Annotated in this window: 61 protein-coding genes (1 of these 61 running past the window's edge); 33 read left to right on the plus strand and 28 right to left on the minus strand. The window is 66.1% G+C overall.

Annotation, left to right across the window (positions count from 1 at the left end):
- Both C5F46_RS16880 and C5F46_RS09145 read left to right on the plus strand, forming a co-directional pair.
- Positions 1-202 (plus strand): hypothetical protein (locus C5F46_RS16880; protein ID WP_210202997.1); only part of this gene is annotated, 202 nt, incomplete at its 5' end.
- A gap of 319 nt (positions 203-521) precedes the next feature.
- Positions 522-1088 (plus strand): tyrosine-type recombinase/integrase, encoded by a 567-nt coding sequence (locus C5F46_RS09145; RefSeq protein WP_107325055.1) that lies wholly within the window; start codon positions 522-524, stop codon positions 1086-1088.
- 3 nt (positions 1089-1091) lie between these two features.
- On the opposite strand, the gene C5F46_RS09150 is transcribed toward C5F46_RS09145, so the two are convergent.
- From C5F46_RS09150 to C5F46_RS09165, 4 genes are all read right to left on the minus strand, one after another.
- Positions 1092-2555, minus strand: coding sequence for a tyrosine-type recombinase/integrase (locus C5F46_RS09150; protein ID WP_235820133.1), 1464 nt, complete (start codon positions 2553-2555; stop codon positions 1092-1094).
- Positions 2556-2738: 183 nt separating this feature from the next.
- Entirely contained in the window at positions 2739-3224 is a 486-nt protein-coding gene (rpsI, locus tag C5F46_RS09155) for a 30S ribosomal protein S9 (protein WP_107325114.1), read from the minus strand.
- A gap of 2 nt (positions 3225-3226) precedes the next feature.
- Complete coding sequence (gene rplM / locus C5F46_RS09160; protein ID WP_107325057.1) at positions 3227-3691, minus strand: 50S ribosomal protein L13; 465 nt, start codon at positions 3689-3691, stop codon at positions 3227-3229.
- A gap of 163 nt (positions 3692-3854) precedes the next feature.
- Positions 3855-4277, minus strand: coding sequence for a PaaI family thioesterase (locus C5F46_RS09165; RefSeq protein ID WP_107325058.1), 423 nt, complete (start codon positions 4275-4277; stop codon positions 3855-3857).
- 53 nt (positions 4278-4330) lie between these two features.
- On the opposite strand from C5F46_RS09165, the gene C5F46_RS09170 reads away from it, so the two are divergent.
- A complete protein-coding gene (locus C5F46_RS09170) occupies positions 4331-5116 on the plus strand; it encodes an enoyl-CoA hydratase (protein ID WP_107325115.1) in 786 nt (261 codons plus the stop codon).
- A 2-nt stretch (positions 5117-5118) separates the two neighbouring features.
- On the opposite strand, the gene C5F46_RS09175 is transcribed toward C5F46_RS09170, so the two are convergent.
- Positions 5119-5868 carry an RlmE family RNA methyltransferase gene (locus C5F46_RS09175; RefSeq protein WP_107325059.1) on the minus strand — a complete coding sequence of 250 codons (750 nt, stop codon included), beginning with the start codon at positions 5866-5868 and terminating at the stop codon, positions 5119-5121.
- Positions 5868-6983 carry a Ppx/GppA phosphatase family protein gene (locus C5F46_RS09180; RefSeq protein ID WP_107325060.1) on the minus strand — a complete coding sequence of 372 codons (1116 nt, stop codon included), beginning with the start codon at positions 6981-6983 and terminating at the stop codon, positions 5868-5870. The genes C5F46_RS09175 and C5F46_RS09180 overlap by 1 nt, the downstream gene beginning before the upstream one ends.
- A 239-nt stretch (positions 6984-7222) precedes the next feature.
- Here C5F46_RS09180 and C5F46_RS09185 point away from each other — a divergent pair, with 239 nt between their 5' ends.
- From C5F46_RS09185 to C5F46_RS09220, 8 genes are all read left to right on the plus strand, one after another.
- Entirely contained in the window at positions 7223-7537 is a 315-nt protein-coding gene (locus C5F46_RS09185) for a virulence factor (protein ID WP_107325061.1), read from the plus strand.
- 1 nt (position 7538) lies between these two features.
- Positions 7539-8426, plus strand: a complete 888-nt coding sequence (locus tag C5F46_RS09190) for a methylenetetrahydrofolate reductase (protein ID WP_107325062.1) — start codon at positions 7539-7541, stop codon at positions 8424-8426.
- A gap of 3 nt (positions 8427-8429) precedes the next feature.
- Positions 8430-9410: a methyltetrahydrofolate cobalamin methyltransferase gene (locus C5F46_RS09195; protein WP_107325063.1), complete on the plus strand. Its 981-nt coding sequence runs from the start codon at positions 8430-8432 to the stop codon at positions 9408-9410.
- 193 nt (positions 9411-9603) lie between these two features.
- Positions 9604-10986, plus strand: coding sequence for a DUF2927 domain-containing protein (locus C5F46_RS09200; RefSeq protein ID WP_235820134.1), 1383 nt, complete (start codon positions 9604-9606; stop codon positions 10984-10986).
- A gap of 69 nt (positions 10987-11055) precedes the next feature.
- Positions 11056-12237, plus strand: coding sequence for a vWA domain-containing protein (locus tag C5F46_RS09205; RefSeq protein WP_107325065.1), 1182 nt, complete (start codon positions 11056-11058; stop codon positions 12235-12237).
- Between the two features lie 30 nt (positions 12238-12267).
- Positions 12268-12963 carry a M48 family metallopeptidase gene (locus tag C5F46_RS09210; protein WP_107325066.1) on the plus strand — a complete coding sequence of 232 codons (696 nt, stop codon included), beginning with the start codon at positions 12268-12270 and terminating at the stop codon, positions 12961-12963.
- Positions 12964-13182: 219 nt separating this feature from the next.
- Positions 13183-14403: a hypothetical protein gene (locus tag C5F46_RS09215; protein WP_107325067.1), complete on the plus strand. Its 1221-nt coding sequence runs from the start codon at positions 13183-13185 to the stop codon at positions 14401-14403.
- Entirely contained in the window at positions 14400-15779 is a 1380-nt protein-coding gene (locus tag C5F46_RS09220) for a cytochrome P450 (RefSeq protein ID WP_107325068.1), read from the plus strand. The genes C5F46_RS09215 and C5F46_RS09220 overlap by 4 nt, the downstream gene beginning before the upstream one ends.
- Here C5F46_RS09220 and C5F46_RS09225 read toward each other — a convergent pair.
- From C5F46_RS09225 to C5F46_RS09235, 3 genes are read right to left on the minus strand one after another with little or no spacing between them, the layout of a single operon-like run.
- On the minus strand, positions 15767-17245 hold the full coding sequence (locus tag C5F46_RS09225; RefSeq protein WP_107325069.1) for a carboxypeptidase M32: 1479 nt from the start codon (positions 17243-17245) through the stop codon (positions 15767-15769). The two genes, C5F46_RS09220 and C5F46_RS09225, sit on opposite strands and share 13 nt — an antisense overlap.
- A complete protein-coding gene (locus C5F46_RS09230) occupies positions 17242-18522 on the minus strand; it encodes a COX15/CtaA family protein (RefSeq protein WP_133618347.1) in 1281 nt (426 codons plus the stop codon). The genes C5F46_RS09225 and C5F46_RS09230 overlap by 4 nt, the downstream gene beginning before the upstream one ends.
- A 56-nt stretch (positions 18523-18578) precedes the next feature.
- Positions 18579-19313 carry an RNA methyltransferase gene (locus tag C5F46_RS09235; protein WP_107325071.1) on the minus strand — a complete coding sequence of 245 codons (735 nt, stop codon included), beginning with the start codon at positions 19311-19313 and terminating at the stop codon, positions 18579-18581.
- An 81-nt stretch (positions 19314-19394) separates the two neighbouring features.
- On the opposite strand from C5F46_RS09235, the gene C5F46_RS09240 reads away from it, so the two are divergent.
- Positions 19395-20015: a thiamine phosphate synthase gene (locus C5F46_RS09240; RefSeq protein WP_107325072.1), complete on the plus strand. Its 621-nt coding sequence runs from the start codon at positions 19395-19397 to the stop codon at positions 20013-20015.
- A gap of 135 nt (positions 20016-20150) precedes the next feature.
- Here C5F46_RS09240 and tgt read toward each other — a convergent pair whose 3' ends face one another.
- Positions 20151-21281 (minus strand): tRNA guanosine(34) transglycosylase Tgt, encoded by a 1131-nt coding sequence (tgt, locus tag C5F46_RS09245; protein ID WP_107325073.1) that lies wholly within the window; start codon positions 21279-21281, stop codon positions 20151-20153.
- Positions 21282-21431: 150 nt separating this feature from the next.
- Here tgt and C5F46_RS09250 point away from each other — a divergent pair, with 150 nt between their 5' ends.
- The 3 genes from C5F46_RS09250 (at position 21432) to tpiA (ending at position 22992) form a co-directional block, all read left to right on the plus strand.
- On the plus strand, positions 21432-21797 hold the full coding sequence (locus tag C5F46_RS09250; protein ID WP_107325074.1) for an SUF system Fe-S cluster assembly protein: 366 nt from the start codon (positions 21432-21434) through the stop codon (positions 21795-21797).
- Positions 21797-22156: a HesB/IscA family protein gene (locus C5F46_RS09255; RefSeq protein WP_181317743.1), complete on the plus strand. Its 360-nt coding sequence runs from the start codon at positions 21797-21799 to the stop codon at positions 22154-22156. Before C5F46_RS09250 ends, C5F46_RS09255 begins: the two co-directional genes overlap by 1 nt.
- Before the next feature lie 89 nt (positions 22157-22245).
- The gene (tpiA, locus tag C5F46_RS09260; protein WP_107325076.1) at positions 22246-22992 is read left to right on the plus strand and encodes a triose-phosphate isomerase; all 747 of its coding nucleotides are present in this window, start codon (positions 22246-22248) and stop codon (positions 22990-22992) included.
- A 75-nt stretch (positions 22993-23067) separates the two neighbouring features.
- Here the strand turns inward: tpiA and C5F46_RS09265 are convergent, their stop codons facing one another.
- Positions 23068-23529, minus strand: coding sequence for an Lrp/AsnC family transcriptional regulator (locus tag C5F46_RS09265; protein ID WP_107325077.1), 462 nt, complete (start codon positions 23527-23529; stop codon positions 23068-23070).
- 267 nt (positions 23530-23796) lie between these two features.
- Between C5F46_RS09265 and C5F46_RS09270 the strand changes: the two genes are divergently transcribed.
- Complete coding sequence (locus C5F46_RS09270; RefSeq protein ID WP_107325078.1) at positions 23797-24606, plus strand: ferredoxin--NADP reductase; 810 nt, start codon at positions 23797-23799, stop codon at positions 24604-24606.
- Between the two features lie 72 nt (positions 24607-24678).
- Here C5F46_RS09270 and C5F46_RS09275 read toward each other — a convergent pair whose 3' ends face one another.
- Positions 24679-25068 (minus strand): hypothetical protein, encoded by a 390-nt coding sequence (locus C5F46_RS09275; protein ID WP_107325079.1) that lies wholly within the window; start codon positions 25066-25068, stop codon positions 24679-24681.
- 221 nt (positions 25069-25289) lie between these two features.
- Here C5F46_RS09275 and infC point away from each other — a divergent pair, with 221 nt between their 5' ends.
- Positions 25290-25778, plus strand: coding sequence for a translation initiation factor IF-3 (infC, locus tag C5F46_RS09280; RefSeq protein ID WP_459562098.1), 489 nt, complete (start codon positions 25290-25292; stop codon positions 25776-25778).
- A 92-nt stretch (positions 25779-25870) separates the two neighbouring features.
- On the opposite strand, the gene C5F46_RS09285 is transcribed toward infC, so the two are convergent.
- Together C5F46_RS09285 and C5F46_RS09290 are read right to left on the minus strand one after the other, a co-directional pair.
- Positions 25871-26464, minus strand: a complete 594-nt coding sequence (locus C5F46_RS09285; RefSeq protein WP_107325081.1) for a YeeE/YedE thiosulfate transporter family protein — start codon at positions 26462-26464, stop codon at positions 25871-25873.
- Between the two features lie 3 nt (positions 26465-26467).
- Positions 26468-27007, minus strand: coding sequence for a YeeE/YedE thiosulfate transporter family protein (locus C5F46_RS09290; RefSeq protein WP_107325082.1), 540 nt, complete (start codon positions 27005-27007; stop codon positions 26468-26470).
- Between the two features lie 349 nt (positions 27008-27356).
- Between C5F46_RS09290 and C5F46_RS09295 the strand changes: the two genes are divergently transcribed.
- A complete protein-coding gene (locus C5F46_RS09295) occupies positions 27357-28412 on the plus strand; it encodes a glycosyltransferase family 2 protein (RefSeq protein ID WP_107325083.1) in 1056 nt (351 codons plus the stop codon).
- 143 nt (positions 28413-28555) lie between these two features.
- Positions 28556-29506 carry a phosphoadenosine phosphosulfate reductase gene (locus C5F46_RS09300; RefSeq protein ID WP_133618345.1) on the plus strand — a complete coding sequence of 317 codons (951 nt, stop codon included), beginning with the start codon at positions 28556-28558 and terminating at the stop codon, positions 29504-29506.
- Here the strand turns inward: C5F46_RS09300 and ureG are convergent.
- The 10 genes from ureG to C5F46_RS09350 all read right to left on the minus strand — a co-directional run bounded on the left by ureG (position 29503) and on the right by C5F46_RS09350 (position 35870).
- The gene (gene ureG / locus C5F46_RS09305) at positions 29503-30114 is read right to left on the minus strand and encodes an urease accessory protein UreG (protein WP_107325085.1); all 612 of its coding nucleotides are present in this window, start codon (positions 30112-30114) and stop codon (positions 29503-29505) included. The genes C5F46_RS09300 and ureG overlap by 4 nt on opposite strands.
- Positions 30115-30154: 40 nt before the next feature.
- On the minus strand, positions 30155-30787 hold the full coding sequence (locus C5F46_RS09310; RefSeq protein ID WP_107325086.1) for an urease accessory protein UreF: 633 nt from the start codon (positions 30785-30787) through the stop codon (positions 30155-30157).
- A gap of 13 nt (positions 30788-30800) precedes the next feature.
- Positions 30801-31361 carry an urease accessory protein UreE gene (gene ureE, locus C5F46_RS09315; protein WP_107325087.1) on the minus strand — a complete coding sequence of 187 codons (561 nt, stop codon included), beginning with the start codon at positions 31359-31361 and terminating at the stop codon, positions 30801-30803.
- A gap of 76 nt (positions 31362-31437) precedes the next feature.
- Complete coding sequence (locus tag C5F46_RS09320) at positions 31438-31662, minus strand: hypothetical protein (RefSeq protein WP_107325088.1); 225 nt, start codon at positions 31660-31662, stop codon at positions 31438-31440.
- 113 nt (positions 31663-31775) lie between these two features.
- Positions 31776-32078: a hypothetical protein gene (locus tag C5F46_RS09325; RefSeq protein WP_107325089.1), complete on the minus strand. Its 303-nt coding sequence runs from the start codon at positions 32076-32078 to the stop codon at positions 31776-31778.
- An 83-nt stretch (positions 32079-32161) separates the two neighbouring features.
- Positions 32162-33871, minus strand: coding sequence for an urease subunit alpha (gene ureC, locus C5F46_RS09330; protein ID WP_107325090.1), 1710 nt, complete (start codon positions 33869-33871; stop codon positions 32162-32164).
- Positions 33871-34176, minus strand: coding sequence for an urease subunit beta (locus C5F46_RS09335; RefSeq protein ID WP_107325091.1), 306 nt, complete (start codon positions 34174-34176; stop codon positions 33871-33873). The genes ureC and C5F46_RS09335 overlap by 1 nt, the downstream gene beginning before the upstream one ends.
- A 4-nt stretch (positions 34177-34180) precedes the next feature.
- Positions 34181-34732, minus strand: coding sequence for a HupE/UreJ family protein (locus C5F46_RS09340; RefSeq protein WP_107325092.1), 552 nt, complete (start codon positions 34730-34732; stop codon positions 34181-34183).
- Between the two features lie 9 nt (positions 34733-34741).
- On the minus strand, positions 34742-35044 hold the full coding sequence (locus C5F46_RS09345; protein ID WP_107325093.1) for an urease subunit gamma: 303 nt from the start codon (positions 35042-35044) through the stop codon (positions 34742-34744).
- 7 nt (positions 35045-35051) lie between these two features.
- Positions 35052-35870, minus strand: coding sequence for an urease accessory protein UreD (locus C5F46_RS09350; RefSeq protein WP_107325116.1), 819 nt, complete (start codon positions 35868-35870; stop codon positions 35052-35054).
- 252 nt (positions 35871-36122) lie between these two features.
- On the opposite strand from C5F46_RS09350, the gene C5F46_RS09355 reads away from it, so the two are divergent.
- From C5F46_RS09355 to C5F46_RS09370, 4 genes are all read left to right on the plus strand, one after another.
- Positions 36123-36785 carry an outer membrane protein gene (locus C5F46_RS09355; protein ID WP_107325094.1) on the plus strand — a complete coding sequence of 221 codons (663 nt, stop codon included), beginning with the start codon at positions 36123-36125 and terminating at the stop codon, positions 36783-36785.
- A gap of 60 nt (positions 36786-36845) precedes the next feature.
- On the plus strand, positions 36846-37889 hold the full coding sequence (pyrC, locus tag C5F46_RS09360; RefSeq protein WP_107325095.1) for a dihydroorotase: 1044 nt from the start codon (positions 36846-36848) through the stop codon (positions 37887-37889).
- Between the two features lie 109 nt (positions 37890-37998).
- Entirely contained in the window at positions 37999-38676 is a 678-nt protein-coding gene (locus C5F46_RS09365) for an orotate phosphoribosyltransferase (RefSeq protein WP_107325096.1), read from the plus strand.
- A gap of 227 nt (positions 38677-38903) precedes the next feature.
- Positions 38904-40391 (plus strand): replicative DNA helicase, encoded by a 1488-nt coding sequence (locus tag C5F46_RS09370; RefSeq protein WP_107325097.1) that lies wholly within the window; start codon positions 38904-38906, stop codon positions 40389-40391.
- Between the two features lie 134 nt (positions 40392-40525).
- On the opposite strand, the gene purN is transcribed toward C5F46_RS09370, so the two are convergent.
- Complete coding sequence (purN, locus tag C5F46_RS09375; protein ID WP_107325098.1) at positions 40526-41113, minus strand: phosphoribosylglycinamide formyltransferase; 588 nt, start codon at positions 41111-41113, stop codon at positions 40526-40528.
- On the minus strand, positions 41110-42156 hold the full coding sequence (gene purM, locus C5F46_RS09380; protein ID WP_107325099.1) for a phosphoribosylformylglycinamidine cyclo-ligase: 1047 nt from the start codon (positions 42154-42156) through the stop codon (positions 41110-41112). The genes purN and purM overlap by 4 nt, the downstream gene beginning before the upstream one ends.
- A gap of 217 nt (positions 42157-42373) precedes the next feature.
- Here purM and C5F46_RS09385 point away from each other — a divergent pair, with 217 nt between their 5' ends.
- Entirely contained in the window at positions 42374-43357 is a 984-nt protein-coding gene (locus C5F46_RS09385; protein WP_107325100.1) for a hypothetical protein, read from the plus strand.
- Positions 43358-43389: 32 nt separating this feature from the next.
- Here C5F46_RS09385 and edd read toward each other — a convergent pair whose 3' ends face one another.
- The gene (edd, locus tag C5F46_RS09390; RefSeq protein ID WP_107325101.1) at positions 43390-45195 is read right to left on the minus strand and encodes a phosphogluconate dehydratase; all 1806 of its coding nucleotides are present in this window, start codon (positions 45193-45195) and stop codon (positions 43390-43392) included.
- A gap of 175 nt (positions 45196-45370) precedes the next feature.
- Here edd and C5F46_RS09400 point away from each other — a divergent pair, with 175 nt between their 5' ends.
- The 4 genes from C5F46_RS09400 (at position 45371) to C5F46_RS09415 (ending at position 48321) form a co-directional block, all read left to right on the plus strand.
- Entirely contained in the window at positions 45371-45991 is a 621-nt protein-coding gene (locus C5F46_RS09400; protein ID WP_133618344.1) for a DUF6778 family protein, read from the plus strand.
- Between the two features lie 94 nt (positions 45992-46085).
- Positions 46086-47297, plus strand: coding sequence for an RSP_2647 family RNA methyltransferase (locus C5F46_RS09405; protein ID WP_107325104.1), 1212 nt, complete (start codon positions 46086-46088; stop codon positions 47295-47297).
- Entirely contained in the window at positions 47294-47836 is a 543-nt protein-coding gene (locus tag C5F46_RS09410; protein ID WP_107325105.1) for an RSP_2648 family PIN domain-containing protein, read from the plus strand. The genes C5F46_RS09405 and C5F46_RS09410 overlap by 4 nt, the downstream gene beginning before the upstream one ends.
- A complete protein-coding gene (locus C5F46_RS09415; RefSeq protein ID WP_107325106.1) occupies positions 47833-48321 on the plus strand; it encodes a DUF2478 domain-containing protein in 489 nt (162 codons plus the stop codon). The genes C5F46_RS09410 and C5F46_RS09415 overlap by 4 nt, the downstream gene beginning before the upstream one ends.
- Positions 48322-48333: 12 nt before the next feature.
- Here the strand turns inward: C5F46_RS09415 and C5F46_RS09420 are convergent, their stop codons facing one another.
- A complete protein-coding gene (locus C5F46_RS09420; RefSeq protein WP_107325107.1) occupies positions 48334-49206 on the minus strand; it encodes a radical SAM protein in 873 nt (290 codons plus the stop codon).
- 174 nt (positions 49207-49380) lie between these two features.
- Here C5F46_RS09420 and zwf point away from each other — a divergent pair, with 174 nt between their 5' ends.
- From zwf to C5F46_RS09445, 5 genes are all read left to right on the plus strand, one after another.
- Positions 49381-50844: a glucose-6-phosphate dehydrogenase gene (gene zwf / locus C5F46_RS09425; protein WP_107325108.1), complete on the plus strand. Its 1464-nt coding sequence runs from the start codon at positions 49381-49383 to the stop codon at positions 50842-50844.
- Positions 50841-51512 (plus strand): 6-phosphogluconolactonase, encoded by a 672-nt coding sequence (gene pgl / locus C5F46_RS09430; protein ID WP_107325109.1) that lies wholly within the window; start codon positions 50841-50843, stop codon positions 51510-51512. Before zwf ends, pgl begins: the two co-directional genes overlap by 4 nt.
- A gap of 1 nt (position 51513) precedes the next feature.
- Positions 51514-53133 carry a glucose-6-phosphate isomerase gene (pgi, locus tag C5F46_RS09435; RefSeq protein ID WP_107325110.1) on the plus strand — a complete coding sequence of 540 codons (1620 nt, stop codon included), beginning with the start codon at positions 51514-51516 and terminating at the stop codon, positions 53131-53133.
- Positions 53130-53600: a YbaK/EbsC family protein gene (locus tag C5F46_RS09440; RefSeq protein ID WP_107325111.1), complete on the plus strand. Its 471-nt coding sequence runs from the start codon at positions 53130-53132 to the stop codon at positions 53598-53600. The genes pgi and C5F46_RS09440 overlap by 4 nt, the downstream gene beginning before the upstream one ends.
- 109 nt (positions 53601-53709) lie before the next feature.
- A protein-coding gene (locus tag C5F46_RS09445; protein ID WP_235820135.1) for a DUF2852 domain-containing protein crosses the window boundary here: on the plus strand, positions 53710-54125 show its 5' portion. The gene runs 52 nt beyond the window's last position; the window shows 416 of its 468 coding nt (coding positions 1-416); it begins with the start codon at positions 53710-53712; the stop codon falls past the right edge of the window.

Below are 54125 nucleotides of genomic sequence, written 5' to 3' on the forward strand. Positions count from 1 at the left end.
CTTAAGGCAGTACAAAACGATTTGGCAAACAGCAGAGGCAAATTGGACAAATCATATACAAGGCGCTGCTGACATATTGATACAAGACAACATTGAATTGACACACGAACGCAAAGGTTACTGTTGGAAGGAGTTTGACGACATACGCGGCGAAACACTGCACTTACCTTGCTGCCATCTGCAAAAACCAAAATACACATAACGCAGCCTAAACGAGGTTATACCTATACTTGGCTTGCTGGCTTTAGCCCTACTGCTGTTGCTTTGCGAGAAGCAGCAAAGTTTTTTTGCATTCAAACACGGTGTTTCAAACACACTCAAACAAAAGAGTAGATTCAAACACACTGCTTGGACACATCACACTGAACACAAACAAGAATATCATACTATACGCATTCTATGACATTTTGCTTTAACCAATTGAAAACGAAAAATTAAATTTACTCAAATCAATCGTTGTCCAAACAAAATGTCAGAAAATACAATAAAAAAACAGAAAACAAAAGATTTGGGAGCAAATAATGCGACAAGCACAGACGCTCAAAGACACAGAAATCAAGCGTGTGTTGGCTTACTGCGCTACACGCCAGCACAGCGCACGTGATACAACCATTGTCGTGTGCAGCATAAACGCTGGCTTGCGAGCAAAGGAACTTGCAGCACTGCGTGTTGGTGACGTGTATGACGAACTTGGCGCTGTACGCAGCAGTTTCATACTAGCTGCAGAACAGACGAAAGGCAGACGGACACGCACTGTGTATTTGAACAAGACGCTACAACGACAACTTGCACAGTACCGTGCTGCGCTACGCAACACAGCGCCAACAGCAGCACTGTTCTGTAGCCAAAAAGGCAACTTTTTCAGCGCCAACACTATGTGCCAGCTGCTGCTCAACATATACAAGAAGTGCAGCTTGAAAGACGCAAGCAGCCACAGCGGCAGACGCACGTTTATCACACGTTTGGCAAGCAAAGGCGTTGGTGTGCGTGTACTTGCAGAACTTGCTGGACACAGCAGCATAGCAACGACGCAACGCTACATTGACGTAAATGCTGAACAGTTGGCAAACGCTGTAGAGTTGGTTTGACGCTTACTGCTGCGCTTTCATAATCTCCAACAGCGCAGTTTCGCTCAACTCGCCACGCTTAAAGCGCTTCAGCGCCTCTACCACAAAACTGTCTTCTGCGTCGTCTGCAGCTTGCACCACAACCTTCGTTTTTCGTTTCGTCTTTGTAATTTCGTGTCTACGTTGTTTAGAAACAAGATGGCTGTAGTGATTTTCAATCTGCGCAACCTTGCAGCCCATATTCATAGCCAAGTCATACACACTTACGTCGCCCTTCTCCAAACGCAGCGTCGCATATGTGTGTCGCAAACTGTACAAACTGCGCTTGTCTCCATCTCTATCATATAGCAAACCGTCTTTTCGTTCGTTGTATGGCACACGCTGCAAAAACTTCTGAAAGCCTCTATTTAAATCAACAAACTTTCGTACTGTGCGTGTTTCAGCATCTACTTGCCCAAACCAAACCAAGTCATTTGTTTTGCTGTAAGGTGATTTTTCACGCCACCTTTTCAAAGCATCATTTGCGCCAGCTTGCGTCTGCACAAAACGTGCTTGCCCTTTTTTTGTTTCCTTACTCACCCTTACTTCAGAAATTTTCGGATTATTTTCTCCCATATCAACGTCAAGCTTTACGTCACTCCAAATCATTTCACGTGCTTCACCAACACGTAACCCACTATTAACCAAAAACAGAACAAAGTAGTACATCTGCTGTCGTTGCAGCTTATGCCAAGAATTAAGCCGATTATCATTAAATATACCCACACAATCTCTATAACTGCGTAAGTTTCTCACAAGCACTCTATATTCTTCAGCGTCAAAACCAGCACGTCTTGTAGGTTTATTGTTTTTCGTAGGCGCTCGCATTTTGAATACTTGCTGCATACGCCCACGCTCAAACGCATCATAAAATATTTGATTAAGCGCACTTTGCTCCATCAACAACGTTTTGGCTGCTGGCGCTTTCTTAGCGTTGTTGGTGCTGCTTGTTTTGGCGCCACGTCGTTTTGGATTGTATTTCTGCAAGCGCATACCGTCGTCACTTGCCCAATACGTTATACGCCAATCCCAATATCCAGCAGCAACTGTTGGTGTAATCTCATTTAGCAGCACACTCGTGCCATCTTTGTTTTGAAAGTAAGGTTTGAAATAACGTGCAGCGTATTTTTCGTGCCAATACTGTCTGCTCACTGCCCAAGTGCCATTCTTCTTGTTGCGCTCAAACCAATCGTTCCAATGCTTTTCAAACGTGTAATCGTCTAAACTGTGTCCAAGTTTAGCAGCGTGTTGCAGTCGCAGCAGTTCGTTCTTTGCGTACTCGTAAGCATCTTCATAAACTGTGAGTTTCGTGCTGCGTGTAATGTAGCCTTTGCGCCCTCCAATCTTCAAACGCATATACCAAGCTTGCTTACGATGTGATTTGGCGTTGGGCACGGCAACAGCAAGGTTGCGCTTAAACAGCACAAGCGCACCACCAAAGTGCTCCACTCTGTCTTCGTAAAACGCCACAGCAGCACCTTATGTAGCAACCTTAAACGCTGCGGATATGCTAATTTCGCTAAACTTGAACGTCAAGCAGCATTGGCTGATGCTGCAGTTCTGCTACATACAAAAAGGGCTCGCAATTTCTTGCAAGCCCTTGATTTAATTGACTTATATAGTCACTCGAACTTAGCGCTTGGAGAACTGGAAGGATTTGCGGGCTTTCGCCTTGCCGTATTTCTTCCGTTCCACGACGCGCGAGTCTCGGGTCAGGAAGCCCGCAGCTTTCAGCGCACCGCGCAGGCTGGGTTCATACAGTTGCAGCGCTTTCGAGATGCCGTGCTTGACCGCGCCGGCCTGACCCGACAGGCCGCCACCGGCAACCGTCGCCATCACGTCGAACTGGCCATCGACGCCGGCAACGGTGAAGGGCTGACGCAGGATCATTTGCAGCACCGGACGGGCAAAGTAGACCGACATGTCCTTGCCGTTCACCACAACCTTGCCCGAACCCGGCTTGATCCAGACGCGGGCGACCGCATCCTTGCGCTTGCCGGTGGCGTAGGAGCGGCCCAGCGCATCGCGAACCGGCTCGCGCGGGGCGACGACTTCGGCGGCGGGGGTGCCGGACACGACCGATTTCAGATCGTCGAGGGTTTTCAGATCATCGGCCATCGTCATGCGCTCCGGGTGTTCTTCGGGTTCATCGACGCAACGTCGAGGACTTCGGGCTGCTGCGCCTCGTGCGGATGCTCGGCCCCGGCGTAAACGCGCAGGTTCGACATCTGCTCACGACCCAGACGGTTGCGCGAGATCATGCGCTCGACCGCCTTGATCACCACACGCTCGGGGTGGGCACCGTCCAGCACCTGCGCCGCGGTGCGGAACTTGATCCCGCCGGGGTGGCCGGTGTGCCAGTAATAGCGCTTGTCGGCGCGTTTGGACCCGGTCATCTGCACCTTGTCGGCATTGATGATGATGACGTTGTCACCCATGTCCATATGCGGGGTGAAGGTCGGCTTGTGCTTGCCACGCAGGCGCATGGCGACGATCGTGGCGAGACGGCCCAGAACGATGCCTTCGGCATCGATCAGGATCCATTTCTTTTCGATCTCCGCCGGTTTCGCGGTATAGGTTTTCATTGGCTTTTGGCCCTTTGTCAGGCTTGTGCAATTCAGATGGGGGCTTGTCGTGGATTTCAGCCCTCCGGTCAAGAGCCACAAACCGATATTAACCAATGCAAATCAATGCCTTGCAAAATAGGTATCTAAATACCCCACGCCAAACCCCTGAATTGGCGCCGAGTCACCGCCGCGGCGGGATCGAATAGGTCAGCGTGGCCCGCGCCACCGGGTCGGCCCCGCCTTCGGCAAAGATCAGCACATCACCCACCGCCAGGCTGCGCCCGACCTTCAGCATCCGCGCCCGGCCGATCAGATCGGCGCCCGCAGCGGGCTTGCGCAGAAAATCCATGCTGGAATTGGTGGTGACGGCCAGTGCCACCGGCCCGATCTGCGCCAGCAGCGCCAGATAAACCGCCACGTCGGCCAGCGCAAACATCGCAGGCCCCGACACCGTGCCGCCGGGGCGCAGGTGGCGATGCGCCACCTTGAGCCGCACCTCGATGCCGTCGGGCGTCAGCGCCTCGATCCCGAAATCCTCGGCCACCTGCGGAAATTCCGCCACCAGAAACGCGCCCAGCGCGGCTGTGTCCATCTGCGGTTCCATCTTTCCTCCCGCCTCTTGCGCCCCTAGACTTTCGTCAAACGGGAGGAATGACAATGACCGAACTGCTGATCCGCCGCGATGCGGGGGGGGTGGCGCATCTGACGATGAACGCGCCAGACAAGCTGAACGCGCTGTCGGATGCGATGCTGGCTGCGCTGAAGGCGGAATTCGAACGGCTGGCCGAGGACCGGGCCACAAAGGTCGTGGTGCTGGCTGGCGCGGGCAAGGTGTTTTGCGCGGGGCATGATCTGAAGGAAATGCAGGCGGGGCGCGCCGCGCCCGATCAGGGCCGGGCCTATTTCGCCGATCTCTTTGCCCGCTGTGCCGCGGTGATGCAGATGATCCCGGCCCTGCCCCAGCCGGTGATTGCCGAGGTGCACGGCATCGCCACGGCGGCGGGTTGCCAGATGGTGGCAAGCTGCGACATGGCGGTGGCGGCCGAGGGCACGCGGTTCGGGGTGAACGGGGTGAACATCGGGCTGTTCTGTTCCACCCCCATGGTGGCGCTGACGCGCAACGTGCCGCGCAAGGTGGCCTTCGAGATGCTGACCACGGGCGAGTTCATCGACGCCAACCGCGCGCGAGAGATGGGGCTGGTCAACCGGGTCGTGCCGCATGAGGCACTGGCAGCCGAAACCCGGCGGCTGGCCGACACGGTGGCGGCCAAGCTGACCGCGGCGGTCAAGATCGGCAAGCGGGCGTTTTATGACCAGATCGGGCTGGATCTGGCAGCGGCCTACGACCACGCGGCGGGCGTGATGGTGCAAAACATGCTCTGGCGCGACACCGCCGAAGGGGTTGCAGCCTTCATCGACAAGCGCAAGCCCGACTGGGCGTGACCCTAGCCATCATCGTCGTCCGCGGGCAGGTCGCGCCTGCCGCGGAAGCCGGTGGCCACCACGAATTTCTCGGAACTGTCAGCGCGGCTGGCGGGCGGCTTGACGTTGGCGACCTTGGCAAAGTTGCGCTTCAGCGTCGCCTGCAATTCCGTCTCGGCGCCCCCGGCCAGCACCTTGGCCACAAAAGTGCCGCCCTCTTCGAGCACGTCAAAGGCAAATTCTGCCGCCGCCTCGCACAGCGCGATGATGCGCAGATGGTCGGTGCCCTGATGCCCCGATGAGGCGGCGGCCATGTCCGACATCACCACATCGGCCTTGCCGCCCAGCCAGCCCTTCACCAACTCGTCAGCGCCGTCCGACAGGAAATCAAGCTGGTGGATCTCGGCCCCGGCGATCGCCGACACATCTTGCAGGTCAACGCCCAGAACGGTGCCCACCTTCTTGCCGCCCTTTTCGCCCAGCGCATTCACCCGCGCCACCGCGACCTGACACCAGCCGCCGGGCGCGCAGCCCAGATCGACCACCCGTGCGCCGGGAACAAGGAAGTGGAACTTGTCGTCCAGCTCCATGATCTTGTAGGCCGCGCGGCCGCGATAGCCCTCTTTGCGCGCACGCACCACATAGGGGTCGTTCAACTGCCGCTCCAGCCACAGCGTCGAGGACAGCTTGCGCCCCTTGGCGGTTTTCACCCGCACCCGCAGGTCACGGGTTCCGCGGCCCGAGGTATTCTTGCCCGTCGGCGCCTTCGGCATCAGATCATTCCCCCTTCGCTCAGCACGCCATCGGCGGCCATCTGCGCATAAAGCAGCCCCTCGCGCAGGCCACGGTCGGCCACGCTCAGCCGGTCGGTGGGCCAGACCCGCATCAGCGTCTGCAAGATCGCCGCACCCGACATGATCAGCGTGTGCCGGTCGCGCCCGATCCGCGGGTCGGCCCGCCGTCCGTCGGGGCCCAGCGCCAGATAGTTGCGGATCACCGCGTCGATCTGCGCGGTGGACATGGTCAAGCCATCCACCCGTGTGCGGTCATAGCGTTTCAGCCCCAGATGACAGGCCGCCACCGTGGTGACGGTGCCCGAGGTGCCGATGATCTGCACCCCCTCGGGCGGCGTTCCGGCCGCATAGGGGGCAAATCCTGCCAGCTTTTCCTCGAAATACCAGCTCATCAGCGCGAACCGCGCGGCGTCATCCTCGACATCGGCGAACTGGTCTTTCAGCGTGGCCACCCCCAGCGGAACCGATATCCAGTCCACCACACGCGCCGCGGGCTGGCCGCCCTGATCGGCGTTGAAGCCCGCCGACAGCCGCATGATCGCGCGTGCCCGGTCGGGCGGGGGCACCTCGGTCAGGTCGATCCAGACCAGTTCCGTTGACCCGCCGCCGATATCGACCACCAGCACCTGTTCACTTTTCGGCGTCACCAGCGGCGCGCAAGAAATGACGGCCAGCCGCGCCTCTTCCTCGGGGTCGATGATTTCCAGCGGCAGGCCGGTTTCGCGCCGGACAAGGCGGGTGAAATCGCGGCCGTTGCGGGCGCGGCGGCAGGCCTCGGTGGCGACCAGACGCATGCGCTTGACGCCGTGCAATTCGATCTTGCGGCGGCAAATCTGCAATGCCTGCACCGCGCGCCCGATCGAGGCACGCGACAGCCGGCCCGAGGCTTCCAGCCCCAGACCCAGCTGAACAGCCTTGGAAAAGCTGTCCACGACCACAAACTGACTGCCCGACGGTCGGGCAATCAGCATCCGGCAACTGTTGGTGCCAAGATCGAGCGCAGCATAAAGCTCGCCCGACTCGGCCGGGAGGGTGACAGGCGGCTCAACCGCTTTGGGGAACGCGCCCGCACCCTGGGGACGCCTGGGCGCCATATTCACGCCCTCCGATCTCAAGTTGTCTTTAAGGTAGACTGCGCAGGCGTCACGTTCAAGTCATCTGCGGCGTGAACCCCGCTCATCTTCATCATGCGGATTTTTCCGATGGCCGGGCGTGGCTTTCGGGCCGCGCCGCGCGATATCAAGGGAAGCGTCGCAAACGGCCACCGGATGGGTCGAAAACGTCACCGGATGTCGCCATAGGCCGCGTATTTCTGGGTTTGAGAGGGAATCACATGGCAGAAATCACCATCGTCTACTGGCGCGACATCCCGGCCCAGATCATCGCGGGCAAGGGGCGGCGCGGGGTGAAACTGCCCCTGCCCGAACGGTTCGAACAGGCCATCGACCGCTGCGCCATGAAGATCGGCGCCCGCGACAGCGATGCCTATCTGGCCGAATGGCGCAAATCTGCCCCGGTTCAGGTGCCGGGCGACGATGCCATGGCGGCGGCGGCAGAACTGGCGCGGATTCTCTCCACCCATGACGCGGCCCGTCTGGCCGCGCTGATCGGCAATGATGGCTGGGACGCCCCGCCTGACGGAGAGTGACATGGCGCTATTGAACTTCTGCCGCGAGGCGAGCCTGCCCACGAACCCCCTGCCCGGCTTTCTGGCGGGCGCGTCAATCGAGGTGATGCCGCGCACCGCGGCCGGGATCGAGGATTTCCGCGCCCTGCTGCCCGCTGGCACGCGGGTCTATATCGCCCATATCGACGGCACCCCGATCAACGACATGGTCGCCACCGCCCAGCGCCTGCGCGCCGAAGGGTTCGAGCCGATGCCGCATATTCCGGCCCGGCTGATCCCCGACCGCGCAACCCTGACCGACTGGATCGCCCGCTATCAGGGCGAGGCCGGGGTTGCCCAGGCGCTGCTGCTGGCGGGCGGGCTGAAATCTGCCGTTGGGCAGTATGACAACGCGATGCAACTGCTGAACTCCGGCGCGTTTGACGGGTTCACGCGGCTGCATGTGGCGGGCCACCCCGAGGGCAACCGCGACATCGACCCCGCGGGCGGCGAGCGGGGCGTGATGGAGGCGCTGATCTGGAAGCAGGAGTTTTCGCGCCGGACCGATGCACAGATGGCCATCGTCACCCAGTTCTGCTTTGACGCCGAGCCGATCATTGCCTGGGCCGACCGGATCAGGGCGGCGGGCGTCGATCTGGCGGTGCATATCGGCGTGGCGGGGCCGGCCAAGCTGCAAACGCTGCTGAAATTCGCCATCACCTGCGGCGTGGGGCCGTCCTTGCGCACCCTGCAACGCCGGGCCCGCGACGTGACCAAACTGCTGACCCCGTTCGAGCCGACCGAGTTTCTGCTGACGCTGGCCACTCACAAGGCAGCGCACCCCGATTTTGGCATCGAATCGGTGCATTTCTTCCCCCTTGGGGGCATCAAGACCAACACCGCCTGGCTGGCGGAGCAACGAAAAGGCTGACCCATGACCCGCACCGTGCTGGAATCCAAGACGAAAACCGTCATCATCGGCTTTGACGAGCCGTTCTGCGTGATCGGCGAAAGGATCAACCCCACGGGGCGCAAGAAACTGGCCGCCGAACTTGAGGCGGGCGATTTTTCCACCGTCGAGCGCGACGCGCTGGAACAGGTCGCCTGCGGGGCAACCGCGCTTGATGTGAACTCGGGCGCGGTATTCACCAACAAGATGGCCGAAGACCCGCGCTATGCCGACAACAACTTTGTCGAGCCGATGCTGATGCGCGAGATGATCGCCCGCGTTCAGGCCATTACCGATGTGCCGCTGGTGATCGACAGCTCGGTTCCCGCGGCACTTGAGGCGGGGCTGGCCACAGCCGAGGGGCGACCGCTGCTGAACTCGGTCACCGGCGAGGAAGAGCGGCTGGAACTCGTCCTGCCGCTGGTCAAGAAATACAACGTGCCAGTGGTGGCCATTTCCAACGACGACAGCGGCATTTCCGAAGACCCCGACGTGCGCTTTGCAGTGGCGAAAAAGATCGTGCAGCGCGCGGCGGATTACGGGATTGCGGCCTGCGATATCGTCGTCGATCCGCTGGTGATGCCGGTGGGGGCGATGGCCTCGGCGGGCCAGCAGGTGTTTGCGCTGGTGCGCCGACTGCGCGACGAGCTGGGGGTGAACACCACCTGCGGCGCCTCCAACATCAGCTTTGGCCTGCCAGGCCGGCATGGCGTGAACGCGGCCTTCCTGCCGATGGCGATCGGGGCGGGAATGACCAGCGCGATCATGAACCCCGTCCGCTCGGTCGAGATGGAGGCGATCCGCGCCGCGAACCTGCTGATGAACCATGACCCCAACGGCGCCGACTGGATCCGCTTTTCGCGCGTGCTGGATGCGATGAAAGAAGGCGCGACCTTTGCCGAGGCCAGCCAGGCCGCCGCGGCGGCAGGCGCGGGCCGGGGCGGACGGCGCCGCGCGCGAGGTTGAACGCGGGGTTGAAGCGGGGCCGGGGCGGCGGGAAAATTCCTTATCCCAAGAATTTTCGCACCCCGCCCCGCCGTGCGCTTGTGCCCACAGAGGGTTTGGGGGACTCTCCCCGCGGAACGAACGCGAGGCGCATCAGACAATGACGGCAACCGACAGATCAGCACACAGGCGGCACGGCATCGGGGTGGCGCTGATGATCGGACTGGCACTGGCGGCCTGCGCGCCCGCAGCTCCGCCCAGTGCCCGCGCGCCCTCTGCCTTCACCGAACTGCCCGGCCCGGCACGCCTGCCGCCACCGGGGCCACAGGCACCCGCGCGGTCATTGAACAATGCCGATCTGGCGCGCGACTTCATGGAACTCAGCTTTATTCTGGAAAGCGGCCGCCCCCTGCCCCGGCTGACCCGGTTCGAGGGGCCGATCACGCTGCGCCTTGCGGATAACGCGCCCACCAGCGCCAGCCCCGATCTGGACCGTCTGCTGGCGCGGCTGCGCACCGAGGCCGGCATCGACATCGCCCGCACCAGCGCCCCCGACGCGGCGATCACGGTAGAATTCCTGCCGCGCCGCGCGATCCGGTCGGTGGTGCCCAATGCCGCCTGTTTCGTGGTGCCCGGCGTGCGCGGCTGGAACGGGTATCGCCGCGCCCGCGGCACCGCCGCGACCGACTGGGCGAGCCTTGACACCCGCCGCACGGCCAGCATCTTCATCCCCGCCGACACCGCGCCGCAGGAGATCCGCGATTGCCTGCATGAAGAAATCGCGCAGGCGCTGGGGCCGCTGAATGACCTGTATCGCCTGCCGCAATCGGTGTTCAACGACGACAATTTCCACGCTGTGCTGACGCGGTTTGACATGATGATCCTGCGTGCCACCTATGCGCCCGAATTGCGCAGCGGCATGACCGCCCCCGAGGTGGCGGCACGGCTGCCCGCCGTTCTGGCGCGGCTGAACCCTTCGGGCGGCCCCACCGGCCCCATCGCCCCGCCCCGGCCCGAGCCGCGCGCGCTGACCACCGCGCTGGAACGGGCGCTGCGCGCAGGCCCCCCCGGCGCCAGCCGCCGCGCCGCTGCGCGTCAGGCCGTCAGCATCGCCAGCGCCGCGGGCTGGGCCGATACGCGCACCGCCTTTGCCTGGTTCGTGCTGGGCCGTCTGAGCATGGATACCGCCCCGGACGCGGCCACCGACGCCTTCCTGCGCGCGGCCGCCCTCTACCGCGCCACGCCCGGCACCGCGGTGCAAACCGCGCATGTGGACATGCAACTGGCCGCCATCGCCTTGTCGCTGGGTCAGCCCGAGGCCACGCTGGCGCTGACCGAGGCCGCCCTGCCCGCCGCGCAAGCAGGGGAGAACGCGGCGCTGATCGCCTCGCTTCTGATGATCCGGGCCGAGGCCCTGCTGGCGCTGGGGCAGTCCGGCGCAGCGCGGCAGGCGGTGGTCGACTCGCAGGTCTGGGCACGCTATGGCTTTGGCGCAGAGGCTGGGGCGCGCCGCCCCCATCAGGCTGCCCGGCGCGCGCGCGATCTGGCGGCGCTGGCGGGTACGACCACGGGCACGACCGCTGCGGCGGCCTACTGAAACCGAGGGACAGATGCGCAACGCGACCTCACCACGCCCGCAGCGGGCAGCCTGACGGGGGGCGCGGCCATGTTCCTGCCCTTCCTGCATCAGTTGCGCAGCGCAGGCGTGCCTGTCAGCCTGCGCGAATACCTCAGCTTTCTGGAGGGGCTGGCAGCCGGTCTGGGCTGGCCCGACGTGACCGGATTTCACCGCTTTGCCCGGCTGTCGATGGTCAAGGACGAACGCCACTTCGACCGCTTCGACCGCGCCTTCGCCGCCACCTTCGGCGGCTTGGAGAACATTCCCGCCGACGCCGTGCTGGAGGCGGTGGCGCTGCCGCCCGACTGGCTGGCAAAGCTGGTCGAGGGCAACCTTTCGCCCGAAGACCGCGCAAAAGTCGAAGCCCTTGGCGGGTTTGACACGCTGATGGAGACGCTGCGCGACCGGCTGGCCGAACAGAAGGGCCGCCATCAGGGCGGCAACAAATGGATCGGCACCGCCGGCACCTCGCCCTTCGGCGCCTATGGCTACAACCCCGAGGGCGTGCGGATCGGCCAGCACGAAAGCCGCCACCGCCGCGCCGTCAAGGTCTGGGACCGGCGCGAGTTTCGCGACCTGGACGACCGGGTGGAGTTGAACACCCGCAGCGCCAAGGTCGCGCTGAAACGGTTGCGGCTCTGGGCACGCCACGGCGCGGTCGAGGAACTGGACCTGCCCGGCACGATCCGCGCCAGCGCCGAGGCGGGCTTTATCGACGTGCGCACCCGCCCCGAACGGCACAATGCAGTCAAGGTGGTGCTGTTTCTCGACATCGGCGGGTCGATGGATGCCCATGTGCGGCAGGTCGAAGACCTGTTTTCCGCTGCCCGGTCCGAGTTCAAGCATCTGGAACACTGGTATTTCCACAACTGCCTCTATGAGGGCGTCTGGCGCGACAACACCCGCCGCTGGCACGAACAGACCCCGACCTGGCAACTGCTGAACCGCTACGGGTCCGATTACAAATGCATCTTCGTGGGTGATGCCGCGATGAGCCCTTATGAGATCACCCATGCCGGCGGCGCCAACGAACACTGGAACCCCGAGGCCGGCATGGTCTGGCTGAACCGCGCCCGCGCGCAATGGCCCGACCATGTCTGGATCAACCCCGAGCCCGAGACGGGCTGGGACCATACCGCCTCGATCGGGATCATCCGCCAGATATTTGACGACCGGATGGTGCCGCTGACGCTGGACGGGCTGACCCGCGCCATGCGGATGCTGGGTTGACCGGGGCCCCGGGCGATCCATATCTGGCGCATGATCAAGTTCCTCCCCTTTCTGCTGATGATCGGCTACGGCCTTGCGATGTGGCGCTTTTCGGTCTGGCGGCTGGGGCGCGAGCTGGACGCGCGCTCAACCCCGCTGCGTGATCCGGCGCTTGCAGCGGTAACCGCGCGGCTGGCGCGCGCGCTCGATCTGCCGATGGTGCCGGTCCATGTCTACGAGGTAGATCCCGTGAACGGGCTGGCCGCGCCGGACGGCCGGGTGTTCCTGACCCGCGGCTTCCTGCGCAAATACAAGGCAGGCGAGGTGACGGCCGAGGAAATCGCCTCGGTCATTGCGCATGAGTTGGGCCATGTGGCTCTGGGCCACGCGCGACGGCGGATGATCGACTTCACCGGTCAGAACGCGCTGCGGATGGCGCTGATGGGGCTTCTGGGGCGGCTGTTGCCACTGGGCCTGGGGGTCTGGCTGGCCAATCTGGCGGCCACCGCGTTGGCGGCGCGCCTGTCGCGCGGGGATGAATACGAAGCCGACGAATGGGCATCGGCGCTGCTGGTGAAAGCCGGGCTTGGCACCGGCCCGCAAAAATCGCTGTTTGCCAAGCTGGACCGGCTGGCACAGGGCAAGGGCGGCGCGCCCGCCTGGCTGATGACCCATCCCGCAAGCCCCGCCCGCATCGCCGCGATAGAGGCCAACGAGGCGCGCTGGGGCGTGGCGCCCCCGGCCTGACCGCTTGCCCTTTGCCCGCCCGGTCGCTTGCGGCGCCTGCGGAAGCCTCCGGCGGGGATATTTGGACCAAGATGAAATTGCAGCCCGTTCATCTTGGCAAAAATATCCCCCGCGGAGCGTTCCGCAGGCGCCGCAAGCGACCGGCCGGACCAGAGAGCCACAGCGGCCCTTGCCCTTGCCACCGTTCCCGCTAGCCTGCGCCTGGCAAGCGGGGGAGCGATGGCAGAGCGCGACACAGATCAGGTGCGGCGGCGGCGGGTGTTTTACATCCCCGGCTATGACCCGATTCCGCCGCGCCGCTACCGCGAGCTTTATCGCCGCGAGGGGGCCACGCAGGCGGCGATCTCGGGCTACGGGCTGGAGCTGACGCCACGGCCTGCGGGCATTGCTCAGGGCTGGGAGGTGCAGGCCCGGATCGAGGGCGCCGAGGTGGTGGCCGAGGTGGAGGTGCTGGTCTGGTCCGACATCGTGCGCGCCTCAATGGGGCAATCGGTGGCGGGCAGCTATCTGCGGCTGATCCGCACCGGCTGGGCCTACCTGCACTCGGGCGCCTTTGTCCGGCTGATGCGGCTGCGCCGGGGGCCTGCGATTGTGGCGCTGTATCCGGTGGCGGTGCTGTTGGGGCAATTGGCTCTGGCGTTGGCCGCGGCGGTGGTGGCGGCGGGCATGGTGGCTGCGGTGCCGGGGTTGCCTTATGCGGGGCTGGTGGGGCTGGTGTCAGGCGCGCTGGCGCTGGGGGCGGTGTTGCACCTGTTTCGCCGTGCCGACCGTCGGTTTTTCGCCCATTACCTGATGCATGACTATGCCTTCACCGCGCAATCGGGCGGCGCCTGGCCCCCGGCGCTGGAGGTGCGGATGGCCGAATTCGCCGCCCGCATCAATGCCGCCCTGCGCGGAAACTATGACGAAGTACTGGTAGTTGGCCATTCGTCGGGGGCGCATCTGGCGGTGTCGGCGCTGGCCGAGGTGATCCGCGCGGGGCTGCCGCCCGGCGCACCCGCGCTGGGGTTTTTGAGCCTTGGGCAAGTGGTGCCGATGGTGTCATTCCTGCCCGAGGCGCGCCGACTGCGGGCCGATCTGCGCGATCTGGCCGGGTCGGACGCGCTGACCTGGGTTGATGTCAGCGCGCCAGGCGATCCCTGCGCATTCGCGCTGTGCGATCCGGTGGCGGTGTCGGGGGTGGCGCCTGCGGTGCGGCACGGGCCCCTGGTGATCTCGGCCGCGTTCCGCCAGACGCTGTCACCTGCACGGCTGCGGGCGATGCGCTGGCGGTTCTTTCGCCGCCACATCCAGTATCTGTGCGCGTTTGATCAGCCCGGTGACTATGACTATTTCCGCATCACCGCGGGGCCTGCGACGCTGGCGGCGCGCTTTGCCGGGCGTGCCCCGTCAAAAAGCCGCATTGAGCGGGCGGAAAACCGCCATACCGATTGCGCATGAGCCCTCCGATTCCGCCCAAGCCCCCTGCCCGGCCCGACCGCGCCTCGTTCTGGCGCTATCTGCGGCTGATGCGGCGCGATATCCTGTCGGCGCATCCGGCCCGGCTGTATCGGGCGTGGATGGCCGAGTTTCGCACCCCGTTCTTTCGCAGCTATCTGTGCAACGACCCCGAAATCGTAGCCCGTGTGCTGAAGGCGCCGAACCGCGAGTTTCCCAAATCCAATCGCATGGCCGAGGGGCTGCGCCCGCTGCTGGGCCGGTCAGTGTTTCTGACCAACGGCCCCGAGTGGGAGCGTCAGCGCCGCATCATCGACCCGGCATTCGAGGGCGGGCGACTGCACGAAAGCCTGCCCGCGATGGAGGCCGCGGCGTGCACGGCGGTGGCCCGGCTTGCCCCCCGCGCCGATGGCCAGCCGGTCGAGATCGAGGCCGAAACCGCCCATGCAGCGGCGGATGCTATCTTTCGCACGCTGTTCTCGATCCCGATCGAGGATGATCTGGCCACCGCCGCCTTTGCCGCGTTTCGCGCGCACCAGGCAACGCAGCCCCTGGTGAACCTGGGCGCCTTTCTGCCGCTGCCGCGCTGGGTGCCGCGACTGCATTCGGCGCGCACACGGGCCACCGCACGCGCGATCCGCGCGCCGATCCGGCAGATGGTGGCCGCGCGCGCCGACGAAATCGCCGCGGGCACCGCGCCCGACGATCTGGCGACCAAGATCATGACCACCGCCGACCCGGACACAGGCAGCCGGTTTGCCCCCGCCGAAATGGTCGATCAGGTCGCCACCTTCTTTCTGGCCGGGCACGAAACCTCGGCCTCGGCGCTGGCGTGGTCGCTGTATCTGCTCGCGCTGTTCCCCGACTGGCAGGACCGGCTGGCAGCGGAGGCCGCGGGGCTGGACCCTGCGGGCACCGACATGGCCGCGCTGGGGCGGTTACGGGTGGCGCGCGCGGTGTTTCGCGAGGCGATGCGGCTTTACCCGCCCGTTCCGATGATGGTGCGAGAGGCCGCCTGCCCCGTTACCTTCCGCGGTCGCGCACTGCGCCCCGGCGCGCAGATCGTGATCTCGCCCTGGCATCTGCACCGGCATGAACGGCTGTGGGCGCGGCCCGACGAGTTTGCCCCCGACCGGTTCGACACCGACACCGGCCGGGCCTGCCTGCGCACGGCCTATATCCCGTTTTCATCGGGTCCGCGCGCCTGCCCCGGCGCAGGCTTTGCGATGGCCGAAGGGCCGCTGATGTTGGCGCATCTGGTCGCGGCCTATCGCTTTGACCCGGTGCCGGGGCGCACGCCGATGCCTGCCGCGCAACTGACGGTGCGCAGCAAGGACGGCATCTGGCTGCGCCTGACCCGGCGTGATCAAAGCCGGTAAAGCGCGCGGAACTTGGTTTCCAGATAATCCAGCAGCGGCGCCTCGGTCGGGGCAAAGCCGCAGGCGCGGGTGATCAGCTCGACCGGGCGATACAACCCGCCGGGGCGCTGCACATGGTCGCGCAGCCAGTCGGTGGCGGGGCTGGCATCGCCCGCGGCAAGGTGTGCATCCAGATCGGGCAGCGCCGCGCGCAGCGCCTGATGCAGGCACCCCGCATAGAGGTTGCCAAGCGAATAGGTCGGGAAATAGCCGAACAGGCCCACTGACCAATGCACATCCTGCAACATCCCGTTGGCAGGCCGATCGACCGCAAAACCGAAATCGGCCAGAAAGCGGGCGTTCCAGGCCGCCTCCAGATCGGTCACCGCCAGCGTGCCGCCGATCAGCGCGCGCTCCAGATCGAACCGCAGCATGATGTGCAGGTTATACTGCACCTCATCGGCCTCGGTGCGGATGTAGCCTGCGTGAACCCGGTTCACCGCGGCATGGAACGCCGCGGCATCGGGCAGGCCCGGATCGCCGAAAACCTGCTGCATCTGGCCAAATACCCAGCCGGTAAAGGCCGCCGACCGGCCCAGCTGGTTTTCAAAGATCCGGCTCTGGCTTTCGTGCACACCCATCGACACGCCGCGCCCCAGCGGGGTAAAGGCATGCAGCGGCGCGATGCCCTGCTCGTAGGCGGCGTGGCCGACCTCGTGAATGGTGGAATAAAGGCAATTGAACGGGTCATCCTCGGCCACGCGGGTGGTGATGCGCACATCAGACCCCGAGCCTGACGAGAACGGATGCACGGCAAGGTCGATCCGGCCGCGGTTCCAGTCATAGCCAAAGGCCGCAGCGGCGCGGCGGGCCAGGTCCATCTGCCCCGCGGCCGGGAAATGCCCGGTCAGCGCGCGCGGCGCGGGCGCGCCCAGAACCGCCTCGCGCAGGGCCACCAGACGCGGGCGCATCCGGTCGAACATGGCGCCAAGGCTGGCAGCGGTCGCCCCCGGCTCATAGCCGTCCAGCAGCGCATCATAGGCATCGGCACCAAGGCCCGCCGCGGCCAGTGCCGCCCCCTCCTCGCGCCGCAGGGCGACGATGCGCGCCAGCGTGGGCAGAAAGCGGGCGACATCATCGGCGGCCCGCGCCTCGGCCCAGATGCCCTGCGCAAGGCTGGTGGCGCGCGCCAGTTCGGCGGCCAGATCGGCGGGCACCGCGCTGGCGCGGCGATATTGATGCGCGATCAGATCAAGCGCACGGGCGCCCGCGGCATCGGGGGCCTGTGCCCCGGCCAGCCAGTCTGCGATGCGCGGGTCTGTGCGGCGGGCGTGCAAAACGCCCTCCAGCGCCGCAACTTCCTCGGCGCGCTGGCCCGCGGCGCCGCGCGGCATCACTGTCTCACGGTCCCAACCCAGCCGTTCCGAGATCAGACCCAGCGCCTCGGTCTCGCGCTGAAACGCCATCAGGTGCGAAAACGCGGTCACTGCTTGCCCCCCCGGATCGACTGCACCACCGGATAGCGCGCGAACAGCCGCGCCCGCAGGATCACCCCCCACAGCACCACCGCGCCCGCCAGATGCGCCAACCCCAGTTCCGCGGGGCTGCCGCGCAGCACCGCCAGCACCCCCAGCGCCGATTGCAGCACCAGCACCAGAGCAAGCGCCGTGAAAGCGCCACGGGTAACGGGATGCGGGCTGCGGCGACTGCGCCAGACAGCCACAAGGCCCAGCACCACCAGCAGATAGCCCGCGCCCCGATGCGCAAACTGCACCAGCGCGGGATCACGCAGCGCCTCGGGCCAGCGCAGCGCCGCCAGCACCTCGACCGGCAGCACCTTCCCGGCCATCATCGGCCAGTCGGCAAAGCCGCGCCCGGCGTCGATCCCGGCCAGCAGCCCGCCCAGCAGGATTTGCGCAAAGGCGAAAAACATCATCCCGGTGGCCAGAGCCAACAGCCGCGGCTCGCCCAGACGGCGGGCCTGCAACAGGGCCACATCCGACCGCGCCAGCTTCAGCCATGGCCACAGCAACATCCCCAGCGCAGCAAAGCCGAGCGCCGCGGCCAGCGCCGCCCGCCACGGGGCAAGCTGCGCCAGAACTGCCGCCCGCCCCGGCCACAGCGGCGCCTGCGGCAGTGCCGCAGGGTCAAGCCCCGCCAGTTGCACCAGCCGCGCGGTCTGCACCAATGCCTGATCGGCCAGCACCCCCGCAGAACCGCCAAGGCTCAGCGCCGCCGCCGCGATCAGCACCAGCCCGACCAGCCCCTGCGCCCCCGCCATGCCGGCCGGAAATCGCCGCATCAGCGCAAAGCCCAGCCAGCCCAGCAACCAGACCAAAACCGCCGCCAGCACGGCCACCATCTGCCCCCAATGCGCCCAGTATAGCGGCTGGAACGCTGCCAGGGTCAGCCCCGCCTCGGGCGCGGCCAAAGGTGATGCTCCGCCCGGCGGCGTCAGCAGCATCAAGGCTGGCACCGCAGGGGGTGGCTGCACCGCGGCCAGCGCGGCGACCCAACCGGCCGCATCCATCGGCGGCACCAGCGACAACGGCGCCTGCCACAGCGCGGCGGCCAGGTCGGCATCGCTCAGCCGCAGCCATGCGGCCGCCATCAACGCCGCCAGCACCAGCACCGACACCAGCGCGAGCCAGACCCGGATCGGCCCGCGCGCGCCGCGCTGCGGGCGCGCGTCGATCATGCCGCCCTGCGGCACCGGCGCCTGCGGGGTTGCGACCTCTTCGAAGATGGAGCGTTTCTTGGCCATGGCCGCCTCCCTGCTGTCGCGGCGCAGACTAGGCGCGCGCGCGGGGGCCTTCAAGGTCAGCCGTCGCGCTTGCGAACAATCTGCCGCAGCATCCCGTGCAGGGTCTGCACATCGGCCCGCGTCAGGCCCAGCCGCCCCCACATATTGCGCAGGTTGAGCTTCATGTTGGCGGCCTTGTGGGGAGGAAAGAAAAAGCCCGCCTCTGCCAGCCGCTCTTCGTAATGATCGCCCAGCTTCTCGATCTCCAGCCGACTGGCCATGTCGGCCCCCGCCAGCCCCGACTGCACCGCAGGCCCGTCATGGCCCTGCCGCGCCCATTCATAGCCCGTCAGCAGAACCGCCTGCGCCAGATTGAGCGAGGGGAAATCGGGGTTTACCGGCACCGTAACAATGGCATTCGCGCGCGAAACATCTTCGTTTTCCAACCCCGTGCGTTCGGGGCCGAACAACACTCCCACCCGCGCCCCCTGCCCGATCAGGGCGCGGGCCTGGGCCATTGCGGCCTCGGGCGTGTAGATCGGCTTGGTCAGTTCGCGCCCGCGCGCTGTGGTGGCAAAGACGAAATCGCAATCGGCAATCGCGCCCGGCACATCGGCAAAGACCCCGGCGCGGTCCAGCACCCGCCCCGCCGCCCCCGAGGCCATCGCCACCGCGCGCGGATTGGGCCAGCCGTCGCGCGGATCGGTCAGACGCAGGGTGTCCAGACCAAAATTCAGCATCGCGCGCGCGGCGGCGCCGATATTCTCGCCCATCTGGGGCCGCACGAGGATGAAAACAGGCTTGGCTTGCATGACCCGTCCTTACGCGGGCGCGCAGGTGCTGGCAAGGCAGCGCGCCTTGCGCTAACAGGGGCAAAAGCCCGAGGAACCGCCATGGCCGATCAAGACCGCCCGCAAATCTATCTGATCACCCCGCCCCACTTCGACCTCGACACCTTCCCCGACCGGCTGGCCGCGGTGCTCGATGCCGCCGATGTGGCCTGTCTGCGCCTTGCGCTGGCCGCCGCAGACGAAGACGCGGTGGGCCGCGCCGCCGACGCCTGCCGGATGGTCGCGCATGAGCGGGACGTGGCGGTCGTGATCGAAACCCATCTGAAGCTGGTAGAACGCCACGGCCTTGACGGCGTGCATCTGACCGACGGCGCGCGATCAGTCCGCGCCGCGCGCAAGGATCTGGGGGCCGATGCGATCATCGGCGCCTATTGCGGCGCCACCCGGCACGAGGGCATGAACGCCGCCGAGGCGGGGGCCGATTATGTCTGCCTCGGCCCGGTGGGCGACACGCTGCTGGGCACCACGCCGCGCGCAGAACGCGACCTGTTCGCCTGGTGGTCGGAAATGATCGAAGTGCCGGTGGTGGCCGAAGGCGCGCTGACGCCTGCGCTGGTGGCCGATCTGGCGCCGGTCACAGACTTCTTTGCCTTCGGTCCCGAAATCTGGACCGACGAAGACCCGGTGGCCGCTCTGCGCAGCCTGATCGCGGCGATGGGCTGAGCACGCCGGTCGCGGCACCGCGCGGCGGAAGCCTCCGGCGGGGATATTTGGACCAAGATGAAATCGCAGCCCTTTCATCTTGGCCAAAATATCCCCCGCGGAGCGTTCCGCAGGCGCCGCAAGCGACCGGCCGGGCTAGAGCGGCTCGATGTCGCCTTGGGCGCGCTGGGCGTGGAACTCGGCCACAAAGGCCGACAGGCGGCCCCCGGCGATGGCGGAGCGCAGGCCGGACATCAACTCCTGATAATAGTGCAGGTTGTGCCAGGTCAGCAGCATCGACGAGATGATCTCTTGCGCGCGGAAGACGTGGTGCAGATAGGCGCGGGAATAGCCGCGGCAGGCCGGGCAGGTGCAGGCCTCGTCCAGCGGGCGTGGGTCGTCCATGTGGCGGGCGTTCTTGATATTGACCACGCCGCGGCGGGTGAAGGCCTGGCCCGTACGGCCCGAGCGGGAGGGCAGCACGCAGTCCATCATGTCGATGCCGCGTTCGACCGCGCCCACGATGTCATCGGGCTTGCCCACGCCCATCAGATAGCGCGGGCGGTCTGAGGGCAGCAGGTCAGGGGCGTAGTCGAGGACGGAAAACATCGTCTCCTGCCCCTCGCCCACGGCCAGCCCCCCCACCGCGTAGCCGTCAAAGCCGATGGCGCGCAGCGCCGCGGCGCTTTCCGCGCGCTGGTCGGGGTAGACCGAGCCCTGCATGATGCCGAACAGCGCATGCCCCGGCCGGTCGCCGAAGGCATCACGCGACCGGCGCGCCCAGCGCATCGACAGTTCCATACTGGCGCGCGCGGTCGCCTCATCGGCCGGAAACGACGTGCATTCGTCAAACGCCATCACGATATCGGAGCCCAGAAGGCGCTGAATCTCCATGCTGCGTTCGGGGCTGAGCATGTGTTTGGAGCCGTCGATATGGCTGGAAAAGCGCACGCCCTCTTCGGTCATCTTGCGCAGGGAGGCGAGGCTCATCACTTGAAAGCCGCCCGAATCGGTGAGAATCGGGCGGTCCCAGCCCATGAAGCGGTGCAGACCGCCCAGCCGCGCGATGCGCTCGGCGGTGGGGCGCAGCATCAGGTGGTAGGTGTTGCCCAGCAGGATGTCGGCCCCGGTCGCCCGCACGCTTTCCGGCAGCATCGCCTTGACGGTGGCCGCTGTGCCCACCGGCATGAAGGCGGGGGTGCGGATTGCGCCTCTGGGGGTGTGGATCACCCCGGTGCGGGCGCGCCCGTCGGTGGCGTGCAGATCGAAGCGGAAAGCGGTGGTCATGCAAGGCTCCTGTAACAGTGGCCCCTTGTGCGCAATTTCGCGCGGTCTGCCAAGTCTGCGCCAAGCCGAGAACCGGCGCAGACCTGAGCCGGGGCTTTACGCGGGCGGCACAATCCCTATATATTCACTCGACAATAGCGCGAGAACATCATGACGGCCGAAGCCTCCTCTCCCCTTCAAGGGGCCCCGCTGATCCAGCCCTCGACCACCGATCATCCGCTGTATGAGCCGGTGGTGGAGGCGATCAAGACGGTGTTCGACCCGGAAATTCCGGTCAACATCTATGATCTGGGTCTGATTTACACGATCACCGTTACCGAGGATGCGCTGGTCGAGGTCACGATGACGCTGACCGCGCCGGGCTGCCCGGTGGCGGGCGACATGCCGGGCTGGGTGCGCGATGCGGTCGAGTCCGTTCCCGGCGTGCGGCAGGCGGGCGTGAATCTGGTGTTCGAGCCCGAATGGGGCATGGACATGATGTCCGACGAGGCCCGTCTGGAACTGGGGTTCATGTGATGAAGATGCCCGCACCGAAAACCCCCGTCACGCTGACGCCTGCCGCGGTGGCGCAGGTGCGCCGCCTGATGGAGAAGACCGGCGCGGCGGGCCTGCGATTGGGCATCAAGAAGGGTGGTTGTGCGGGGATGGAATATACCATCGAGCCGGTGCAGGTGGCCGACCCGATGGATGTGGCGATCGAGCAGGACGGCGCGCAGGTGCTGATCGCGCCGATGGCGCAGATGTTCCTGTTCGGCACCGAGATCGACTATGTCAGCGATGTGCTGGAATCGGGGTTCCGGTTCAACAACCCCAATGTGGTCGAGGCCTGCGGCTGCGGCGAATCGATCAAGTTCGGCGACGTGCCCACCCTCTGACCGGTTTGCCGGACCGCGCGCTTTTGCGCTTTGCGCGCGTCGCCGGTTTTGCCTAATGTCCCCTCGGTCGATTTCAAGGGAGGAAAGACATGCGGCGGAAACTGGCAGCAGGCAACTGGAAGATGAATGGCACGCGGGCGAGCCTTGCCGAGGTCGAGGCGCTGATCGCGGCGCATCCCGAACCCGCCTGTGACGTGCTGCTGTGCCCCCCCGCAACCCTGATCGCCTGGATGGCGGACCGGATCGGCGCGGCCCCGGTGGCGGTTGGCGGGCAGGATTGCCATGCCAGGGCCTCGGGCGCGCATACCGGCGATATTGCGGCGGGCCAACTGGCCGATGCGGGCGCGAGCCATGTGATTCTGGGCCATTCCGAGCGTCGGGCGGATCACGGCGAAACCGATGCAATGGTGTGCGCCAAGACCGTCGCCGCCCATGACGCCGGGCTGGTGGCGGTGGTCTGCCTGGGCGAGACGGAGGCCGAGCGCGATGCGGGGACCACGCTGGCGGTGATCGGGGCGCAACTGGCAGGTTCGCTGCCCGAGGGTTGCACCGGGCACAACACGGTGATCGCCTATGAGCCGGTCTGGGCGATCGGCACCGGCCGCACGCCGACGCTGGGCCAGATTGCCGAAGTCCATGATTTTCTGCGCGCCGAACTGGTCAACCGCTTTGGCGCCGAGGGCGGGGCGATGCGGTTGCTCTATGGCGGGTCGGTCAAGCCGTCGAACGCGACCGAGATCTTTGCCACCTCGAACGTGGATGGCGCGCTGGTCGGCGGAGCCAGCCTGACGGCGGCGGATTTTGGCGCGATCATCGCGGCGCTGGACGCGGCCTGAGGGCGGTTGACGGGGAGCCGGGGGCGCTGCCCCCGGACCCCCGGGATATTTGCACCAAGATGAAGGGGGCCGGGGTCAGAGCGGTAGCAGCGTGGTGGATTTGATTTCTTCCATCGACAGCAGCGCCGTGACGTTGTGGATTTTCACCTCGGCAATCAGCGCCTGATAGAACTGGTCATAGGCGCGCGCGTTGCGGACCCGGACCTTGAGGATATAGTCGATGTCGCCCGCAAGCCGATGCGCCTCAAGCACCTCGGGGCGGGCGCGCAGCGTGGTCAGAAAGCGGTGCTGCCAGTCGGCCTCGTGTTCGGAGGTGCGGATCAGCACGAAAAAGCAGGCCTCAAGCCCCAGCGCCTCGGGGTCGAGCAGCACCGTCTGGCGGCCGATCACGCCCTGATCCTTCATCTTGCGGATACGGTTCCAGACCGGCGTTTTCGACGAGCCCACCTTGCGGGCGATATCATCCAGCGACTGGCTGGCATCTTCTTGCAACTGGGCCAGAATCTTCCGGTCCATCTCGTCCAGACGGACGGCCATTTGGTCTCTCCCGGTTTGGAACAGGCGTCTCCCTGTGTGCAGGATAGCGGCCCGCTGTCCCGCCCGGCAAGGCACTAGCAACGGTGGGCAGGAAAATTTCCTGCGTTCGGGCCGAACGACGCCGCGCTGCGGTGTGCGCGACGCAGCCGGGGCGCGGACCGAGGATGACCATCGGTCGCTGTCCTGCGGCGGAAAGTGACTTTCCGGTCCGGGATTTCCGTCTTAAAAGGTCGGGAATCACTGGTCCAGAAACAGGACGGAATTGCCGTGAACGACGCCTCCCCCTCCACCGCCCGCGTGCTTCCCGATGCCCAGACCGTGACCGAGGTCACGCATTGGACCGACACGCTGTTTTCGTTCCGCGTGACGCGGCCGCAAAGCTTGCGTTTCCGGTCGGGCGAGTTTGTGATGATCGGGCTGCTGGACGAGGCCGGAAAGCCGATCCAGCGCGCCTATTCGATCGCCTCGCCGTCGTGGGACGAGGAACTGGAGTTCTACTCGATCAAGGTGCAGGACGGCCCACTGACCTCGCGGTTGCAGCACATCAAGGTGGGCGACCAGATCATCCTGCGCCCGAAACCCGTGGGCACGCTGGTGCATGATGCCCTGCTGCCGGGCAAGCGGATCTGGTTTCTGGCCACCGGCACCGGGATCGCACCCTTTGCCAGCCTGATGCGCGACCCTGAGACCTATGAAAAATATGACGAAGTCATCATGATGCACACCTGCCGTCAGGTGGCCGAACTGGAATATGGGCGGCAGTTGGTGGAGAGCCTGAACGACGATCCGTTGATCGGCGAAATGGTGGCGGGCAAGCTGAAATACTATCCCACCACCACGCGCGAAGAATTCCACCACATGGGGCGCATCACCGACAACCTGACCTCGGGCAAGGTGTTTGCCGATCTGGGCATCACGCCGATGGACCGCGAACATGACCGCGCGATGGTTTGCGGCAGCCTGGCTTTCAACCTGGATGTGAAGGCGGTTCTGGAGGGATTCGGGCTGCGCGAGGGCGCCAACAGCGAACCGCTGGAATATGTGGTCGAAAAGGCCTTTGTGGGCGACGGCGTCTGACAGCGCCAGCCTCCCGAACGCAAAACGCCGCGCGATCACTCGCGCGGCGTTTTCGTCATATCATGCCAAGCATCAGGGCTTGGGGGCCTCGGGGGTCGCGGGCAGGGCATCAGCCGCCCCTTCAAGCGCCTCGCTCGCCGCGTTGAGCGCGTCAGTGGCCGCTTCGGTGGCGGCGGCTCCCGCCTCGGTGGCCGCGTCAGTTACCGCATCGGCGGCGGCGTCAACCGCATTGCCCGCGGCCTCGGTCGCGGCGGTGGCAGCCTGGCCCGCGGCCTCGACCGCGGCATCGGCCGCTTCGCCAGCGGCGGTGGCGGCTTCGCTGGCGGCTTCGGCAGCGTCGCTCGCCGCATCGGCGGCCGGTGCGGCAACCTCGGCGGGCGCCACCGTTTTGGTGCTGTTGTAGTAGTAATATCCGCCCGCCGCAGCGGCCAGAAGAATGACCAGAATAACAAGTTTGTTCATGACCCACTCCCATCTTGCAAGAGGTCTGCGTTCCAGTGCCCGCAATATGGGCAATCTGCCCGCAATTGTAAGGGCACGAAATGCCACGCCTTGCGATTTGAGTTGAAACCACGCCTTTGCACGTCTAGTTTGCGCCACAATCAGCCGATGGCCACAGAAGGAGTCCCACCATAGCCCGCAGACCGCACAATGCCCCGCCCCAGCGCGAGACTGGTCCCCGTATCAACGACCGTATCCGCGCCCCGGAAATCCGCCTGATTGGCGCGGATGGCGAAAACGTGGGTGTCGTTACCCCGGCCAGGGCGATGGCCATGGCCGAGGAAGTTGGACTCGATCTGGTGGAGATTTCTCCGACCGCCGTTCCCCCGGTCTGCAAGATCATGGATTTCGGCAAGTTCAAGTATGAGCAGCAAAAGCGTGAGGCCGAGGCCCGCAAGAAGCAGCACATCATCGAAATCAAGGAAATCAAGTTCCGCCCCGGCACCGACACGCATGACTATGAGGTCAAGATGCGGTCGGTGATGAAGTTCCTGGACGAGGGCGACAAGGTCAAGGTGACGCTGCGCTTCCGCGGCCGGGAAATGGCGCATCAGCAGCTCGGGCTGGAATTGCTGAATCGCGTGGCGGCCGATGTCGGTGATGCAGGCAAGGTTGAATCGATGCCCAAGCTGGAAGGCCGCCAGATGGTGATGATGATCGCGCCGAAATAAGGCTGCCGATCACGATGAACAGAACCCTCCCGCAAGGGAGGGTTTTTTCATGCCCCCCCCGCGCGGAGGAGGGGCTTGACCACACAGCGGGTTCAGAACGGGGCGTGGACGCCGACGCGGTCCTTGGGTGCGATCTGTTCAGGGATCACAAAGGCCACGACGATGAACACCGCCCCCAGCGAGATGCCCAGCACATCGCCCGGCAGCGCCGGAAACAGCGATTCGTAATTCGTGCCGGGAACCTTGCCCAGCGTGACCTTGCCGCCAGCGAGATTTGCCAGCAGCCCCGTGGCCTTGATCGCATCATGTGACAGCGTGTAGGCCAGCGCGCCCAAAAGCCCGCCCAGCGCATAAACGATGGCATCGCGCCGCCCCGAGGCCGCCGCGCAAACCCCGGTGCCGGGGCAATAGCCTGACATCGCCCAGCCCGCGCCCAGCAACAGCCCGCCCACGAACACCCCCGCATAGGTGGCCTTGACCGACATATGGCCGACATCGACCAAACCCAGCATCTGGCCGCCAAAGGTCAGCACCGAGGCAACCCCGATCGCCAGCAAAATCGCCTTCATAAGGCCAAGGCTGCGCAGCGCGAGCATCCGGCCCAGAACGCTGGGGTTGGTGGCGCCCACCCGGTCCAGCACCATGCCAAAGGCGCCGCCGATCAGAAGTGCAAGAATGATCTGCATCGCTCAATCCCCCAGCTTGTACATTGCACGCGCCACCGGGATGGCCGCCAAAAAGGCCCCGAGCGCAAATACATAGCCCGACAGCGCTGTCTGGCTCATCCCCGACATCATGTGACCCGAGGTGCAGCCTCCCGCCAGCCGCGCGCCGAACAGCACGATAAAGCCGCCTGCGAAAGCCACCGCAAAGCGTTTGATCACGCTGCGGCCATAGTTCGCCTCCCACAATTCGGGCAGGTTGGCTTCGTGCGGGGCAACGCCCTTTCGCAGATAGGATGACACCCCTGCCCCGATCATCATCGCGATGACGAACAGGAAGTTGTAGTTCAGCGGGTTGGCGATATCTTTGGCCTCTTTCGCCAGATAGCTGTTGGGCGAGCTCGGCCCCTCGGGGCCATCGACGATGATATCGGGGTTGATCATGTCCCAGATGATGCCGTCCAGCACCACGAACTGGGTCGAGACCCCGATCGGCTTGACCAGCAGGACAGCGGCGAAAAACACCACCCCCAGCAAAAGCCCGCCCAATTTCCACGACAGTGACATCTGACACCTCCCTCAGGTCATATGCTCACATTCACATTACCGGATATTTTGTCGCAGCCAAGCGTCCTATGGGCGATGTGAGGGGGGAAAAAATAAAAGCGCTGCGGGAGGGAGGCCCGCAGCGCATTATTGGTCAGACGAGGGAGAGCGTCTGCCCGGGGCGGACCCCTTGCGGCGGGAGAGCCGCGTGTCAGGGAGAACCGAGGTCCGTCTTGTTCGGAATACGCCTCGAGCCGGGGGCCAACTTTGACCTAGGTCAAGTTTGCGTGATCGCAACCTGCGACAAAGTAGCAGCCATCCCCGCACGCCGCCCCTTGCCCGGCCTGCGCGGGCGGTGCACATCTGGGCCATGCGCAGCCTTGCCATCACCACAGTGCGAAACGAAGGCGCCTTCCTGCTGGACTGGCTGGCGCATCATCGGGCCGTGGGGTTCACCGATTTTCTGGTGTTCTCGAACGATTGCACCGATGGCACCGCCGAAATGCTCGACCGGCTGGCGCAGTTCGGCGGGCTGACCCATGTGGCGCAGAGCGGGCCGTTCGCACGCGGGCCACAATGGGCCGCGCTGAAGGCCGCCGACCGGCACCCGGCCAAGGCCGCGGCAGATTGGGTGCTGGTGCTCGACATCGACGAATTCGTGACCATCCACGCAGGCGACCACAGCCTGACCGCGCTGCGGGCGGCCCTGCCCGAGGCGACCGCGATCCCGCTGACGTGGCGGCTGTTCGGCAATTGCGGCGTGGTCGAATATGTGGATCGTCCGATCCCCGAGCAGTTCACCCGCGCAGCCCCCCGTGGGTTGATCTGGCCGTGGCGGGCCTCGCTGTTCAAGACGCTGTTTCGCAACGACGGCAGCTATGCCCGGCTTGGCGTGCATCGCCCGCGCCAGCCCGACCCGGCGCGCCTGCACGGTCAACGCTGGTTCGACGGATCGGGGCGCGAATTGCCGCCGCTGTATCATCGCCAGCGGCTGTTCACGCCCTTGGGGCAGAATTGTCAGCGGCTGGTGCAACTGAACCATTATCCCTTGGGCGCGATGCACAGCTATGTGCTGAAATGCGACCGCGGGCGGGCCAATCGCGAGGCTTCGACCTTCGACATGTCCTATTGGGTGGAGCGGAATTTCTGCTCCGAGGACGACAGCAGCATTGCCGCACTGGCCCCGCAGACGGCTGCGATCCGGGCCGAACTGCGGGCCGATCCTGTGTTGGCCGCGCTGCATGACCGCGCCGTAGCCTGGCGGCAGGCACGATTCGAGGCGCTGATGCTGACCGAGGCGTTTCGCGCCTTGTTCGGGCGCCTGCTGATGACGCCGCCCAGCCAGCCGTTGCCCGGCCCGACGATTCGGCAGTTGGCAGCCTGGGCGCAGGCCGAGGCGCGGCAGGGATCGCGGCCTGCAAAGTGACAATCCCGCCGGGGCCCCAGATTGGCGCGCAAACCGCAACACGCCATGAAAAAGCCATTCCGCGCGCCCATTTTGGACGTGTCGCTAGGATGTTAGAGTGAAGTCTGCCATCTGCTCGAATGGTGGATGACAACGGAGGGATGATGCGCTTCGACACGGCCACAGCAACCGGACATCCCGACCCCGAGGTTGCGGCCTGGCCCGAGGCGTTGGTCTCAACGGGCGATGACCTGGGCTATTTCGCGCCGCTGGGGCAGCGCCATGCGGCGTTTTTTGCCGATGATGGGCCGGTGCTGCTGGTCAGTTTTGAAACCGCGGCCGCCATTGGCGCCAATGGCGGGTTGCCGCACGCATTGGCCGTGGCCCAGCCCAACGGCTGGTCGTGCCTGACGCTGATCGCCTCGGGTGCCACATGGTTTCGTGACCCGGCGGTTTTCGCCTATTTCGACCGGCTGATCGAGGATGCCTTCTTCGAGGATTTCGACCGCGTGGTGTTCTATGGTGCGGGCATGGCGGGCTATGCGGCGGCGGCCTATTCGGTGGCCGCCCCCGGTGCGATGGTGATTGCGGTGCAGCCGCAGGCCACGCTCGACCCGCGCGTGGCGGGCTGGGATGGCCGCTTTCGTCGGATGCGTCGGCTATCGTTCACCGACCGCTACGGCTTTGCCCCCGACATGATCGAAGGCGCGGGCGATGGCATGGTGATCTTTGACCCCGAACAACGGCTGGATGCGATGCATGCGGCACTTTTCCGGCGCCCTTTCGTGACACTGCTGCCCTGCCCCAACCTCGGCAACGGGATCGAGGCGGCGCTGCGCGACATGGGCGTGCTGGACCCGATGCTGCGGCTGGCGCTTGAGGGGCGGCTAGAACCGGCTGCGTTCTGGCGGCTTTACCGTGCACGCCGAAACTCGGTTCCCTATCTGAGCGGGCTGATGGCGCGGCTGGACGAGGCGCGCCGCCCGCTTCTGAACGCGCTTTTGTGCCGCCACGCCGCCAGACGGCTGAACGACAGGCGCTTTCGCTATCGACTGATCCAGCTGGAGCAGGAGCTGGCCGCGCAGGGCCGCAGCCTGCCTGTCGCCCGCAGCTAAAGCCCGCCCGCCGCGCGCAGGAATGCCACCACCTCGGCCACGCCTTTGCCCTGCCGCAGGCTGGCCATCACAAAGGGCCGGGGGCCGCGGGCCGCGCGCGTATCGGCCTCCAGCAGCACCGGGTCAACGCCTACATGGGGGGCCAGATCGGTCTTGTTGACGATCAGCAGATCCGACCGCGTGACCCCCGGCCCCTTCTTGCGCGGAATGTCCTGCCCGGCGGCGGTGTCGATGACATACAGCGACACATCGGCCAGTTCCGGGCTGAAGGTGGCGGCCAGATTGTCACCGCCCGATTCGATGAAGACCACGTCCAGATCGGGGAAGGCCGCGGTCAGATCGGCCACGGCGGCAAGGTTGATCGAGGCATCCTCGCGGATCGCGGTATGTGGGCAACCGCCGGTTTCCACGCCGCGGATACGGTCTGCGGGCAGCACCTGCGCGCGCATCAGAAATTCGGCATCTTCGCGGGTGTAGATGTCGTTGGTGATCACCGCGACCGAAAATTCCTGCGCCATGGCGCGGCACAACTGGGCCGTCAGCGTCGTCTTGCCGGCGCCGACCGGGCCACCGATGCCCACGCGCAGCGGGCCATTGGGGCTTTTCATTTGCTCAAGTCCTTTGCAAGGTTTGTCACGCAATACATTGTCATGTCTTGTAAATACGAACTTCCATGACTTCATGTGCCATCGCCGCCATATCGGCGCCAAAGGCCGCCGAACCGATCGCGTCAGGGTCAGCCACCGCCTCGGCTGCGACCCGCAGGATCAGCGGCTGAAGGCCCGCCAGCATCCGCTGCCCCTCGGTCTGGCCCAGGGGGGCAAAGCGCACCGCGACCTGCACCAGATTGCCCGCGAATGTCTGCAGATAGAGCGCGACCACCTGTTCGGCCGGCAGGCCCAGCGCCGCCACCGCCCGGCCCACCGCCACCGGCAGCGGCGCGGGCGGATGGGCTGTGCCGGTCAGGGTGTTGGTCAGATCGGTGAAGGCGCGGCCCTGATCTTCGGTTTCCACCGCGCGTTCCCGCGCGGCGGCCAGCGCGCGGGCAAGGCCCGCCAGCGCCGCATGGTCGGCACCGGGGCGCAGGCTGGCGGCCAGCAGGCAGGCATCGACCCGGCCCGAGCCTTGCCCGATCACATCGCCGATCCAGTCGCCGATCGCCTCGGCCCCCGCCAGCCCGCCCTGGGCAATTGCCCATTCCAGCCCGTGCGAATAGGCAAACCCGCCCACCGGAAAGGCCGGCGAGAGCCATTGCACCAGTTGCATCAGCGCCGCCGTCATACGTTCGGGGCCGTCATGCGTTCGAGGCGGGCACGTCGGGTTCGTCGAGGTCATCCTCGTCGGCGGTGTGCAGATGCGCGACATGGTGGTGGACATGGCGCTTGCCATGGGTGTCGTGCCCATGGTCGTGGTCGTGGCCCATCGTGCGGCCGTGACCATAGGCGCCGCCCTCGGGGGTAAACGGTTCCTGCACCGGGGTCAGGCTGGCGCCCAGCCCTTCCAGCATCCGCTCCAGCACCCGATCGCGGGCGATCACCAGACGATCAGATTCGATCTGGCATGGCGTGTGGCGGTTGCCGATGTGCCATGCCAGCCGCGGCAGATCGCCCACCACGGCGATCAGGTCTTCCTCGGCGGCGATCACCTCGATGATCTGGCCATCGGGCAGACGGAACGCATCGCCATGGTTCAGGCTGACGGTTTCCGCCAGATCGACCAGAAACGCCTGCCCGCCCGCGGTTTCCAGCCGTTTGCGGCGCAGGAAACGGTCCTCGTATCCAAGCGTCACAAGGTCGGATGCGCCCTGCCACTGGCCTGCGCGCAGCACGTCATGGGTGTGGGGAATATGGGTCACGGGTCATGCTCCTTCCGGCGCCGATGGGGCGCCGGGGGGCAGTATCGGCTGCGCCGACTGCCCCCGCAAGCCCGGATCAGAACACGAAGCGGTCGCGAAAGACGTGCTGCGCGATCCGTTCGCGCCGGATGCCCAGTTTAAGCAACTCTTCATCCGACATCGCATTCAGCCGGTCAATTTCCTGCACGCGCGATTGCCGTTCGACATAGGCGTTGATGCCCTGGCCCAGCGACGTGAAGTAGTCATCAAGCCCTTTCAGCAGGCGCGCCTCGCGCCGGGCGTTGGTAGCCATGACAGCCATTGGAACCCTCCATGAAGGTATGGTGTCCTCCCGAAAGGCAATATAAGTCAGAATTACTGTCTTACCCACCCCGCCCGGCGCATGGCAGGCATGATCACGCTGCAGCGCAGCATTCAGCAGCGCCAGGCGGTCGCGCGCAGCTCATAGACCTCGACGCCGGGCTGCACCGGGTCAAACACCACACGGTTGGCACCTGCCGCGCGCGCATCTTCCATGATCTTGTTGCGGGCGTATTTCACACCTTGCTCGGCCAGAACCGGGCCATAGACGCCGGGTTTCATGGAGACATTGGCAACCAGGGTGCAGCCCGCGACGGCAGATTGATCGACCGCCTGAACCTCGGGCACGCCGCGAAATCCAGGATCGCTGCACGCGCCAAGTGCCAGGATCATGGCAAAGGGAAGGGCCTGTTTCATGCTGCTCTCCGTTGTTTTTGGCCATGCTGCGGAGCGGCGCGAAAATCCGCAAGCCCCCGCCCGCAGCTTCGGCCAAAGCCCGCCTAATACAGGAAATACCGCTGCGCCAGCGGCAGTTCCGTGGCGGGTTCGCAGGTCAGCAATTCGCCATCGGCCCGCACCTCGTAGGTTTCGGGGTTCACCTCGATCTGCGGCATCGCGGCGTTGTGGATCATGTCGGCCTTGCCGATACCGCGGGTGTGTTCGACGGCCACGGTCTGCTTGGCCAGCCCCAGCCGGCCGCGCACCCCTTCGGCCTCGGCCGCGGCCGAGACAAAGACCACCGCCGAAGCCTCACGGCTGCGCCCGAAAGCCGCGAACATGGGCCGCGAATACACCGGCTGCGGCGTCGGGATCGAGGCGTTCGGATCACCCATCTGTGCCACCACGATCGAGCCGCCCAGCAGCACCATATCGGGCTTGGCCCCGAAGAATGCCGGGTGCCACAGCACCAGATCAGCGCGCTTGCCCACCTCGATGCTGCCGATGTGGCGCGACAGCCCGTGCGCGATGGCGGGGTTGATCGTGTATTTGGCGATGTAGCGTTTCACCCGCGCGTTGTCGTTGTCGCCGGTCTCGTCGGCCAGCCTGCCGCGTTGCAGCTTCATCTTGTGCGCCGTCTGCCAGGTGCGGGTGATGACCTCGCCGACCCGGCCCATCGCCTGACTGTCCGACGACAGGATCGAGAACGCGCCCATGTCGTGCAAAATATCCTCGGCGGCGATGGTTTCGCGTCGGATACGGCTTTCGGCAAAGGCCACATCCTCGGGCACGCGCTTGTCGAGGTGGTGGCAGACCATCAGCATATCCAGATGCTCTTCCAGCGTGTTCACCGTGTAGGGCATCGTCGGGTTGGTGGAACTGGGGATCACGTTCGGGCTGGAAACGACGCGGATGATGTCGGGCGCATGGCCACCGCCCGCGCCTTCAGTATGAAAGGCGTGGATCGTGCGGCCCTTGATCGCGGCCAGCGTGTTTTCGACAAAACCCGATTCGTTCAGCGTGTCGGTGTGGATCATCACCTGCACATCCCAGGCATCAGCCACCGTCAGGCAGCAGTCGATGGCGGCGGGGGTGGTGCCCCAGTCTTCGTGCAGTTTCAGCGCGCAGGCCCCGGCGCGGACCTGTTCCTCCAGCGCCGCGGGAAGGCTGGCGTTGCCCTTGCCCGCGAAGGCCAGATTGATCGGAAAGGCATCGGCGGCCTGCAACATCCGCCCGATGTGCCACGGACCCGGCGTGCAGGTGGTGGCCAGCGTGCCATGCGCAGGCCCGGTGCCGCCACCCAGCATCGTGGTCAGGCCCGAGTGCAGCGCATCGTCGATCTGCTGCGGGCAGATGAAATGGATATGCGCATCCATCCCCCCTGCGGTCAGGATGCGCCCCTCGCCCGCGATGATCTCGGTTCCAGGTCCGATCACCATGGTGACGCCCGCCTGCGTGTCGGGGTTGCCCGCCTTGCCGATCGCGGCGATACGGCCGTCGCGCAGCCCCACATCGGCCTTCACGATGCCCCAGTGATCGACGACCAGCGCGTTGGTGATGACGGTATCCATCGCGCCCGCGGCGCGGGTCATCTGGCTTTGGCCCATGCCATCGCGGATCACCTTGCCGCCGCCGAATTTCACCTCGTCGCCATAGGTGGTGAAGTCGCGCTCCACCTCGATGATCAGATCGGTATCGGCCAGCCGCAGCCGGTCGCCAGTGGTTGGGCCGAACATGTCGGCATAGGTGGCGCGGGAAATCCGGGCGGGCATCAGAGATCCCCCATCACATGACCGTTGAAGCCGAACACGCGCCGCGCGCCGGCAAGGGGCACCAGCGCCACCTCGCGGGTCTGGCCCGGCTCGAACCGGACCGCGGTGCCTGCGGCAATATCAAGCCGCATCCCGCGCGCCGCAGCGCGGTCAAAGGCCAATCCTGCATTGGTTTCGGCGAAATGGTAGTGGCTGCCCACCTGGATCGGGCGGTCGCCGGTATTGGCCACCATCAGGTGCCGCACCGGGCGGCCCGCGTTCATCTCAATATCGCCCGGCAAGGGCATGATTTCACCCGGAATCATATCTCTACCCCGCCACGGCCAGTGCCACGCCCGCCGCCGCGGCGGCGGCGCCCAGCGCCCGGCCCGCCAGCGTGCCCGTCACTAGGCCCAACCCGATACCTGCGCCGTGCAGCGCCGCAGTGGCCAGCGCGAAGCCGACGGCATAAAGCGCCAGCCCAGCCCCCGGCCCCTCGGCCCCGTGGGCATGACCATGCGCCATCCCGAACGCCGCCAGCACCGCCAGTGCCGCCCCCAGCGGCAGCCGCGCCGCGGCGGCCACCGCCAGCCCGATCACCACGATCGAGGCCAGAATCATCGGCTCCACCCCCGCAAACGGCAGCCCCGCCATGCCCAGCGCCCCGCCCGCCAACATCGCACCGACAAAGGTCAGCGGCGCGGCCCACAGCGCCCGCCCCCCCGCCTGCGCCGCCCAAAGCCCCACCGCCACCATCGCCAGAACATGATCAAACCCGCCCAGCGGATGGCCGATCCCAGCCATCAAGCTGCCGGTATCATGCCCGGTGTGGGCCAGTGCCGCCGTGGGCACGAACATCAGGGCCAATGCAATTTTCTTCATGGGCTTACCTCAACGGATCGGGTGGTGAACGGTGACAAGCTTGGTGCCGTCGGGAAAGGTGGCTTCGACCTGCACCTCGGGGATCATCTCTGCGATCCCCGTCATGCAGTCTTCGGCGCGGATCACCTGCGCCCCGGCCTCCATCAGGTCGGCAACGCTGCGCCCCGCGCGGGCGCCTTCGACAACAAAATCGGTGATCAGCGCGATCGCCTCGGGGTGGTTCAGCTTGACGCCACGCTCCAGCCGCCCGCGGGCAACCATGGCGGCAAGGCTGATCAGCAGCTTGTCCTTTTCGCGTGGGGTCAGGTTCATGGGCTCCTCAGATCTGCCAGACGCGCGGCAGGGGGGCGCCCTGCCGCAAGATGGAAAGAAGCGTTGCCACCGCGCGTTTCAGCGGCAGCGCATCGGGCGCGGTCAGCCGGGCAAGGCATTTGCCATCCCAGCCCGACACGGCGCCCGTAACGGTATCGGGCAGCGCAGCGCGCAGCGCCCCCGCCGCATCCTCGGCCCCCGGCCCGATCAGCGCCAACGTCGCAAAAGCCCGCGCGCCCGCGAGCAAGGCGGGCCGCGGCGCGAGCGCCCTCGCCCCCAGCACCAACGGATCGACCCAGACCGGGCGCCCCGACGACCAGACCTCGCGCCGGTCGGAAAAGGCGGCGCTCTCCAGCGTTTCACCCATCGCGGCGCGGCCCAGCACCACCATTTCCGCCAGCACCAGCCGCGCGCCGGGCGTCAGGTCGGCCCGCGTGCGGCGGGCCAGTGACGCGCCCTGAAACAGGATCGTTTCCTGCGGCAGCCAGTGCAATTCGGCCCCCGCGCCAAGGCTGAGTGTCACCGCCACCTCGGCCTGCCCGCCCGCGCTGGCATAGCCACGTTCGGCCGTCTGGGTCGTGGCCACAGCGCGCAGCCCCGCCCCCAGATCGACGCGACAAGTGAAACGATCCCCCCCCGTCAGCCCGCCTGCGGTGTTCAGAAACACCACTTCGGGCACCGCGGAATGGACGGCGGGCAAAAATACCTTAGCCGAGCCTGACTGCGCCAGCCCGCCGATCCGCGGCCGCCCTGCCCCCGGCACAAGCGCCACCGCCGCCCGGCCTTGGACGCGCTGCATCGGGGCGAAGGAGGGGTGATCCAACATGGCATCAGCCTTGCAGCCCGAACCGGGGCAGACCACGGTCACCCCCCGCCGCCGCCCGCAGCGCCGCCGCGCAACAGGAGGCCCGCACATATAAAAGGCACATATGCCCGTTTTTGTCGCAAATCTTATAAGGTCGCCAGCTTGCCGCACAGCGGCGCCGGCGGCACACTCGGGCCGCGCCCTGCATGATTCGTCTCGCGCCGCGCCCGCGCTGGCAGCACTATCTGGCCCATTCAACCCGAGAGATTTCCGATGACCCGTTTTCACCCGCAAACCGCCGCCCTGATCGCCGCCCTTGGTCTGGCCAGCCCCGCCATGGCACAAGACCGTCAGCCCAACGACTGGTCAGGCCGCTATGTCGGCCTGTCGTTGGGCACCGCCTTCCTGTCGGATGACAGCGTGCGGCTGCGCCCGTCGGGCGATACGCCGGGCAAGCTGGAACTGAACGGCACGCAGGCCGGGGTGCAGATCGGCTGGAACCGGCAATTCGGGGATCTGGTCTGGGGGATCGAGGCCGACCTGCAGGCGGGCCGGGTGCGCGATAGCCTGCGCAACGCCGACCTCAGGGGCGAATCGCACGTCGACCGCAGCGCCAGCCTGCGCCTGCGCCTGGGCTATGCCATGGGCAACGGGCTGATCTATGGCATGTCCGGCCTGACCCTCGGCGCGCTTGATTATCGCGTGACCGGCACCGACTCGGCCGGGGCGCCGGTGGCGATCGACCATTCCGGCAACGACTGGGGCTATACCTACGGGCTGGGCTATGAACAGGCGCTGGCGGGCGGTGACTGGACGCTGCGCGGCGAGATCAGCTACCAGAACTTTGGCCGCACCACCGTCAGCGACGGCGTGAACAGCACCGAGGCGACGCCAGAATTCCACAGCCTCCGGCTGGGCCTGAACCGCCGGTTCTGAACCCCGCTGCGCCCGATTGCGCGCTGGAAACGCGGCGCGCAATCGGCTAGGGGAGAATGCATGACCCAGACCCTTGCGATCCGCCGCCCCGACGACTGGCACCTGCACCTGCGCGATGGCGCCATGCTGGCGGGCATCCTGCCCGAAAGCACCCGCCATTTCGCCCGCGCCATCATCATGCCGAACCTCGTGCCGCCGGTCGTCACCGCAGCCGACGCCCGCGCCTACCGCGACCGCATTCTGGCCGCGCGGCCCAAAGGTGCCGATTTCACGCCGCTGATGACGCTCTATCTGACCGAAACCACCGATCCCGCCGATGTTGCCGCCGCCGCGGCCGAGGGGCTGGTTCATGCGGTCAAGCTCTATCCCGCAGGCGCCACCACCAATTCAAACTCGGGCGTGCGCGACTTCGACAAGGTGCGCGGCGTGCTCGAAACGATGGCCGAGATCGGCCTGCCGCTTTGCGTGCATGGCGAGGTGACGACGCCCGAGGTGGACATCTTCGACCGCGAGGCGGTGTTCATCGACACAGTGCTTGACCCGATCCGGCAGGCAACAGCGGGGCTGCGGGTGGTGATGGAACATATCACCACAAAACAGGGCGTGGCCTATGCCCGCGCGGGCGGATCCGATCTGGCGGCCACGATCACCACCCACCACCTGATCCTCAACCGCAACCACATCCTCGTGGGCGGGATCAAGCCGCATTACTATTGCCTCCCCGTTGCCAAGCGCGAGGAACACCGCCTTGCCCTTCGCGAAGCCGCCACCTCGGGCGAGGCGCGGTTTTTCCTCGGCACCGACAGCGCCCCCCATATTGATGCGCTGAAGGAACATGCCTGCGGCTGCGCGGGCTGCTTTACCGCAACCAACACGCTGCAACTGCTGGCCCATGTTTTCGACGAACAGGGCGCGCTCGACCGGCTGGAGGCATTTGCCAGCCTGAACGGCCCGGCCTTTTACCGCCTGCCCCCGAACGCGGCCCGGATCACCTTGCAAAAGCTGCCCGAACCGGCCGCCTGGCCCGAAAAGATCGCCACAGGCGCAGGCCCCGTCACCGTCTTCAACCCCGGTTTTCCGGTCTACTGGCATGTGCGCGACTGATCTTTCAGCTTGGTGAAAATATCCCCGCCGGAGGCTCCCGGCCCAGCCGTGGAAGCCTCCGGCGGGGATATTTAGACCAAGATGAAACCGCGCCGCATAAGGAGTGTCCATGATCCCCTCGACCTACCCGCCCAAAGAGGAAATCGCCCGGCTGACGGCGCGGATGCTTCTGGAAGTCAAGGCGGTGCATTTCAACGCCGAAACGCCGTTCACGCTGGCCTCGGGGCTGCCCTCGCCAACCTATATCGACTGCCGCAAACTGATCAGCTATCCGCGCATTCGTTCAACGCTGATGGATTTCCTCGCCGTCACGGTGATGCGTGAGGCGGGTTTCGAGGCCTTCGACAATATCGCGGGCGGCGAGACTGCGGGCATCCCCTTTGCGGCGATGGTGGCCGAACGGCTGGCACTGCCGATGACCTATGTGCGCAAGAAGCCCAAAGGCTACGGTCGCAACGCCCGCATCGAGGGCGTGATGACCGAGGGGGAGCGGGTACTTCTGGTCGAAGACCTGACCACCGACGGTGGCTCGAAACTGTCCTTCGTCGATGCGATCCGCGAGACAGGCGCCACTTGCGGCCATACTGCGGTGATTTTCTACTATGGCATCTTCCCCGAAACGACCGACCGGCTGGACGCGCACGGTGTGCAATTGCATCACCTCTGCACCTGGTGGGACGTGCTGACCGAGGCGCGCGCGCAAGGCAGCTTCAGCCCCGAGACGCTGACCGAGGTCGAGGCGTTCCTGACCACCCCGCGCGCATGGCAGGACGCGCGCAAGGGCTGACGATTTCAGGGGATAAGGCTGTGGATGATCGGGGGGCAATTTGTGCAAAACCGACCCATTTCTCGCCCAACATCGACGCGGTTGCAAACATCTGGTAGGATGCAGCACTGGGCGTACCACATCCAGACCAAGACCGCCGCTCGCAGGGGTGTTATCCACAGTTTTTCCCAGTTTGCACCAGGACGCATGATCGGGCACAAAGCCGGTCTGAAGACTGGAGGCCAGGCATGAACGACGTCAGGGCGTTGCGCGACGCGGCGGAACCCGCCACCCCCGAGGCGCTGCCGCATAATATCGAGGCCGAGCAGCAGCTTCTGGGCGCGATCCTGACCAACAACGAGATCTATGACCGGATCGCCGCGATTCTGCGCGCAGATCATTTCTTCGAGCCGGTCCACCAGCGCATCTTCGAGGTGGCGGTGGCGCGCATCCAGAAGAACGCACTGGCAAGCCCGGTCACGCTGAAAGCCTATCTCGAAGACGACGCCGGACTGAAGGAACTGGGCGGTCCGGCCTATCTCGCCCGTCTTGCCGGAGCGGCGATTTCGGCCTATGCGGCGCGCGATTATGCCCAGATGATCTATGACCTTGCCGTGCGGCGCGAATTGATCCGGCTGGGGCAGGATGTAGCCGCCCGCGCGGGCCAGGTCGCGGTGCATGACGACCCGCGCGAACAGATCGTGGCCGCCGAACAGGCGCTCTACAAGCTGGGCGAACAGGGCCACGCCGAGCGCGGCTTTGTGTCGTTCCTGAAGGCCGTGACCGATGCCGTCAACGTGGCCAACGCCGCCTATCAGCGCGACGGGGGCCTTGCGGGTATTTCAACCGGGCTGGTCGATCTGGACAAGAAGCTGGGGGGGCTGCACCCCTCGGACTTGCTGATCCTTGCCGGGCGGCCCTCGATGGGGAAAACCTCGCTTGCCACCAACATCGCCTTCAACATCGCCAAGGCCTACAAGCGCGGCCGCCTGCCCGACGGCACCGAAGGCGCTGTCGATGGCGGCGTGGTGGGATTTTACTCGCTGGAAATGAGCGCCGAGCAGCTGGCGGCACGGATTCTGTCTGAGGCCTCCGAGGTGCCCAGCGAACAGATCCGCCGCGGCGACATGACCGAGACCGAATTTCGCCGCTTTGTCGAGGCCGCCAAGGCGCTGGAATCCTGCCCCCTTTATATCGACGACACGCCCGCCCTTCCGATCAGCCAGTTGGCCGCTCGCGCCCGGCGCCTGAAACGCACGCATGGGCTTGACGTGTTGATGGTGGACTATCTGCAACTGGTCAAAGGCACCGGGCGCGGAGAGAACCGGGTAAACGAAGTGTCGGAGATTACCCAAGGGCTGAAAGCCATCGCCAAGGAGTTGAACATCCCGGTCGTGGCGCTGTCGCAGCTGAGTCGGCAGGTCGAATCGCGCGAGGACAAGCGACCGCAACTGTCGGACCTGCGCGAATCCGGCTCGATCGAGCAGGATGCCGACGTTGTCATGTTCGTCTACCGCGATGAATACTACAAGGAACGCGAAAAGCCCGCAGACCACGAACTGGACAAGATGGCCCAGTGGCAGGCGATCATGGAACAGGTGCACGGCAAGGCCGAAGTGATCATCGGCAAGCAGCGCCATGGCCCCATCGGCTCGGTCGAACTTTCATTCGAGGGCCGATTCACGCGGTTTGGCAACCTGGCCAAGGCCTGGCAGGGCGGCGGCGACGGGTTCTGACCTTGCGGCGCCGCGCCTCGTGGTGCGGGCAGAACGCTCCGCGGGGGATATTTTTACCAAGATGAAAACCCGCTCCTTCATCTTGGCCCAAATATCCCCGCCGGAGGCTTCCGCAGCCGCCACCGGGCGCAAGGTCAGATCATCAGGGGGCTGCGGTTACCTTCAGCGAACCGGCGCAGAACAGCGGGATAAAGCAGATGCTCACGCGTCAGCACACGAGCGGCCAGCGTTTCGGGCGTGTCATCCGGCAGCACCGGGACACGCGCCTGTCCCAGGATCGGGCCATCATCCAGCACCGGTGTCACCTCGTGCACAGTGCAGCCGGCCTCGCCATCCCCCGCCGCGATCGCGCGGGCATGGGTGTGCAGGCCCGGATATTTCGGCAAAAGCGAGGGGTGGATGTTCAGCATCCGCCCCGCGAAGCGTTCCACAAAGGCGGGGGTCAGCACCCGCATGAACCCGGCCAGGCAAAGAATGTCAGGCTCTGCCGCAAGGATCGGCTTGAGCAGTTCGGCCTCGAAGGCGGCGCGATCACGGCCATGGGGGCGATGGTCGATGGCCGCCGTGGGCACACCCAGTAGCGCGGCCCGGTCAAGCCCGGCAGCCGTGGCATCATTTGATACCACCAGCACCGCGCGGGCGGGGTGATCGCCGGTCATGCTTTCGACGAGACGGACCATGTTCGACCCGCCGCCCGAAATCAGGATGACGACGCGTTTCACGCCAGCCGGCCCCGGTAGCTGACCCCCGGCCCCGGCTGCACATGGCCCAGCCGCGCGACGGTTTCGCCCATGCCTTCCAACACCCCGGTCAGGTCTTCGGCCCGGTCGGCGGCGACCGCCAGGATCATGCCGATGCCCGAATTGAAGGTTTTCAGCATCTCGGCCTCGGCGATGCCCGCGGTTTGGGCCAGCCAACCGAACACCGGCGGCAGGCCCCAGGCATCAAGGTCGATTTCGACCCCCAGCCCCTCGGGCAGCACGCGCGGCAGGTTTTCGGTGATACCGCCGCCGGTGATGTGGGCCGCGGCATGCAAGCCCCCTGCCCGCAGAGCCGCCAGCACGGGTTTGACGTAAAGCCGCGTCGGAGCCAGCAACTCTGCGCCCAGCGTGCCCGGCCCGAAGGGCGCGGGCGCGTCCCAGCCCAGCCCGGACCGCTCGACGACCTTGCGCACCAGGCTGTAGCCGTTGGAATGCACCCCCGACGAGGCCAGCCCCAGCAGCACATCACCCGCCACGACGCCTGCGGGCAATTCGCCGCCGCGCTCCATCGCGCCCACGGCAAAGCCCGCAAGGTCGAAATCGCCCGCATGATACATGCCCGGCATCTCGGCCGTCTCGCCGCCGATCAGGGCACAGCCCGACTGGGCGCAGCCCGTCGCGATGCCCTCGATGATGCGGGTGGCCTGATCGACGTCAAGCTTGCCGGTGGCGAAGTAATCAAGGAAAAACAGCGGCTCGGCCCCCTGGCAGACCAGATCGTTGACGCACATGGCGACAAGGTCGATGCCGATCGTATCGACATTGCCGGTGTCGATGGCGATGCGCAGCTTGGTGCCCACGCCGTCGGTGGCAGCCACCAGAACCGGGTCGGTGTAGCCCGCGGCCTTCAGGTCGAACAGCGCGCCAAAGCCGCCCAGCCCCGACAGGGTGCCGGGCCGGGCGGTGCGTTTCGCCGCTGGTTTGATCCGCTCGACCAGCGCATTGCCTGCGTCGATATCGACGCCGGCCTCGGCATAGGTCAGCCCGTTCTTGCCTGCGCTCATGGCCCGTCTCCTTTGGGGTCTCCGTCGCGCGCAGCCCTAGCGCAAAGGGCCGGGTTTGAAAAGCGCCCGCGCGGCCTTTGCCGGCAGGGATCGGCAGGGTTGGGTTCTGCCCATCCCTTGCCGCCGCCCGCCATGGCCACACCTTGCGATTGCCGCGACAGAGCGACGATTGCGCCTGTGCCCGCGCCCCTGTAGGGCTGGACCGGGGACAGAACCGATGGCAACTGACATCTTCAATGTGGTCTGCGTGGCCCAGTCTGGTCGGCTAGAGGCCGAGGCGGTGCTGTTCGCCGCCTCGTTTTGCGCGATGAACCCCGCGTTTCCTGGCCGCCTGATCGTGGCCGAGCCGCAGCCCGGCCCTCGCTGGCCCGATGACCCGCGCATCAGCTCCCCGGTGCGCGCCTTTCTGGAGGCGCAGGGCGCGCAGATCGTGCCGTTCGAGGCGCGCGCCTTTGGCGCCAGCTATCCGCAGGGCAACAAGATCGAGATGTTGGGCACCCTGCCCGATGCGCCCTTTGTGTTCTTTGATACCGACACGCTGTTTACCGGCCGGATCACAAGCGTCGGCTTCGATTTCGACCGCCCCGCCGCCTCGATGCGGCGCGAGGGAACCTGGCCCGAGCCGCCGCTTTATGGCCCCGGCTACGCGGCGATCTGGAGATCGCTTTACGACCGTTTCGGGCTGGAATTTGCCACCTCGCTGGATCTGTCGCAGCCCGATGAGCATTGGGAGCGGTATCTGTATTTCAACGCGGGATGGTTCTTTCACCGCAGCCCCCGCACCTTTGGCGAACGGTTCCTGGCCTATGCGCTGTCGATCCGCGACGACCCGCCCGAAGAACTGGCCTGCCAGAGCCTTGACCCCTGGCTGGACCAGATCGCGCTGCCGCCGGTGATCCACTCCTTTGGCGGCGGGCGGCCGGGGCCGGGCCTGACGGGGCTGGATGGCGATGTCAGTTGCCATTACCGGGCGCTGCCCCTGCTATACGCGCGCGAAAGCGACCGGGTGGTGGCGGTGCTGGAAGAGGTCTGCGCCCCCAACAAGGTCAAGAAACTGCTGCGCGAGCATGAGCCTTTTCGCAAGCTGGTTTATCAGGGCAAGGGGCGCAAGATCCGCGCGATGTTCGACCGCGCCGCCCTGCCGCGCCGCGAACAGGCGTTGCGCAACGCGATCCGCCGCGCCGGGCTGTGGCTGCGCTGAGGCGCGGCGGACAGATCGCAAGCAGATCGCCGTCAGATCACCAGCGCCGCGCCCTCGGTCGCGGGGCCGACATTGCGGCGGAACGCCTCGAACAACTCGCGTCCGCAGCCCGTGGCATTGGCGGCCAGATCGGGCGCCACCGGCGCGCGGTCGGCAAAGCCTGCCGTCAGGCAGTCCAGCGTTCCGGCCCCGGCATCAAGGCAGATCAGATCGCCATCGCGCAACCGCGCCAGCGGCCCGCCCTCGGCGGCCTCGGGGCTGACGTGAATCGCGGCGGGCACCTTGCCCGAGGCACCCGACATCCGCCCGTCGGTCACCAGCGCCACGCGCAGCCCGCGGTCCTGCAACACCGCCAGCACCGGCGTCAGCGAATGCAACTCGGGCATTCCGTTGGCCCGCGGCCCCTGAAACCGCACCACCACCACCACATCCGAGGTGAACTCGCCCCGCTGGAAGGCGGCCTTCACTGTGGCCTGATCGGCAAAGATGCGCGCAGGCGCGGTGATCGCCTGACGCTCGGGCGCCACGGCCGACACCTTGATCACCCCGCGCCCCAGATTGCCCGCCAGTTGCCGCAGCCCGCCCGATGGCGCAAAGGGCGCGGCGACGGGGCGCAGGATACGCTGGTTCAGGCTGGCCGCGGGGCCTTCCTGCCAGAGCAGTTCGCCGCCGATCAGCTTCGGCTCGCGCCGATAGGCGGCCAGCCCCTCGGCCATGATCGTGCGTGCATCGTCATGCAGCAACCCCGCATCCAGCAACTGCCCGATCAGAAAGCCCAGCCCCCCCGCGGCGTGGAAATGGTTCACATCCGCCAACCCGTTGGGATAGACCTTGGCCATCAGCGGCACCACATCGGATACCGTGTCGAAATCCTCCAGATCGAGCACGATCCCCGCCGCCCGCGCCATCGCGGGCAGGTGCAGCACAAGATTGGTGGACCCGCCCGTTGCCATCAGGCCGACCAGCGCGTTGACAAAGGCGCGCTCGTCCAGGATTTCGGCGGCGGGGCGATAGTCGTTGCCCAGCGCGGTGATTTCCGTGGCCCGGCGCGCACCGGCCGCCGTCAGGGCTGCGCGCAGCGGCGTGCCGGGGTTGACAAAGCTGGCCCCCGGCAGATGCAGGCCCATCACCTCCATCAGCATCTGGTTGGTGTTGGCGGTGCCGTAAAAAGTGCAGGTGCCGGGGCCGTGATAGCTGGCCATTTCGGCCTGCATGAGCGCCGCACGATCCACCGCGCCGGTAGCAAATTGCTGACGCACCCTGGCCTTTTCATCGTTCGGCAGGCCGCTTGTCATCGGGCCTGCGGGCAAAAATACCGCCGGCAGGTGGCCAAAGGCCGCCGCCGCCATCACCAGCCCCGGCACGATCTTGTCGCAGACCCCCAGAAACACCGCCGCATCAAAGGTGTTGTGCGACAGCGCCAGCCCCGCCGACAGCGCGATCACATCGCGCGAGAATAGCGACAACTCCATTCCCGGCTGGCCTTGCGTGACCCCGTCGCACATCGCCGGAACCCCGCCCGCCACCTGCGCCGTAGCGCCTGCCGCGCGCGCCGCCTGACGGATCACCTCGGGGTAATGCTCATAGGGCTGATGCGCCGAAAGCATGTCATTATAAGCGGTGACGATGCCCAGATTGGGCGCCCGCCCCGCCGCCAACGCGGGTTTGTCGGCGCCAGTGGCGGCATAGGCATGAGCCTGATTGCCGCAGGTCAAATGCGCCCGCGCCGGCCCCGCCGCAGCCGCGGCCCGGATGCGTGCCAGATACTCGGCCCGTGGCACCGCCGAACGGGCACGGATACGGTCGGTAATGCGGGCGATGACAGGATGCAGGGACATGGGAACCTCGGGCCGGGAATGATCCTTCCTAGCCGGTTAGCGCTAACCGATCAATTCCGTTCGCGGATGCAAAAATTCCCCGACTTGGCCATTATTTGCCCCTAAAGAGGTAACCACAACCATAGCAACGCCGGTCAACTGCCCCGCCCGGCACAATACGAACAAGAGGTTCAAGATGCGCAAGAGTATTGGTTCCGGCCTGATCGTGATGGCTTTGGCGCTGTCGGCCTGTGCGCCGGCCCCAATGTCGGGGTCGTCCGACGGCTCGGCGCCGGTCGCGGCCACCGCGCCCGCCCCCACGGCCGCAATTTACGCCGTGCGCGCGGTTCAGGTCCGTGTGCCCGACACCCTGCGCGTGTCCGAGGCGAACCTGTTTTATCCGCTGGCCGATATCGTGTGGCGCGGCGACCCTGCGGGCAACCGCTACACGCAGGTCAAGGCGATCTTTGACGCGGCCGCAACCCGCGCCACCCGGCCGATGACCAAAGGCCCCCGTGTCGTGGCCGAAATCGATGTGCAACGGTTCCACTGCCTGACCGAAAAGGCCCGCTACAGCGTGGGCGGCGTGCATTCGATCGAGTTCCTGCTGACGGTGCGTGATGCCCGCACCGGCGCCCTGATCGACGGGCCGCGCAAGGTCAAGGCCGATCTGCCCGCCTCGGGCGGCAACCGGGCGATTGCCGAAGATGCGGCGGGCATGACGCAAAAGGTTCTGATCACCGACCATCTGGAACGGGTGATCCGGGCTGAACTGTCGCGCCCGGCAAGCCCGGCCGCCCCGGCGACAGGCGACTGAAGACTGACGGCGCGGGGGCGGGGCGCCTGATGGTGCTTTCGCAACCCGCCCGATCGGGATAGAGGAAGGCCAGTCCCCCAACCACAGGCCCCCGATGACCCAGACCGATCTGCCCCGCCCCCTTCCCGTTGTGCGCCTGCGCCCCAAGGCCGAGGCCCGCGCGATCCGGCACGGTTTTCCGTGGGTGTATTCCGACGAACTGGTCACCGACCGGCGCACACAGGCGCTGGCACCCGGCACGCTGGCGCTGCTGGAGGATGGCGAGCGGCGCGCGCTGGGGCTGGTCACGGTCAACCCCGGCTCCAAGATCATCGCGCGGATGCTGGACCGCGACCCCGAGGCGGTGATCGACCGGGGTTGGATCGCGGCGCGCATCGCGCGGGCGGCGGCGCTGCGCGAGCGGCTGCATGACGCGCCCTTTTACCGGCTGGTTCATGCCGAAGCCGACGGCCTGCCCGGCGTGATCATCGACCGCTTTGGCGATGCGGCGGTGATTCAGCCCAATGCCGCCTGGGCCGAGGCCGCGCTGGGCGATCTGGCCGCGGCGCTGACCGAGGTGACGGGCGTGACCACCATCGTCAAGAACGGCGCCAGCCGGTCGCGCGCGCTGGAGGGCCTGCCCGAGGAAACCGTGGTGCTGACCGGCGCGCTGGATGGCCCCGTGGCGGTGCCGATGAATGGCGCGGTCTACATGGCCGACCTGCTGGGCGGGCAAAAGACCGGCCTGTTCTTTGACCAGCGCCCCAACCATGCCTTTGCCGCGCGGCTGGCGCGGGGGGCGCGTGTGCTGGATGTGTTTGCCCATGTCGGCGGCTTCGGGCTGGCGGCGCTTGCGGGCGGCGCGGCCAGCGCGCTGGCCGTCGATGGATCGGCACCCGCGCTGGCGCTGGCCGAACAGGGCGCGGCGGCGATGGGGGCCGGGGCGCGCTTTGCCACGCGGCAGGGCGATGCCTTTGCCACGCTGGAGGCGCTGGCCGCCGAAGGCGCGCGCTTTGATCTGGTGGTCTGCGACCCGCCCGCCTTCGCCCCCTCGAAACAGGCGCTGGAAGCGGGGCTGCGCGCCTATGAACGGGTGGCACGGCTGGCAGCGCCGCTGGTGGCGCCGGGGGGCTATCTGGGGCTGTGTTCGTGCTCGCATGCCGCCGACCTGACCGCCTTCCGCAACGCCAGCGCGCGCGGCATCGGGCGCGGCGGGCGGCGCGGGCAACTGATCCACACCGGCTTTGCCGGACCTGACCATCCGATGCTGCCGCAGCTTGGCGAAACCGCCTATCTCAAGGCGCTGTTCTTCCGGCTTGATGGATGAAAATGGTTCTGGACGCCTGCGTCCTTTACCCGACCGTGCTGCGCGAAATCCTGATCGGCGTGGCGCGCGCGGGGCTGTTCGCGCCGCTCTGGTCCGACCGCATCCTTGAGGAATGGGCGCGCGCCGCGGCCCGTCTGGGGCCGGGGGCCGAGGCCGTGGCGCGCGGCGAGGTCGCGGCGTTGCGCGCGGCATTTCCCGGCGCAGCGGTGCCCCGCCACGCCGGGCTGGAGGCGCGGCTTGATCTGCCCGACCGGAACGATATCCACGTTCTTGCCGCCGCCATCGCGGGCAGCGCCGACGGGATCATCACCTTCAACGCCGTCGATTTTCCGCGCGCCGCACTGGCCGCCGAAGGGCTGACCCGGCGCGATCCCGACGGGTTCTTGTGGGAATTGTGGTCGCATCACCCCGAAACCGTCGTCGCCGCAACCGAGGCGGTGCGTGCCGAGGCCGAGCGGCTTTCGGGCCAGCCGCAGCCGCTGCGGGGGCTGATGAAACGGGCCAAGCTGCCGCGACTGGGCAAAGCGCTGGCGGCATGAGGCTGGGCTTTGTCTCTTGCCCGGATCGTGGCGCGGCCGACCGGCTGCTGGCGGCACTGGCCGAGGGGCTGCTGGCGCGCGGGGTGGCGGTGGCCGGGCTGGTGCAAGACCCTGCCGATGGCCCGGTCTGCACAATGACCGTGCGGCTTTTGCCCGACGGGGCGCGGCTGGGCATCAGCCAGACCCTGGGCGCGGGCGCCGAGGGCTGCGCGCTGGATACCGGCGCACTGGAAACCGCGCTGGGCGAGGCCGCGGCGCGGCTGCGCCCAGACACCGCGGTGCTGATCCTCAACAAATTCGGCCGGATCGAGGCCGAGGGCCGCGGCTGCCGCCCCCTGATCGCCACCGCGCTGGACGCAGGGGTGCCGGTGATCCTGTCGGTGCCACCCCGGATGCGCGCCGATTTTGACGCCTTCGCCGGCGATCTGGCCGAGGAAATCGCACCCGATCTGCCCGCCCTTCTGAACTGGCTGGACCGGGCGTGAAACGGGCGCCGCTCAGGCCGCAGCCGGTGCCACGCCGCAGGCCGCGCAGTGCGGATGCAGCGCGGTGACGGGCCGCGCGGCCTCGGCCAGCGTCGCGCCCATCTCGAAGCGCGGATCATAGGGCAGGAACGGACAGGCCAGCACCACCGGCGCAGCCGCCCCCTTGCGCCGCACCACCATCCGCCCCGTCGCGCAGGCCGGGGTCGCCCCCGCCTCGGCCGGGGTGCCGCCGATTTCGGCCGGAATGCTCAACTGCGCGGGATCGAAGGCATCCAGCGGCCAGCGCCGCGCCGCAAACAGCGCCGCATAGCCCGCCCGCAACGCTGCCGCATCCTCGGGCCAGCGCCCGCGCCCGGCCACCTCGACGCGAAAGCCCCGGCCCAGCAACCCGTCGATGCCCTGCACCGTGCGCGCGAATGCCCCCATCCGACGCTCGCCATCATGCCGGTCGGCCCGGAAATGATCGAGCGAGACGCGCAGCACCAGCCGCGGCCCGAAATCGCGCAGCAGATCCAGCAGACCGGCCTGAACGCGCGGGCGCTGCATCGGCCCCATGCCGTTGGTCAGCACCACCGCGTGCCCGGCACGGGCCAGAACCGCGCGCAGAATCTCGATGATGTCGGGGTTCATGAACGGCTCGCCCCCGGTCAGCACCACCTCGGGCAGATCAGGTGCCTGATCCAGAAACGGCACCACATCGGCGACCGTCAGATACGACAGGCGGTCATTTTCGGGCGAGCTTTCCATGTAGCAATGCGCGCAGGTGATGTTGCACAACGATCCCGCGTTCAGCCACAACTGGCCCAAACCGGCAAAGGGCACCTGAACCGCACCCGCCGCTGTCGCGCTCTGGCCTGCCTGCGCCAGATCTCTTGAATGATCCATTTCACCCTCGCGTTACGCTATAACATAATTTTCCTTAGCCGCCGCATCGCCGCCTGAACAGGGGGGGGTCATCACGTCTGTGTGCCTGCCGGGCCGCGGGGCACGCTGGACTTTGCCGGGCCGGGGCGGCACAAAGGCTTGAGGTCCGATCCCAGGGCCGAAGCGGAGTTGCAGATGGTGTCTCGCGTGATTCCGGTCGATCCGTTCGATCTGGTGGTTATTGGCGCCACCGGCGATCTCGCCCAGCGCAAGATCCTGCCCGGACTGTATCGGCGCCACCTGGCGGGGCAGATGCCGCCCGAGGCACGCATTCTGGGCGCCGCCCGGTCCGACCTGACCGAGGCCGCCTTTCGCGCCATGGTGGCCGACGCGCTGGCCGCACATGTGGACGCGGCCAAGCAGCACCCCGCCGAAATCGCCGCCTTTCTGAAACGGATCGGCTATGTCGCCATCGACGTGTCGGGGGCTGCGGGATGGGGGGCGTTGAAAGCCGCGCTGCGGCCCGATGTGGTGCGGGCGTTTTACTTCTCGGTGGCGCCGGGGCTGTTTGGCGAGCTGGCCGAACGGCTGCACGAGCACGGACTTGCCACACCCCAAACCCGGATCGTGGTGGAAAAGCCCTTTGGCCGCGATCTGGCCTCGGCACGGGCGCTGAATGCCACGCTGGCCGCACATTTTGCCGAACATCAGATTTACCGGATCGACCATTATCTGGGCAAGGAAACCGTTCAGAACCTGATGGCCGTGCGCTTTGCCAACATCCTGTTCGAGCCGCTGTGGAACGCCCAGTATATCGACCATGTGCAGATAACGGTCGCCGAAGCCGTCGGTGTCGGAGGCCGGGGGGCGTATTACGACAAGTCAGGCGCGATGCGGGACATGGTGCAAAACCACATGCTGCAACTACTGTGCCTGATCGCGATGGAGCCGCCCTGGCATTTCGACCCCGACGCGGTACGCGACGAAAAGCTGAAGGTAATTCGCGCATTGCAGCCGGTGCCCGCGCCCGACATCGTGCGGGGGCAATATGTGGCGCGCGACCCGGCGCCGGGGGGGGCGGGCTATCTGCATGATGCGGGCAACCCCGCCAGCCGCACCGAAAGCTATATCGCGCTCAAGGTGCATGTGGCCAACTGGCGCTGGACCGGGACACCGTTCTATCTGCGCACCGGCAAGCGGCTGCGCGCGCGCACGTCGGAAATCGCCATCACCTTCAAGGAGCCGCCGCATTCGATCTTTGACGATGCTCGCGGCTGGCGCGAAAACGTGCTGGTGATCCGGCTGCAACCGAATGAGGGGATCAACCTGAAGGTGATGATCAAGGAACCGGGGCCAGGCGGAATGCGGCTGGTGCAAGTGCCGCTGGACATGTCCTTTGCCACCGCGCTTGGCGAGGATGGTACCGACATTCCCGACGCCTATGAACGGCTGATCATGGATGTGATCCGCGGCAACCAGACCCTGTTCATGCGCGGCGACGAGGTCGAGGCTGCCTGGGCCTGGACCGACCCGATCATCGCCGCATGGGAGGCGCGCGGCGACCGCCCGCAGCCCTATGACGCAGGGTCTTCGGGGCCAGAGGATGCGCTTATGTTGATGCACCGCGATGGCCGACGCTGGCGGGAGATCCGCGAATGAAGATCATCGACTACCCCGACCGCGAGCTGATGGCGCTGTCGCTGGCTGACCGGCTTGCCAGCGAATTGTCCGAAACGCTGCGGATGCAGGGCCATGCCAGCCTGTGTTTGCCGGGGGGCACCACGCCGGGGCCGGTGTTCGACACGCTGTCGGGGGTCGATCTCGACTGGGCCAAGGTTGCGGTGTTCCTGAATGACGAACGCTGGGTGCCCGAGGACAACCCGCGTTCCAACACCGCGCTGTTGCGCGCGCGGTTCCTGCGCGGCCCGGCCGCTGCGGCCCGGCTGATCCCGCTTTATGCCGCAGCCCCAACGCCCGAAGACAGGCTGGACGAACTGACCGCAGGGATCACCCCGCATCTGCCGATTTCGGTGCTGCTGCTGGGCATGGGGGCCGACATGCACACCGCCAGCCTGTTTCCCGGTGCCGACCGTCTGGCTCAGGCGCTGGCCCCCGATGCGCCGGCGCTGATGGCGCTGCGCGCCGATGCCGCAGGCGAGCCACGCATCACCCTGACCGCTCGGGTGTTGAAGGCGGCGCTGCGGCTGCATATCCTGATTACCGGAGCCGACAAACGCGCCGCGATTGAACGCGCCGCCAGCCTGCCCCTTGAACAGGCACCCGTCCGCGCCGTGCTTTCCCACGCCACGATCCATTGGGCTGAATGACATGACCATCTGGGACGAGTTGCACCTGCACCATGCCGCGGTGAAGGATCGCCCGATTTCCGAATTGTTCGAAAATGAAAATCGCGCAGCCGATTTCAGTGCGGAATTCGGGGCTTTTCTGTTCGATTACTCCAAGACCAACATTGATGCCACGACGCGCGATCTGCTGATCCGGCTGGCCGAGGCGCGGGGCGTCGCGGCCCGGCGTACGGCGATGTTTCAGGGCGCGCGGATCAACGAAACCGAAGACCGGGCGGTGCTGCACACCGCACTGCGCGCGGGCGCGGCCACGATCCCCGTGGACGGGCAGGATGTAATGCCAGCGGTTCGCGCCACGCTGGCGCGGATGCGCACCTTTGCCGAAGATGTGCGCGCCGGCCGGTTTGCCGCGCAGGGCGGGCGCATTACCGATGTGGTCAATATCGGTATTGGCGGGTCTGACCTTGGGCCGGCGATGGCCACGCTGGCGTTGGCGCATGTGCATGACGGGCCGCGGTGCCATTTCGTCTCGAACGTCGATGGGGCACATGTGCATGACACGCTGGCGGTGCTGAACCCCGAAACGACGCTGGTGATCGTCGCCTCCAAAACCTTTACCACGGCCGAAACGATGGCCAACGCCGAAACCGCCCGGCGCTGGATGGCGGCGCGGGTGGCCGACCCGGCGGCGCAATTCGTGGCGCTGTCGTCGGCCACCGGGCGCACCGCAGAATGGGGCATCGCGCCCGAGCGGGTGTTCGGCTTTGAGGATTGGGTCGGGGGCCGCTATTCGGTCTGGAGCCCGATCGGGCTGTCGCTGATGCTGGCGATCGGGGCGGCACGCTTTGATGGCTTTCTGGCCGGGGCGCGGGCGATGGACGGGCATTTCCGCACCGCCCCTTTTGCCGAAAACCTGCCGGTGCTGCTGGCTTTGGTTGGGATCTGGCACAACCAGATCTGCGGCTACGCCACCCGCGCGGTGCTGCCCTATGACCAGCGACTGGCGCGCCTGCCCGCCTATCTGCAACAGCTTGAGATGGAATCGAACGGCAAGCGTGTCGCGATGGATGGCACCGACCTGCCGTTTCACTCGGGCCCCGTGGTCTGGGGCGAGCCGGGCACCAACGGGCAACATGCCTTTTATCAACTGATCCATCAGGGCACCCGCGTCGTGCCCTGCGAATTTCTGTTGGCCGCCAACGGGCACGAGCCTGATCTGGCGCATCAGCATTTGCTGCTGGTCGCCAATTGTCTGGCCCAATCCGAGGCGCTGATGCGCGGCCGGTCGCTGGACGAGGCGCGCGCGCTGATGGCTGCCAAGGGGCTGTCGGGCGCCGAACTGGACCGGCAGGCGCGGCATCGGGTGTTTCCGGGCAACCGGCCCTCGACCACGCTGCTGTATCCGCAGCTTACGCCCGAAGCACTGGGGGCGATCCTGGCGCTGTATGAACATCGGGTGTTTGTCGAGGGCGTGATTCTGGGCATCAACAGCTTTGACCAATGGGGGGTCGAACTGGGCAAGGAACTGGCGCTGGCACTGGCCCCGGTGCTGGAGGGGCGCGATCCGGGCACCGGCAAGGACGGCTCGACCCGCGCGCTGGCCGCGCGGATTGCAGAGCTGCGGGCAGGTCCGCCAGCATGAGCAAAAGCCTGAACCGGGTGCAGGCCGCGCTGCGCGATGCGGGGCTGGCTGTCGAGGTGCTGGAGATGGGCGCCGAAACCCGCACCGCCGAACAGGCCGCTGCGGCGGCGGGCTGCACGGTCGATCAGATCGCCAAGTCAATCATCTTTCGGGGCGAAACATCAGGCCATGTGATGCTGTTCCTGACGGCAGGCGGCAAACAGGTCTGCACCGACAAGGCCAGCCGGGTGGCGGGTCAGCCGCTGGGCAAGGCCGATGCGACGCTGATCCGGGCCGAAACCGGCTTTGCCATCGGCGGCGTGGCGCCCGTGGGCCATCTGACCCCGGTGCGCGCTTTTCTGGACCCCCGCCTGACGCAGTTTGCGACAGTCTGGGCAGCGGCGGGCACCCCGCGCCACATCTTTTCCATCGCGCCCGCCGATCTGCTCCGCGTCACCGGGGCCAAACTGGCCGACTTCACCGAATAGTGCGGGCGGGATGTAAACTTTCTTTACATCACCCCTTGAAGCCAACCCGTGCAACGCCGATCTTACGCATGTGAAACAAATTCACATCCTTGACGCCACGGAGTTCGCCATGCCCAGCACCGCCCCCTTTCCGAACACCGTCCAGATGCGGCCCGAACACGCGCAATGCTTCAACGCCGTCTACAGCCGCTTTCTGCGTGCCGAAGACTGGCTTGACGCGCGCGGTCGCCGCGCCTGGATCGTCGTTCTGGTTCTGTCCTTCATGTTCACCGGCCCGTTCGGGCTTGTGGGTCTGGCCTATCTGGCCTGGACCGGACGGCTGAGTTCCTCCAGCCCGCGCTGGCAGGCAACGTCCATGGCCGCTCCGCGCCGCTTTACCGGCAATGCCGCCTTTGACACCTACAAGGCCGACATGCTGGCCCGGCTGGAACGCGAACAGGCCGAGTTCGAGGCCTTCCTTCACCGCCTGCGCGCCGCCCGCGACAAGGCCGAGTTTGACCAATACATGGACGAACGCGCCCGCGC

Source organism: Phaeovulum veldkampii DSM 11550 (assembly GCF_003034995.1).
Classification (GTDB): domain Bacteria; phylum Pseudomonadota; class Alphaproteobacteria; order Rhodobacterales; family Rhodobacteraceae; genus Phaeovulum; species Phaeovulum veldkampii.

Coding starts and splice junctions, on each gene's coding strand:
- tpiA (WP_107325076.1), top strand. CDS start 22,246: ATGCGGCGGAAACTGGCAGCAGGCAACTGGAAGATGAATGGCACGCGG.
- C5F46_RS09170 (WP_107325115.1), top strand. CDS start 4,331: ATGACCGAACTGCTGATCCGCCGCGATGCGGGGGGGGTGGCGCATCTG.
- C5F46_RS09230 (WP_133618347.1), bottom strand. CDS start 18,522: ATGGCCAAGAAACGCTCCATCTTCGAAGAGGTCGCAACCCCGCAGGCG.
- C5F46_RS09285 (WP_107325081.1), bottom strand. CDS start 26,464: ATGCAGATCATTCTTGCACTTCTGATCGGCGGCGCCTTTGGCATGGTG.
- C5F46_RS09235 (WP_107325071.1), bottom strand. CDS start 19,313: ATGCAAGCCAAGCCTGTTTTCATCCTCGTGCGGCCCCAGATGGGCGAG.
- C5F46_RS09310 (WP_107325086.1), bottom strand. CDS start 30,787: ATGACGGCGGCGCTGATGCAACTGGTGCAATGGCTCTCGCCGGCCTTT.
- rplM (WP_107325057.1), bottom strand. CDS start 3,691: ATGAAAACCTATACCGCGAAACCGGCGGAGATCGAAAAGAAATGGATC.
- C5F46_RS09410 (WP_107325105.1), top strand. CDS start 47,294: ATGAAAATGGTTCTGGACGCCTGCGTCCTTTACCCGACCGTGCTGCGC.
- C5F46_RS09440 (WP_107325111.1), top strand. CDS start 53,130: ATGAGCAAAAGCCTGAACCGGGTGCAGGCCGCGCTGCGCGATGCGGGG.
- purM (WP_107325099.1), bottom strand. CDS start 42,156: ATGAGCGCAGGCAAGAACGGGCTGACCTATGCCGAGGCCGGCGTCGAT.
- C5F46_RS09400 (WP_133618344.1), top strand. CDS start 45,371: ATGCGCAAGAGTATTGGTTCCGGCCTGATCGTGATGGCTTTGGCGCTG.
- C5F46_RS09165 (WP_107325058.1), bottom strand. CDS start 4,277: ATGGAACCGCAGATGGACACAGCCGCGCTGGGCGCGTTTCTGGTGGCG.
- C5F46_RS09200 (WP_235820134.1), top strand. CDS start 9,604: ATGATCGGACTGGCACTGGCGGCCTGCGCGCCCGCAGCTCCGCCCAGT.
- C5F46_RS09350 (WP_107325116.1), bottom strand. CDS start 35,870: ATGTTGGATCACCCCTCCTTCGCCCCGATGCAGCGCGTCCAAGGCCGG.
- C5F46_RS09195 (WP_107325063.1), top strand. CDS start 8,430: ATGACCCGCACCGTGCTGGAATCCAAGACGAAAACCGTCATCATCGGC.
- C5F46_RS09180 (WP_107325060.1), bottom strand. CDS start 6,983: ATGGCGCCCAGGCGTCCCCAGGGTGCGGGCGCGTTCCCCAAAGCGGTT.
- C5F46_RS09275 (WP_107325079.1), bottom strand. CDS start 25,068: ATGAACAAACTTGTTATTCTGGTCATTCTTCTGGCCGCTGCGGCGGGC.
- C5F46_RS09385 (WP_107325100.1), top strand. CDS start 42,374: ATGGCAACTGACATCTTCAATGTGGTCTGCGTGGCCCAGTCTGGTCGG.
- C5F46_RS09190 (WP_107325062.1), top strand. CDS start 7,539: ATGGCGCTATTGAACTTCTGCCGCGAGGCGAGCCTGCCCACGAACCCC.
- zwf (WP_107325108.1), top strand. CDS start 49,381: ATGGTGTCTCGCGTGATTCCGGTCGATCCGTTCGATCTGGTGGTTATT.
- pyrC (WP_107325095.1), top strand. CDS start 36,846: ATGACCCAGACCCTTGCGATCCGCCGCCCCGACGACTGGCACCTGCAC.
- C5F46_RS09145 (WP_107325055.1), top strand. CDS start 522: ATGCGACAAGCACAGACGCTCAAAGACACAGAAATCAAGCGTGTGTTG.
- C5F46_RS09205 (WP_107325065.1), top strand. CDS start 11,056: ATGTTCCTGCCCTTCCTGCATCAGTTGCGCAGCGCAGGCGTGCCTGTC.
- ureC (WP_107325090.1), bottom strand. CDS start 33,871: ATGCCCGCCCGGATTTCCCGCGCCACCTATGCCGACATGTTCGGCCCA.
- C5F46_RS09335 (WP_107325091.1), bottom strand. CDS start 34,176: ATGATTCCGGGTGAAATCATGCCCTTGCCGGGCGATATTGAGATGAAC.
- C5F46_RS09295 (WP_107325083.1), top strand. CDS start 27,357: ATGCGCAGCCTTGCCATCACCACAGTGCGAAACGAAGGCGCCTTCCTG.
- C5F46_RS09415 (WP_107325106.1), top strand. CDS start 47,833: ATGAGGCTGGGCTTTGTCTCTTGCCCGGATCGTGGCGCGGCCGACCGG.
- C5F46_RS09340 (WP_107325092.1), bottom strand. CDS start 34,732: ATGAAGAAAATTGCATTGGCCCTGATGTTCGTGCCCACGGCGGCACTG.
- pgl (WP_107325109.1), top strand. CDS start 50,841: ATGAAGATCATCGACTACCCCGACCGCGAGCTGATGGCGCTGTCGCTG.
- C5F46_RS09220 (WP_107325068.1), top strand. CDS start 14,400: ATGAGCCCTCCGATTCCGCCCAAGCCCCCTGCCCGGCCCGACCGCGCC.
- C5F46_RS09255 (WP_181317743.1), top strand. CDS start 21,797: ATGAAGATGCCCGCACCGAAAACCCCCGTCACGCTGACGCCTGCCGCG.
- edd (WP_107325101.1), bottom strand. CDS start 45,195: ATGTCCCTGCATCCTGTCATCGCCCGCATTACCGACCGTATCCGTGCC.
- rpsI (WP_107325114.1), bottom strand. CDS start 3,224: ATGGCCGATGATCTGAAAACCCTCGACGATCTGAAATCGGTCGTGTCC.
- C5F46_RS09250 (WP_107325074.1), top strand. CDS start 21,432: ATGACGGCCGAAGCCTCCTCTCCCCTTCAAGGGGCCCCGCTGATCCAG.
- C5F46_RS09185 (WP_107325061.1), top strand. CDS start 7,223: ATGGCAGAAATCACCATCGTCTACTGGCGCGACATCCCGGCCCAGATC.
- C5F46_RS09370 (WP_107325097.1), top strand. CDS start 38,904: ATGAACGACGTCAGGGCGTTGCGCGACGCGGCGGAACCCGCCACCCCC.
- C5F46_RS09240 (WP_107325072.1), top strand. CDS start 19,395: ATGGCCGATCAAGACCGCCCGCAAATCTATCTGATCACCCCGCCCCAC.
- C5F46_RS09215 (WP_107325067.1), top strand. CDS start 13,183: ATGGCAGAGCGCGACACAGATCAGGTGCGGCGGCGGCGGGTGTTTTAC.
- C5F46_RS09210 (WP_107325066.1), top strand. CDS start 12,268: ATGATCAAGTTCCTCCCCTTTCTGCTGATGATCGGCTACGGCCTTGCG.
- ureG (WP_107325085.1), bottom strand. CDS start 30,114: ATGAAAAGCCCCAATGGCCCGCTGCGCGTGGGCATCGGTGGCCCGGTC.
- C5F46_RS09345 (WP_107325093.1), bottom strand. CDS start 35,044: ATGAACCTGACCCCACGCGAAAAGGACAAGCTGCTGATCAGCCTTGCC.
- C5F46_RS09320 (WP_107325088.1), bottom strand. CDS start 31,662: ATGGCTGTCATGGCTACCAACGCCCGGCGCGAGGCGCGCCTGCTGAAA.
- C5F46_RS09405 (WP_107325104.1), top strand. CDS start 46,086: ATGACCCAGACCGATCTGCCCCGCCCCCTTCCCGTTGTGCGCCTGCGC.
- tgt (WP_107325073.1), bottom strand. CDS start 21,281: ATGACCACCGCTTTCCGCTTCGATCTGCACGCCACCGACGGGCGCGCC.
- C5F46_RS09420 (WP_107325107.1), bottom strand. CDS start 49,206: ATGGATCATTCAAGAGATCTGGCGCAGGCAGGCCAGAGCGCGACAGCG.
- C5F46_RS09175 (WP_107325059.1), bottom strand. CDS start 5,868: ATGCCGAAGGCGCCGACGGGCAAGAATACCTCGGGCCGCGGAACCCGT.
- C5F46_RS09355 (WP_107325094.1), top strand. CDS start 36,123: ATGACCCGTTTTCACCCGCAAACCGCCGCCCTGATCGCCGCCCTTGGT.
- pgi (WP_107325110.1), top strand. CDS start 51,514: ATGACCATCTGGGACGAGTTGCACCTGCACCATGCCGCGGTGAAGGAT.
- C5F46_RS09325 (WP_107325089.1), bottom strand. CDS start 32,078: ATGAAACAGGCCCTTCCCTTTGCCATGATCCTGGCACTTGGCGCGTGC.
- C5F46_RS09365 (WP_107325096.1), top strand. CDS start 37,999: ATGATCCCCTCGACCTACCCGCCCAAAGAGGAAATCGCCCGGCTGACG.
- C5F46_RS09290 (WP_107325082.1), bottom strand. CDS start 27,007: ATGTCACTGTCGTGGAAATTGGGCGGGCTTTTGCTGGGGGTGGTGTTT.
- C5F46_RS09265 (WP_107325077.1), bottom strand. CDS start 23,529: ATGGCCGTCCGTCTGGACGAGATGGACCGGAAGATTCTGGCCCAGTTG.
- C5F46_RS09300 (WP_133618345.1), top strand. CDS start 28,556: ATGCGCTTCGACACGGCCACAGCAACCGGACATCCCGACCCCGAGGTT.